At 57.8% G+C, this 49,990-nt stretch carries 49 protein-coding genes and 1 pseudogene (1 of these 50 only partly in view); 16 read left to right on the forward strand and 34 right to left on the reverse strand.

Annotation, left to right across the window (positions count from 1 at the left end):
• The 7 genes from ccoO to ccoS all read left to right on the forward strand — a co-directional run.
• Window positions 1–530 carry the 3' portion of a cytochrome-c oxidase, cbb3-type subunit II gene (gene ccoO / locus H9Q16_RS09430; protein ID WP_191075047.1) on the forward strand. The gene continues 196 nt to the left of window position 1, outside the view, so only the last 530 of its 726 coding nucleotides appear in the window; its start codon lies off the left edge, out of view; its stop codon occupies window positions 528–530.
• Between the two features lie 13 nt (window positions 531–543).
• Entirely contained in the window at window positions 544–780 is a 237-nt protein-coding gene (locus H9Q16_RS09435; RefSeq protein WP_191075048.1) for a cbb3-type cytochrome c oxidase subunit 3, read from the forward strand.
• Window positions 773–1,639 carry a cytochrome-c oxidase, cbb3-type subunit III gene (gene ccoP, locus H9Q16_RS09440; RefSeq protein WP_191075049.1) on the forward strand — a complete coding sequence of 289 codons (867 nt, stop codon included), beginning with the start codon at window positions 773–775 and terminating at the stop codon, window positions 1,637–1,639. The genes H9Q16_RS09435 and ccoP overlap by 8 nt, the downstream gene beginning before the upstream one ends.
• 152 nt (window positions 1,640–1,791) lie before the next feature.
• Entirely contained in the window at window positions 1,792–3,339 is a 1,548-nt protein-coding gene (gene ccoG, locus H9Q16_RS09445) for a cytochrome c oxidase accessory protein CcoG (RefSeq protein ID WP_191075050.1), read from the forward strand.
• Window positions 3,336–3,788, forward strand: a complete 453-nt coding sequence (locus H9Q16_RS09450; RefSeq protein WP_191075051.1) for a FixH family protein — start codon at window positions 3,336–3,338, stop codon at window positions 3,786–3,788. Before ccoG ends, H9Q16_RS09450 begins: the two co-directional genes overlap by 4 nt.
• A complete protein-coding gene (locus H9Q16_RS09455; RefSeq protein ID WP_191075052.1) occupies window positions 3,785–5,902 on the forward strand; it encodes a heavy metal translocating P-type ATPase in 2,118 nt (705 codons plus the stop codon). The genes H9Q16_RS09450 and H9Q16_RS09455 overlap by 4 nt, the downstream gene beginning before the upstream one ends.
• A complete protein-coding gene (gene ccoS / locus H9Q16_RS09460; protein WP_191075053.1) occupies window positions 5,899–6,057 on the forward strand; it encodes a cbb3-type cytochrome oxidase assembly protein CcoS in 159 nt (52 codons plus the stop codon). Before H9Q16_RS09455 ends, ccoS begins: the two co-directional genes overlap by 4 nt.
• Before the next feature lie 329 nt (window positions 6,058–6,386).
• Here ccoS and H9Q16_RS09465 read toward each other — a convergent pair whose 3' ends face one another.
• Window positions 6,387–8,003: an arylsulfatase gene (locus tag H9Q16_RS09465; RefSeq protein ID WP_191075054.1), complete on the reverse strand. Its 1,617-nt coding sequence runs from the start codon at window positions 8,001–8,003 to the stop codon at window positions 6,387–6,389.
• Window positions 8,003–8,992 carry a sterol desaturase family protein gene (locus H9Q16_RS09470; protein WP_191075055.1) on the reverse strand — a complete coding sequence of 330 codons (990 nt, stop codon included), beginning with the start codon at window positions 8,990–8,992 and terminating at the stop codon, window positions 8,003–8,005. The genes H9Q16_RS09465 and H9Q16_RS09470 overlap by 1 nt, the downstream gene beginning before the upstream one ends.
• Before the next feature lie 214 nt (window positions 8,993–9,206).
• Here H9Q16_RS09470 and H9Q16_RS09475 point away from each other — a divergent pair, with 214 nt between their 5' ends.
• Both H9Q16_RS09475 and H9Q16_RS20775 read left to right on the forward strand, forming a co-directional pair.
• On the forward strand, window positions 9,207–10,121 hold the full coding sequence (locus tag H9Q16_RS09475) for a LysR family transcriptional regulator (protein ID WP_246455583.1): 915 nt from the start codon (window positions 9,207–9,209) through the stop codon (window positions 10,119–10,121).
• A 245-nt stretch (window positions 10,122–10,366) separates the two neighbouring features.
• Entirely contained in the window at window positions 10,367–10,498 is a 132-nt protein-coding gene (locus H9Q16_RS20775) for a hypothetical protein (RefSeq protein WP_281403102.1), read from the forward strand.
• A gap of 114 nt (window positions 10,499–10,612) precedes the next feature.
• On the opposite strand, the gene H9Q16_RS09480 is transcribed toward H9Q16_RS20775, so the two are convergent.
• The 4 genes from H9Q16_RS09480 to H9Q16_RS09495 all read right to left on the reverse strand — a co-directional run bounded on the left by H9Q16_RS09480 (window position 10,613) and on the right by H9Q16_RS09495 (window position 13,973).
• Window positions 10,613–11,626, reverse strand: coding sequence for a glutathione S-transferase family protein (locus H9Q16_RS09480; protein ID WP_191075057.1), 1,014 nt, complete (start codon window positions 11,624–11,626; stop codon window positions 10,613–10,615).
• Window positions 11,627–12,526, reverse strand: coding sequence for a haloalkane dehalogenase (locus H9Q16_RS09485; protein WP_191075058.1), 900 nt, complete (start codon window positions 12,524–12,526; stop codon window positions 11,627–11,629).
• Window positions 12,527–12,532: 6 nt separating this feature from the next.
• Window positions 12,533–13,432 (reverse strand): alpha/beta fold hydrolase, encoded by a 900-nt coding sequence (locus H9Q16_RS09490; RefSeq protein WP_191075059.1) that lies wholly within the window; start codon window positions 13,430–13,432, stop codon window positions 12,533–12,535.
• A gap of 100 nt (window positions 13,433–13,532) precedes the next feature.
• On the reverse strand, window positions 13,533–13,973 hold the full coding sequence (locus tag H9Q16_RS09495; RefSeq protein ID WP_246455585.1) for a hypothetical protein: 441 nt from the start codon (window positions 13,971–13,973) through the stop codon (window positions 13,533–13,535).
• A 102-nt stretch (window positions 13,974–14,075) separates the two neighbouring features.
• Here H9Q16_RS09495 and H9Q16_RS09500 point away from each other — a divergent pair, with 102 nt between their 5' ends.
• On the forward strand, window positions 14,076–14,843 hold the full coding sequence (locus H9Q16_RS09500) for a helix-turn-helix domain-containing protein (RefSeq protein ID WP_191075060.1): 768 nt from the start codon (window positions 14,076–14,078) through the stop codon (window positions 14,841–14,843).
• 75 nt (window positions 14,844–14,918) lie between these two features.
• Here the strand turns inward: H9Q16_RS09500 and H9Q16_RS09505 are convergent, their stop codons facing one another.
• Window positions 14,919–15,257 carry a hypothetical protein gene (locus H9Q16_RS09505; protein ID WP_191075061.1) on the reverse strand — a complete coding sequence of 113 codons (339 nt, stop codon included), beginning with the start codon at window positions 15,255–15,257 and terminating at the stop codon, window positions 14,919–14,921.
• Between the two features lie 156 nt (window positions 15,258–15,413).
• Between H9Q16_RS09505 and H9Q16_RS09510 the strand changes: the two genes are divergently transcribed.
• Together H9Q16_RS09510 and H9Q16_RS09515 are read left to right on the forward strand one after the other, a co-directional pair.
• On the forward strand, window positions 15,414–15,785 hold the full coding sequence (locus H9Q16_RS09510) for a hypothetical protein (protein WP_191075062.1): 372 nt from the start codon (window positions 15,414–15,416) through the stop codon (window positions 15,783–15,785).
• Between the two features lie 27 nt (window positions 15,786–15,812).
• Window positions 15,813–16,616 carry a helix-turn-helix domain-containing protein gene (locus H9Q16_RS09515; protein WP_191075063.1) on the forward strand — a complete coding sequence of 268 codons (804 nt, stop codon included), beginning with the start codon at window positions 15,813–15,815 and terminating at the stop codon, window positions 16,614–16,616.
• Between the two features lie 19 nt (window positions 16,617–16,635).
• Here the strand turns inward: H9Q16_RS09515 and H9Q16_RS09520 are convergent, their stop codons facing one another.
• Window positions 16,636–17,529 (reverse strand): LysR family transcriptional regulator, encoded by an 894-nt coding sequence (locus H9Q16_RS09520; RefSeq protein ID WP_343067812.1) that lies wholly within the window; start codon window positions 17,527–17,529, stop codon window positions 16,636–16,638.
• Window positions 17,530–17,853: 324 nt separating this feature from the next.
• On the opposite strand from H9Q16_RS09520, the gene H9Q16_RS09525 reads away from it, so the two are divergent.
• Window positions 17,854–18,459 (forward strand): hemerythrin domain-containing protein, encoded by a 606-nt coding sequence (locus H9Q16_RS09525; RefSeq protein ID WP_246455587.1) that lies wholly within the window; start codon window positions 17,854–17,856, stop codon window positions 18,457–18,459.
• A gap of 322 nt (window positions 18,460–18,781) precedes the next feature.
• Here the strand turns inward: H9Q16_RS09525 and H9Q16_RS09530 are convergent, their stop codons facing one another.
• The 9 genes from H9Q16_RS09530 to H9Q16_RS09570 form a co-directional block, all read right to left on the reverse strand.
• Window positions 18,782–19,222: a DMT family transporter gene (locus H9Q16_RS09530; RefSeq protein ID WP_191075065.1), complete on the reverse strand. Its 441-nt coding sequence runs from the start codon at window positions 19,220–19,222 to the stop codon at window positions 18,782–18,784.
• Window positions 19,223–19,528, reverse strand: a complete 306-nt coding sequence (locus H9Q16_RS09535) for a YciI family protein (protein ID WP_191075066.1) — start codon at window positions 19,526–19,528, stop codon at window positions 19,223–19,225.
• Window positions 19,529–19,537: 9 nt separating this feature from the next.
• Window positions 19,538–21,496: a TRAP transporter large permease subunit gene (locus H9Q16_RS20850; protein ID WP_191075067.1), complete on the reverse strand. Its 1,959-nt coding sequence runs from the start codon at window positions 21,494–21,496 to the stop codon at window positions 19,538–19,540.
• Between the two features lie 20 nt (window positions 21,497–21,516).
• The gene (locus H9Q16_RS09545; protein ID WP_191075068.1) at window positions 21,517–22,563 is read right to left on the reverse strand and encodes a C4-dicarboxylate TRAP transporter substrate-binding protein; all 1,047 of its coding nucleotides are present in this window, start codon (window positions 22,561–22,563) and stop codon (window positions 21,517–21,519) included.
• A gap of 26 nt (window positions 22,564–22,589) precedes the next feature.
• Complete coding sequence (locus tag H9Q16_RS09550) at window positions 22,590–22,982, reverse strand: YciI family protein (RefSeq protein ID WP_191075069.1); 393 nt, start codon at window positions 22,980–22,982, stop codon at window positions 22,590–22,592.
• A gap of 16 nt (window positions 22,983–22,998) precedes the next feature.
• Entirely contained in the window at window positions 22,999–23,652 is a 654-nt protein-coding gene (locus tag H9Q16_RS09555) for a malonic semialdehyde reductase (protein ID WP_191075070.1), read from the reverse strand.
• An 11-nt stretch (window positions 23,653–23,663) separates the two neighbouring features.
• Complete coding sequence (locus H9Q16_RS09560) at window positions 23,664–24,494, reverse strand: 3-oxoadipate:acetyl-CoA acetyltransferase (RefSeq protein ID WP_191075071.1); 831 nt, start codon at window positions 24,492–24,494, stop codon at window positions 23,664–23,666.
• Between the two features lie 4 nt (window positions 24,495–24,498).
• Complete coding sequence (locus tag H9Q16_RS09565; protein ID WP_191075072.1) at window positions 24,499–25,386, reverse strand: intradiol ring-cleavage dioxygenase; 888 nt, start codon at window positions 25,384–25,386, stop codon at window positions 24,499–24,501.
• Between the two features lie 74 nt (window positions 25,387–25,460).
• A complete protein-coding gene (locus H9Q16_RS09570; protein WP_191075073.1) occupies window positions 25,461–26,513 on the reverse strand; it encodes a maleylacetate reductase in 1,053 nt (350 codons plus the stop codon).
• Between the two features lie 96 nt (window positions 26,514–26,609).
• Here H9Q16_RS09570 and H9Q16_RS09575 point away from each other — a divergent pair, with 96 nt between their 5' ends.
• Entirely contained in the window at window positions 26,610–27,545 is a 936-nt protein-coding gene (locus H9Q16_RS09575; protein WP_191075074.1) for a LysR family transcriptional regulator, read from the forward strand.
• Window positions 27,546–27,664: 119 nt separating this feature from the next.
• On the opposite strand, the gene H9Q16_RS09580 is transcribed toward H9Q16_RS09575, so the two are convergent.
• From H9Q16_RS09580 to H9Q16_RS09650, 15 genes are all read right to left on the reverse strand, one after another.
• Window positions 27,665–29,425: an FAD-dependent oxidoreductase gene (locus H9Q16_RS09580; RefSeq protein ID WP_191075075.1), complete on the reverse strand. Its 1,761-nt coding sequence runs from the start codon at window positions 29,423–29,425 to the stop codon at window positions 27,665–27,667.
• A 26-nt stretch (window positions 29,426–29,451) separates the two neighbouring features.
• Window positions 29,452–30,039 carry a VOC family protein gene (locus H9Q16_RS09585; RefSeq protein ID WP_191075076.1) on the reverse strand — a complete coding sequence of 196 codons (588 nt, stop codon included), beginning with the start codon at window positions 30,037–30,039 and terminating at the stop codon, window positions 29,452–29,454.
• A 3-nt stretch (window positions 30,040–30,042) separates the two neighbouring features.
• Complete coding sequence (locus tag H9Q16_RS09590; RefSeq protein WP_191075077.1) at window positions 30,043–31,101, reverse strand: branched-chain amino acid ABC transporter permease; 1,059 nt, start codon at window positions 31,099–31,101, stop codon at window positions 30,043–30,045.
• On the reverse strand, window positions 31,101–31,964 hold the full coding sequence (locus tag H9Q16_RS09595; RefSeq protein ID WP_191075078.1) for a branched-chain amino acid ABC transporter permease: 864 nt from the start codon (window positions 31,962–31,964) through the stop codon (window positions 31,101–31,103). The genes H9Q16_RS09590 and H9Q16_RS09595 overlap by 1 nt, the downstream gene beginning before the upstream one ends.
• On the reverse strand, window positions 31,961–32,755 hold the full coding sequence (locus H9Q16_RS09600) for an ABC transporter ATP-binding protein (protein WP_191075079.1): 795 nt from the start codon (window positions 32,753–32,755) through the stop codon (window positions 31,961–31,963). The genes H9Q16_RS09595 and H9Q16_RS09600 overlap by 4 nt, the downstream gene beginning before the upstream one ends.
• The gene (locus H9Q16_RS09605) at window positions 32,755–33,474 is read right to left on the reverse strand and encodes an ABC transporter ATP-binding protein (protein WP_191075080.1); all 720 of its coding nucleotides are present in this window, start codon (window positions 33,472–33,474) and stop codon (window positions 32,755–32,757) included. Before H9Q16_RS09605 ends, H9Q16_RS09600 begins: the two co-directional genes overlap by 1 nt.
• An 85-nt stretch (window positions 33,475–33,559) precedes the next feature.
• Window positions 33,560–34,834 (reverse strand): ABC transporter substrate-binding protein, encoded by a 1,275-nt coding sequence (locus tag H9Q16_RS09610; RefSeq protein ID WP_191075081.1) that lies wholly within the window; start codon window positions 34,832–34,834, stop codon window positions 33,560–33,562.
• Between the two features lie 697 nt (window positions 34,835–35,531).
• Complete coding sequence (locus tag H9Q16_RS09615; protein WP_191075082.1) at window positions 35,532–37,148, reverse strand: MFS transporter; 1,617 nt, start codon at window positions 37,146–37,148, stop codon at window positions 35,532–35,534.
• A gap of 98 nt (window positions 37,149–37,246) precedes the next feature.
• The gene (locus H9Q16_RS09620; RefSeq protein ID WP_191075083.1) at window positions 37,247–39,442 is read right to left on the reverse strand and encodes a xanthine dehydrogenase family protein molybdopterin-binding subunit; all 2,196 of its coding nucleotides are present in this window, start codon (window positions 39,440–39,442) and stop codon (window positions 37,247–37,249) included.
• 1 nt (window position 39,443) lies between these two features.
• Window positions 39,444–39,896, reverse strand: a complete 453-nt coding sequence (locus H9Q16_RS09625) for a (2Fe-2S)-binding protein (protein ID WP_191075084.1) — start codon at window positions 39,894–39,896, stop codon at window positions 39,444–39,446.
• A 197-nt stretch (window positions 39,897–40,093) separates the two neighbouring features.
• Window positions 40,094–41,953, reverse strand: coding sequence for an amidohydrolase (locus H9Q16_RS09630; RefSeq protein WP_191075085.1), 1,860 nt, complete (start codon window positions 41,951–41,953; stop codon window positions 40,094–40,096).
• 73 nt (window positions 41,954–42,026) lie between these two features.
• On the reverse strand, window positions 42,027–42,719 hold the full coding sequence (locus H9Q16_RS09635; protein WP_216859320.1) for a hydrolase: 693 nt from the start codon (window positions 42,717–42,719) through the stop codon (window positions 42,027–42,029).
• Window positions 42,720–42,735: 16 nt separating this feature from the next.
• Window positions 42,736–42,990 carry a DUF1427 family protein gene (locus H9Q16_RS09640; RefSeq protein ID WP_191075087.1) on the reverse strand — a complete coding sequence of 85 codons (255 nt, stop codon included), beginning with the start codon at window positions 42,988–42,990 and terminating at the stop codon, window positions 42,736–42,738.
• Window positions 42,991–43,125: 135 nt separating this feature from the next.
• On the reverse strand, window positions 43,126–43,731 hold the full coding sequence (locus H9Q16_RS09645; protein WP_191075088.1) for an alpha/beta hydrolase: 606 nt from the start codon (window positions 43,729–43,731) through the stop codon (window positions 43,126–43,128).
• 12 nt (window positions 43,732–43,743) lie between these two features.
• Window positions 43,744–44,679 (reverse strand): ring-cleaving dioxygenase, encoded by a 936-nt coding sequence (locus tag H9Q16_RS09650; RefSeq protein ID WP_191075089.1) that lies wholly within the window; start codon window positions 44,677–44,679, stop codon window positions 43,744–43,746.
• A 115-nt stretch (window positions 44,680–44,794) separates the two neighbouring features.
• Here H9Q16_RS09650 and H9Q16_RS09655 point away from each other — a divergent pair, with 115 nt between their 5' ends.
• Complete coding sequence (locus H9Q16_RS09655; RefSeq protein WP_191075090.1) at window positions 44,795–45,700, forward strand: LysR family transcriptional regulator; 906 nt, start codon at window positions 44,795–44,797, stop codon at window positions 45,698–45,700.
• Window positions 45,701–45,971: 271 nt separating this feature from the next.
• Here H9Q16_RS09655 and H9Q16_RS09660 read toward each other — a convergent pair whose 3' ends face one another.
• Window positions 45,972–46,892, reverse strand: a complete 921-nt coding sequence (locus H9Q16_RS09660; RefSeq protein ID WP_281403103.1) for a LysR family transcriptional regulator — start codon at window positions 46,890–46,892, stop codon at window positions 45,972–45,974.
• 103 nt (window positions 46,893–46,995) lie between these two features.
• Here H9Q16_RS09660 and H9Q16_RS09665 point away from each other — a divergent pair, with 103 nt between their 5' ends.
• Window positions 46,996–48,384, forward strand: coding sequence for an aminotransferase (locus H9Q16_RS09665; protein WP_191075092.1), 1,389 nt, complete (start codon window positions 46,996–46,998; stop codon window positions 48,382–48,384).
• Window positions 48,385–48,743: 359 nt separating this feature from the next.
• Here the strand turns inward: H9Q16_RS09665 and H9Q16_RS09670 are convergent.
• Window positions 48,744–49,766, reverse strand: a pseudogene (locus H9Q16_RS09670) (IS110 family RNA-guided transposase).
• Between the last annotated feature and the right edge of the window lie 224 nt (window positions 49,767–49,990).

The following is a 49,990-nucleotide window of genomic DNA, read 5'->3' on the forward strand; positions in this document are numbered from 1 at the left end:
AAGGATGCTATGTCTGCCACAGCCAGATGATCCGCCCGATGCGCGACGAGGTCGAACGCTACGGGCATTATTCGCTGGCGGCCGAAAGCAAGTATGACCACCCGTTCCAGTGGGGGTCAAAACGCACCGGGCCTGATCTGGCGCGCGTTGGGGGGCGGTATTCGGATGCCTGGCATCTTGATCACCTCATTGATCCGCAATCGGTGGTGCCTGAAAGCGTGATGCCGAAATACAGTTTTCTGCTGAACGCGACACTGGATGGCGATGACATCGGTGATCTGATGAGCGTGCACCGGTTTGTGGGCGTGCCCTACACCGACGCGCAGATCGAAGCGGCCTATGCCGACTTTACTGCGCAAGGGGATCCAGACAGCGACTATGACGGGCTGATCGAACGCTATCCTGGCGCGGTAGTGGCCAACTTTGACGGCCAATCTGCGCTGACGGAGATGGATGCGCTGATTGCCTACCTGCAGATTCTTGGCACGATGGTCGATTTCTCGACCTTCACGCCCGATGCAAGCCGATAGGAGGAAATGGCAGATGGAAACCTATTCAATGCTCCGCGAAATTGCTGATAGCTGGGTGCTGCTGGCGATGTTCATCGCCTTTCTCGGGGTGGCCGTGTGGTCGTTCTGGCCGAGCCAGAGTTCCGCCCGAAAGGACGCCAGCATGATCCCTTTCCGTAATGAAACAGCGCCTGCACGCGCCAAAGACAACAAAACCGGCGGCCTGGGCGATAAGACCAAGGCGTTGAAGGTGGAGACAAAAAATGTCTGACAAGAATATCGACGAAACCACCGGAACCGAGACCACCGGCCATGTCTGGGACGGCATTCGGGAACTGAACTCGCCCCTGCCGCGCTGGTGGCTGTGGACGTTTTATGCCACGATCGTTTGGGGCATCGGGTATGTGATCGCCTATCCTGCCTGGCCGATGATATCTGGCGCGACGGCTGGCGTGCTGGGCTATTCCACCCGGGCCGAGTTGGCCGAGAGTGTCGATGCCCACGAATTGGCCAACGCCAGCCTTGTAGGAGAGTTGGTGAAGGCCGACATCACCGGTCTGGCCCCGTCGGACGATTTGCATCGCTACGCGGTGGCGCGCGGTGGTGCGGTGTTTCGCGCCCACTGCAGCCAGTGTCACGGGTCGGGCGCTGCGGGCGCCAAGGGCTATCCCAACCTGCTGGACGACGACTGGCTTTGGGGTGGCAGTATGGCGGACATCGAATACACCGTGCGCCATGGCATCCGCAATGAGGCCGATCCGGATGCGCGGTATTCGGAGATGCCGCAGTTCGGCGAGATCCTTGAAGAGAACGAACTGATGGCCGTGACTGAATATGTGATCAGCCTGTCCAGTCCAGAGCATGATGCGGCGCTTGCGGCCACGGGTTTAGAACTTTTCGCCGACAATTGTTCCAGCTGTCATGGCGAGGCCGCCCTGGGCGATCCTGAACTTGGCGCCCCCAATCTGGCGGATGCGATCTGGCTTTACGGCAGCGACCGCGACGCCATCGAATACTCCATCCGGAATGCACGGTTCGGTGTGATGCCGCCGTGGCAGCCGCGCCTGACAGAGCCCGACATTCGCGCGGTTTCTGTCTATGTGCACAGCCTGGGTGGCGGCGAAGAGTAGATCAGTTGGTTCGCCTGTCTTTCAATGGGCAGGCGGACCTGCCCCCGGAATGACCCTGTTCGCACGTTGCTCATTTCCGGGGGCACATTGACCCAGATCAAGGCCCAATTCTCCAAGCTCGTCTAACAAGACAGGGCGAACAGGATGACCCAATGACCAACCCGTCCCTTTATGCGGCGCAAGAGCCGATCTTTCCACGCCGCGTCAGCGGCCGTTTCAGGACGCTCAAGTGGTGGATCATGATTGTCACGCTGGGCATCTACTACTTGACGCCGTGGCTGCGGTGGGATCGTGGGCCGAACCTGCCAGATCAGGCGGTGCTGGTGGATATGGCCAACCGTCGGTTTTACTTTTTCTGGATCGAGATCTGGCCGCATGAATTCTATTTCGTGGCCGGGTTGCTGATTATGGCCGGGCTGGGGCTGTTCTTGTTCACCTCGGCGATGGGCCGGGTCTGGTGCGGCTATACCTGCCCCCAGACCGTCTGGACCGACTTGTTTCTGCTTGTGGAACGCTGGATCGAAGGGGATCGCAATGCCCGCCTGCGTCTGCACCGCGCCAAATGGGACGTGCGCAAGGTGCGCCTGCGGATCACCAAGTGGACAACATGGCTGTTGATCGCGATTGCTACCGGCGGGGCCTGGGTTTTCTATTTCACCGACGCGCCGCAGCTTGCTGTCGATCTGGTGCGCTTTGAGGCGCATCCCATCGCCTACGCCACCATCGGCGTTCTGACAGCGACCACCTTTGTCTTTGGCGGGTTCATGCGCGAACAGATTTGCATCTATATGTGTCCCTGGCCGCGCATTCAGGCCGCGATGATGGACAGCGATACGATCACTGTGGCCTACCGAGAGTGGCGCGGAGAGCCGCGCGGCAAGGGCAACGTGCGCAAGCGTGACAAGCTGGCCGCACAAAAGGCCGAAGCCGAAGCGCAGGCAGCGGGGCCCGGTGCCGCGCGCTACGCCCCGACGCCCTACCCCAAGGCCGCGCTTCAGGTGGGGGGCACGCCACGGATCACCGCCGAGGTGCAGGAACATGGCGATTGCATCGATTGCATGGCTTGCGTCAACGTCTGCCCCATGGGCATCGACATCCGCGAAGGCCAGCAGATGGAATGCATCACCTGCGCGCTGTGCATCGATGCCTGTGACGATGTGATGGACAAGATCGGCAAGCCGCGCGGGCTGATTGATTATCTGGCCCTGTCGGATGAACCCAGGGAACGCGAAGGCCAGCCGCCCCGCCCGGTCTGGCAGCACATCTTCCGTTTGCGGACCCTGCTTTACACCATCATGTGGGGCGCGATGGGTCTGGCGCTGATTTATGCGCTGTTCATCCGCACGGATATCGAACTGACCGTCAGCCCGGTGCGCAACCCGACCTATGTGATCCAATCGGATGGCGCGGTGCGCAATATCTATGACGTGCGCCTGCGCAACAAGACCGGCACCGCGCGCCCCTTTGGCCTGAGCCTGACCAGCGAGGACGTTCTGCGGATCGACCTCGAGGGGGCCAACGATTTGCTGCAGGTCACTGTCCCCGCAGACAGCACACTGATGCAGCGCGTCTATATCACGTCGCGCCCCGGCGATCCTGCAGCCACGCGCAACCAGACGGCCCTGCGGCTGTGGGTCGAAGACCTTGAAACAGGCGACCGCGCCAGCCGCGCCACCACCTTCCACGGGAGAGAGCAATGATCCGCGAAATCAAGGGCTGGCATGTCGCCGCCACCTTCGTTCTGGCCTTCGGCACCATCATCGCCGTCAACCTTACCCTTGCGGTGAATGCGGTACGGACCTTCCCGGGGCTTGAGGTCAAGAATTCCTATGTGGCCAGCCAGACCTTCGATGCCGATCGCAAGGCACAACATGCGCTGGAGTGGGTTGTCGCAGCGCGCCTTGAGGGCAACGAGTTGATCCTTGATGTGCGCCGCGACGGCACGCCGGTCAATGCGCAGATCGAGACCGCCATCTTTGGCCGCGCCACTCACCGCGCGCAGGATCAGACGCCGGAATTTGTCTTTGACGGCACGGCGTTTCGCGCGCCCGTTCAGGCGGGTGCCGGCAACTGGAACCTGCGCATCAAGATGCGTGCGCAGGACGGCACGCTGTTTCAACAGCGCATCATCGTGAGGGTTGCCGCATGATGGCCTGTGCCGCCTGTGCGTCGGTATCGCCGGACATGTCGGCGGTCAGCGATGGTGCAGCGGCGCAGTTTTCCCTGCCGACGATTCACTGTGCGGGGTGCATCGGCACCATCGAGCGGGCACTTGCGGGCGTCAACGGCGTGCGCGAGGCACGGGTCAACCTATCGCTCAAACGCTTGAGCGTCACCGGCCCGATCCAGCCTTCGGATGTCCTGCGTACGATCAAGGGACTGGGATACGAGATCTTTCTGCTTGATGCTGCGGTTTTGGACAAGGCGACAGACCGCAAGGGCCGCGATCTGTTGCTGAGGCTTGCTGTAGCAGGCTTTGCCATGATGAATGTGATGCTGCTGTCGGTTGCCGTGTGGTCCGGGGCCAGCGGCGCAACGCGCGACCTCTTTCACCTCATTTCGGCAGGAATCGCGGTTCCGGTCGTGGCCTATTCTGCGCAGCCCTTTTTCCAAAGTGCCTTTGCGGCGCTTAAGGGCAGGCGGCTGAACATGGATGTGCCGATCTCGCTCGCAATCCTGCTGGCAACGGGCATGTCGGTGTTTGAAAGCCTGCAGGGCGGGCGTCACGCCTATTTCGATGCCGCCTTGTCGCTGACATTCTTTCTGCTGATTGGTCGTTATCTGGACCACCGGACCCGCAGTGCCGCGCGGTCTGCCGCCAAAGAGCTGACAGCGCTGGAGGTCCACCAGTGCAAACGCATCAGGGGTGAGCGGGTGGAAACCGTGCCAACTTCTGCAGTTGCGATCGGGGATATTCTGCTGATTGAAAGCGGGATGCGCGTGCCTGTCGATGGCACGCTGATGTCAGAAAACGCCTTGATGGATCGGGCCTTTCTGACAGGCGAAAGCGAAGCTGTGGACGTGGTTCAAGGCGCGGCACTACAAGCGGGTGAAATCAATCTTGGCGCCCCTGTTGAACTGCGCGCCACCGCCGTGGGCGAGGATACAACTCTGCGCCGCGTCGCAGCCTTTGTCGAAACCGCCGAGAACAGCCGCAACAGCTATACCGCACTTGCAGACCGTGCCGCGCAAATCTACGCACCCGCCGTGCACCTTTTGGCGTTCGTGGCCTTTGCGGCGTGGTGGCTGGGCTCGGGGGATGTTCGGCTGGCCCTCAATATCGCCATTGCCGTGCTGATCATCACCTGCCCCTGCGCGCTGGGTCTTGCGGTACCAGCGGTTACGACGGCGGCCATCAGTCGTCTCTTTTCGAAGGGGTTTCTGGTCAAACATGCCACGGCGATAGAACGGCTTGCGGATGTCGACCATATCGTTTTTGACAAGACCGGCACGCTGAGTTCGCCCGCTGTCGACATCCCCGAAACACTGTCGCCGCGCGCGCGGTCAATCTGTCTCAGCCTTGCGCAACACTCTAACCACGCGCTGTCAGCCGCGCTGGCAGAGCGTTTGGCGGGCGTGCCGCCTGTTGCGCTGGACAGCATCGAGGAACATGCCGGTCAGGGCATCAGCGCCCGATTGGACGGTCAGGTTGTCCGGCTGGGTCGCGGCGCCTGGATCGGGGCGGATTTTCGCGGTTTTGGCCTGCGGATCGGCGAGAGCGCACCCATTGAGCTGCCGTTTCATGAGGTTCTGAAGCCGGGAGCACAGGAGGCGCTGAGCGACCTCGATCTGCCGAGCGAGATTGTCACCGGGGATCATGCGGCATCCGCCCGGAGGTTTGCGGATCTGGCGGGCCTGCCTGTTCTCGCTGATGCCCGCCCCGAGGACAAATCTCGACGACTGGATGCACTGGCAAAGGAAGGCCGAAAGGTGCTGATGGTAGGCGACGGTCTGAATGACACGATGGCGCTGGCCCGCGCCCATGCGTCGCTGGCACCAGCCTCTGCGTTGGATGTGTCGCGCAGTGTTTCGGATGTGGTACTGCTCAAGGAAAGCTTACAGGACCTGCCGTTGCTGATCCGCGTCGCGCGCCAGACCCAAAGGTTGTCCAAACAAAACTTCGCCATCGCAGCCCTTTATAACCTGATCGCCATTCCAATTGCGCTGGCAGGGTTTGCGACCCCCCTTGCGGCCGCGCTGGCGATGTCCGCGTCGTCGATCACGGTATTGCTGAACTCTGGCCGCATTGGATACGTAAAATGAACGTTCTGGTTGTGCTGATCCCCGTTTCCCTGATCCTTGGCGGTCTTGGCCTTGCCGCATTTATCTGGTCGGTTAAGTCGGACCAGTATGAGGACCCCGAAGGCAACGCCAGCCGCATCCTGCTGGATAATGACAAGGGACCAGACGCGTCCTGACGAGGCGGATTGGTAGTTGGCATGTGGTTCGGTTGACCCCCTGACCTCTTTGCCAACTGAATTTAGCGATGTGCTGGATGGTTAAGATGTCCTCGCTTCATCATCGCCACCATGACCCGAGAGCTACCCCTGCTCTGATCTCGTTCGACCTTTAGCCCCCCATTTCCAGCCTTGCTGGTATGGCTTTGGTGCAAAACGTTGTCCGGTCAAGATCGGACCAAAACCTGGACAGAGCTAACCTAAATTAGCGGATTCAATGGGGAGCAAGTCACGGGTCACATGCTACCCCAACGACAAGGGGCAGCTGAAATCATAACGATACCAGTTCGCTACCCGTCAACGCTTTCAAGGTTCCAGGCGGCAAGCAACCTTGGCAGCGCCACGTCCCAGGGCAGAACGCCGGTCTTCTGGGCCCAGTCGTCGAATTGGCGGCGCATGTCGCGGGCCCGGGATCTGTCTCCGTGAATGAGGTTTTTTAACTCAGTGCGGTCGGCTTCCATGTCATAGAGCTCCCAGTCCTGACCATGCAGCCGCACCAGTTTGAATTGCCCCAACCGAACAGCGGCATTGCCTTCATGCTCAAAGAAGATGGGGTTTTCGCGGGTCCAATCCTTCCCCTCGAACACCGACATGAGGCTTTCGCCCTGCAGGGATTGCATCTCATGGCCGTCAAGGTCGTGCAGCGGCGTCACCCCGGCCGCGTCCAATATGGTTGGCAGAAGATCGACCACATGACAGGGCGCATGCACAGGTTTTTGCGCCACAATGCCGCGTGGCCAATGCGCAATCAGGGGCGTCGATATCCCGCCCTCGTGGACGTAGTGTTTGAACAGCCGGAACGGCGCGTTGGACACGTTCGCCCAGGGCTTGTCATAGCTTTGAAAGGTGCAGGCGTCGCCGGGTGCCAGATCGGGTACGTTGCCCATGGTGATCTGTCGGCCATCATGGGTCAGATCGGGATAGAACTGGGCCCACCCGTCCTCGGCCATGAACTCCGCACAGCCGCCATTGTCAGACAGAAACAGGATCAGGGTGTCGTCAAACTGATGCAATCGTTTCAACTCGGATACCAGCCGCCCGATGGATTGATCCAGTCTGTCGACCATCGCGGCATAGGTTGCCATCTTGTTGGCTTCCCAATCCTTGTGTTCCACCGTTTCCCACGGTGGCACGTCCGCATCTCGGGCCGAGATATCCCAGTTGGCCTGCAATGCGCCCGATCCGTTCAAGGTCTCATGCCGGGCTGTCCGGATTGCGTCCCATCCGGCGCGATAGACGCCGTCATAGCGGGCAATATCCTCGGGCCAGGCATGTAACGGCCAATGCGGAGCCATATGCGCAAGATAGAGGAAAAACGGGCTGTCTTCGGCCACGGCATCCTCGATCATCGCGACGGCTTTGTCGGTGATCGCATCCGTGATGTAGTAATCCTCCGGCACATCCAGCACCCGGGTGTCATCCTCCATGACATAATGCGGGGAAAAGAAATGGGCTGCGCCATCCAGAAACCCGTAAAATCGGTCAAACCCGCGCTGGCGCGGGGTGGGGTATTCCAGATCACCGGGGCGCCACTGATCGTAATCGCGGGGCTGGAAATCACCCGCGACATGCCACTTGCCGGACATCAGGGTGCGGTATCCCCCGGCTCTCAGATGCTCGGCAATCGTTGCGGAATCGTTGCGCAGGAAACCCTGATAGGCGGGTGTGCCCAGATCAGTGCCCATATGACCCACGCCCGCATTGTGGGGGTAAAGCCCCGTCAGAAGGGACGCGCGGGTGGGACAGCAGCGCGCACAATTGTACATCGCCGACAGCAACACGCCGTCTTGCGCCAATTTGTCGATATTGGGCGTTCGGATCTCGGACCCGGTGCAGCCCAGATCCGCAAACCCCATATCGTCAACCAGCACCAGGATGACATTGGGGCGTCGACCGGCCCCGTCCATCACGAGGCCTTATCGTCTTGCACAGACCTGCTGCGTGTCTTGAGCCGCTCTTTCATCATGGCTTTGCCGTCCTCGGATCCATCATGGAGTGTACCAAAGACTTTGTCCCATGGCACCTCAAGCGTGCCGTAATTCACCTCGAAAAACCGGTGGTGCAGTTGGTGGTGGAACGCGCCCAGTTTTAATCTGCGTCTTCCGGCGATCCAGATGCCATCGAATCCGGTATGTGTCAGAATCGGATAGACCGCGAAGAACAGCAGATGACAGATCAGGTGGACCGGGCTGGACGGCACCACGAAGTGGATCAACGCCGTCCCGAAATAAAGCACATGTTCAATCGGGTGCATCGACAGGCCGGACCATGGCCCGACATCGGTGTTGCGGTGGTGCAGCGCGTGATACCGATAAAGCAGATTTGTGTGCAAAAGACGGTGAATCCAGAAGAAATAGAAGCTTTGCCAACTGGGGATCAGAAAAAATACCGCCAGATACCAGACCCATCCGTCAGACCAGGTCCAGACCGGTGCCCAACCCGTGGCCATGGCCCAGAGGATCAAGATTTCGAACAGACTCCAGATCGGCACGCCCGAGGCCAGCGCCCAAAAGGTATTGTCCAGATACTGGTCCCCAAAGGTAAACACCCGCCCCTTGCGCGGAAACGGGCGTGGATCGTATTTCTTGTCATCTCCTTGCAGCGAAGTTCGATGAAAGAGCGTGTGCAGCGTTTCTGCGATCAGGACCGCGATTACCAAATTCCGCAGAACGATCGCCACCATCCAAAAGCCTGGTGACGCCATTGCGGTCAAGGGTGGCAGCGTCCAGATGACGATGCCGTATGACAAGGCCACTAAAACCAGATTGACCGAAATTGGAAACCAGCTGCCCCAATACCAGGCCAGTATCTTTTGGGGATCAAGTGGCCACGTGAACAGCGGATTGACTGTCAAAGGCAGGCTTTCCGGTTCGTGGTTCCATTCCTTCCGCGCCATTGGCGAAACTCCTCTTCAGCCTGACCGGGCCGTCGCGAGAGGGGAAATACGCTCAGGCAATACCCCCGGATTTTAGCCACGGCCCTTTTCATGTGGCCCAGATGCGCGCGGCTTTGGCGGGCACTGGTCGTCATGAACTTTCAAATAGATCTACGTCATAGCTTGGGGGCCTCTTCAACTTGCTGTTTTTCGATGCATTGCATAGAATTTTCCTATGCCGTCACTAAAACTTGCCAACCGTCACTTGCTTACAGCGCTTTCCGTGTTCGAGGTTGCAGCGCGCCATGCAAGTTTTACCCGCGCGGGCGAAGAATTGGGCCTCAGCCAGCCGACGGTTAGTCAGCACATTGCTACGATTGAAAACCGCCTTGGGGTCAGGCTCTTCGAACGGCACCATAACAAACTGGTACTCACGGTGGCCGGAACGTCACTGTCTCAAGCAGTAAGTTTGGGATTTTCACACGTCGACGAGGCCCTTAGGAAACTGCGGCTGCATGAGCGCCGCTCAGGCCTGAAACTTGTGACCAGCATTAGCTTTGCCTATGGCTGGCTGCTCCCGCGATATGGTGAACTGTGCGAGATCGCAGGTGAGCAGATTGATCTGGTCATCGTGCCATGGATTGATGAACCACCGACCGATACTGCTGATATCGTCCTGAACTGGCGATCAAGAAATCAAACGGGCTGGCCCACGGCAGACCTATTTCGCGAAGTGATCTATCCCGTGGCAAGCCCTGCGCTGGCGACCGAACTAGGATTGGTTTCTGGGGACGACACCATGCCCGATGCCCTGACCGGCGCGAAGCTTCTTTCTTATGACGAACGACCCAATGAATTTCTGTCCTGGGACCAGTGGTTCTTTCAGCTTGGGTCCGAGCGGCAGTCATCCTCGACCGAAATTGGATTTTCAAATTATCAGGCTCTCATCCAATCGGCGCTGCATGGCTTTGGAGTGGCGCTTGGTTGGCACCACCTGGTCGCCGATCTGATCCGGGAGCAAAGGCTTGTCAAATGTGGTCCAGCCATTGCCACGAGCGACTATTTCGTCGCTGCGACCAACCCACAATCAGACCGGTCGCAGACAGCGGCCGCAATTATTGAGGACATGAAAAGGATGTTTGTCGCCTAAATCACGAAATCAGAACTGAGCCCCCTTATCTGGCCTTCGGCAATGCTTAGAATACCCTGCATTTGCGGGCCGCTTGGCCAACAGGCTCTGCAGATGCCAATATTTTTGCGAGCTGAGCTCAGATGTTGCGAAATAATGCTGACATCTACTTTCGGTGTCGAAACGCAATTTTGAAGTTGATTGGGGGCTGTTGACGCCATTGATCAGGCCTTCGTGGGATTGCATCCGCACGTCGTATTGTATCGATGGACAGAAACCGCGGCACCGAGGCCCGGATGATCAGCCGTGTTCAGCATACGCTCGGCATCTTGGACAGCCGCGACCACATACTGGTCTATTTGAGTGCCGTTCCGCATCTTGCGGAGTTGCGTATGTGAGCCAAGATCGGAGCTTGCAAAACCTATGGGTTTGAAACCGATACACCGCCCGGTTGGACGGAAGTTTGTGATACAGGGATTTGGCGCAGCCGGTCCGACACAAGCGCCCAAGGCCTATGCCAATCCCCCGCCGGGCATATAGCCTGCGACTTCAGCGCGTTCACGATCTGTTAGCTTTTCATGGCTTTCCCGCAGATCCTGATCGCATTTCACATGGTATGGGAAGGTCGTCTGTTCACACGAATGCCCCGCGATCTCGACCGTAAACGATGCGCGCTGTTCAAGCGCAGCCGTCCGATTTGCCTGCATCAGTGGCGCATAGGTCACCGCGACTTCGCTCAGGAGCGGGCGCAAAAGGGACACGTCGCCCTTCTCTTCCTGCGCCAGTGGTTCAACGCCTGACATGTCCTCCATCCGGTCCACCCAAGCACGCACCCTTGGGGCCTTGGCCGAGACTAGGGCGGTTGGCGTCGGATCGATCTGGACCAATTGCGTCAATTGCCCGAACAGCGCAAAGTCAGCTGCGTGGGGGATGTTTCCGAAGAGAAAAGGCTGCTGTTCGATCAAGGCGTCAAAGATGTCGATGAACCGCACGAAGCTTTTTTCAATGACACTGCTCGTTTGATCGGTGGAGCCAACCACCGCACGGCGGGATATCTGCCGCGCTCCGATCTGCGCGGCCAGGGTTGCCGCCTGATCGGCACGCGTCGATGGGTTCATATGATGAATAAGCAAAGGGGGCGCTTGTTGGGCATCCTGCGCATAAGCCCAGCGGTAGTGAAACATCGCCTTGGTCAGCCATTCGTCGGCATAATCTTCGATAAGGTCATTCAAGTAGGAACGAACCGGATCTTTCGGAAGGACGGACCGGTCGGGAAAGGCCTTATCTAATCTGCGAATGATCGGGGTGCTGTCGACCAAAACCTCCGGCTCTTCCCTGCCTTCGGTCCACCATGCGAGCATGGGCAACAGTCTGACCTTGGGCTGAGGGTAACCGGCAGGCAGCGGGCCGTAGTGCCAGTGCTGGCGAAACAGGATGCGCTTGTACCGCAAAACGGAAACCAGCTTGCGGGTGTAGGGCGAGCTTGGCAATCCAAATACTTCGAGCAGCGCGGGGCTGTCAGCCATCTAGACCCCTCCGAAGCTGTTTCGCAAAGCGGCCTCGGCAATCTCGGCACCGAACTCCTGAACGAAATGGCCGCCCTGTTCCACGGGCATGAAAGGAGGGCAGCCGCGGATCTGCGCGCGCAGCCGTTCCATATGGTCGCCCCCAAACACCGGGTCCTGCATGCCCACAGCCATAAAGGTTGGGCCATCCCAGTCGTTACGCCAGAACTTTGCCGCGCAGCGCATGATTTCAACGCCGTCCATTTCCGGTTCCGTCATGACAAGTTCGGGGAAGCGACGCACCGCCGCCTTGTATCGGGCATCCGGGTAAGGCGCATTGTAAGCGTCCACTTCCTCCGGGGTCAGATGCGGATTGCCCCGATGGATCAACTTGCCGATATCCATGTCCGGCGTCCGGCGGCTGTAGGCCCGCCAGTCCGCGAAACCCTGCCCCTGCGTTTCGCCCACTGGCATCGCGGTGTTCATCACCAAAAGCCCACTCAGCCGGTTCGGGATCGCTTCGGCAAAGGAGAGCCCCAGAATGCCGCCCCAATCCTGACAGACCAGCACGAAGGACCGCAAATCCAGCCGCTCCACCACGGCAAGCAGTACCTGGCGGTGATAGGTGAACGAGAAGAAGTCCTCGTCCGCCGGTTTGTCGGACTTGCCGAAACCCACCATGTCGGGTGCGACGACCCGGTGCCCGGCTTGGGTGAAAATCGGAATCATCCTGCGGTAAAGATAGCTCCAGGCTGGTTGCCCGTGCAGACAGAGAAATGTCAGCGGCGCATCGCGCGGCCCTTCGTCCACATAGTGCACCCGCGCGCCCATCGCCTCGGGCAAGTCGTCCAGATAGTTTGCGGAAAAATCATAGCCTGGAAGCTTTGCAAACCGCTCATCAGGCGTGCGAAGTATGTCCATTCAAAATCATCCGATCGAGGAAATGAAATCCATCACTGTTTCATTGAAAGTCTCTGGTGTCTCAAAATACGGAGAGTGCCCGGCACCCGCAATAACTTCGAACCGGCTGTTCGGGATTTGCGCAGCGATCAGCTGAATAGAGGCCGGCGGCCAGATCGGATCATTCTCGCCTGCAATCATCAGCGTTGGGCAGGCGACATCGCTCAGACGCTCTGGTGGAAGCAGGCCGGAACCGGTGAACCGTTTGGCGATTTCAGGATCGTTGGGGCGGTTCCCAACGCCCACAGACCGATAGAGATGTGCCATTTCAGGTCGGTTGGCAACGAACTCTGGGGTCAACGCCAGACTGGGAATGTTACCGTTGACCGATGCCGCAGCCTGACCCAACGCCTGAAGGGCAGGCATATGCGCGACGCCCGCCATGGTGTTACACAACACCAGTCCGCGGACACGCTCTGGCGCTTCGACCGCGGTGCGCAAGCCTGCCCATCCGCCCAGCGACTGGCACACCAGAACCGCACGATCCACGCCAGCAGCATCAAGAACCGATACGACGTCAGCCGTCAGATTTGCCGGGCTGAAATCGGGGGCTGGATCTGGCGACGCGCCATATCCGCGCAGATCTAATGCTATGGTCTGAAAAGTCTGGCGAAAACCATCGATTTGTTGAAACCAGATCGACGCATTCCCCCCGGCACCGTGAATAAACACAACAGGATCGCCGGTACCTGTACTGAACCAGGACAACGGCGCGCCCTGCGCCTGAGCTTTGGTCGCAATGCCGGACGCCCCGCCGCCAATCAGCATTGCGCCTGCCGCACCTGCTAACAAGCTACGCCGCCCGATTTTGGCGTCGAAAAGTGTTTGCGGCTCTTCTTCAATCCATGCTTCCGGATCATTTGACATCATTATCTCCCTTTTGCCGACAGCTTTGCGTACCAGCCCACAGCTTTCAATTACGTCTGAGGTAAGTGTGTGGGGCTGAAGTCAGATAAATGGCCGTTGGTCATTGGTCTTTTGCAGGTGTCCACATCGGGCCGACGACCGCGAAAAGAACCAAGATATTCCACAGCGCGTTTGGCCAGTTTCCAGACGTGACAGAACCAAAGCTGTCAACTACGAACCATGCCAACACTCCGTAGAGAACAGACTTTCGGACACCCTCGGGCGCTTGATCATAAACAAAGACGGACAACATCCAGATCATGACTGCCCAACCTACCAAAAAGCCACCTGTCAGTGCGGATAGGAACCAAATCTCTTCAGATTGATAGCTTGGAAAGCCATCAATCGGCCAGCTGAGTATGTCCAGCCCCAAGCGGGCCAATTCATTTGTCGCGGGCATTGTGCCCAGTGTCAGGGCGGGGCCGAAAAACCCGATGACGATTGCCGATACCTTAAGCCAGAACTTGTGCGCTGCATGTGTCCGCATTTCTTTCTCTTCCATTTTCTTCTGCCAATTCGCTCGGCAGCCTAGGTGCGCAATCAGACCGGAACAATTACCAGAGAGGTAATGGACTGACGCTGCGCCAAGATGTAATTTTCGATGATGGAAACCTTCAGTGATACCTTGCGGCATTGGCGCACAGTCCGTCGCTTTTCCCAGCTGGAACTGGCGGTGGAAGCGGGGGTATCGTCCCGCCACGTTTCGTTTCTTGAGACCGGCCGTGCCAGTCCCAGCCGCGAGATGGTGTTGCGGCTGGGCGAAACGCTTCAGGTGCCCTTGGCAGCCCGCAATCAGATGCTCACAAATGCCGGTTTCGCGACGCGCTACCCGTCATTGGTCTGGACCGATGCGGAACTCTCGCCCTTGCGCAACGCGATTGAAACCACACTGGCCAATCACGATCCCTATCCGGGACTTGCTGTTGACCGTCTTTGGAGGATTGTTGCCGCCAACTCCGCCGGGGTGGACCTTTTTGCGGCCTTTGGCGTCGGTGTCGGCGACAGCATATTGGATCTTCTTTTGTCTGATGCGCTTGCACGCGCTGTCGTGAATTGGCCTGAAGTGGCCTACCAGGCGGCGTTGCGGTTGCGCGCGGAAAGCGCTGCCGAAGGGGGCATTCCTGAATTCAAAGCAGCGATCACGCATCTTGAGAAAGTTGCAAAAACAATGCCTGCCACCCGCTCACCGGTCATTCCGACAATCCTTCGGGCAGGCGACAAAGAGCTGTCGCTTTTCGCGACGATTGCTCAGTTCGGAACACCCGAAGAGGTCTTTTGCGGCGATCTCAGGGTCGAACTGTACTTTCCGATGGACGATGTAACGACCAGGCATTTCAGCACGGCAACCGGCGCCGACGGGGTCTGTCTTTAGGCGCGATAGGTTTTTTGGATGAATCCGTCGGGCACGGACCGTCACCGCCATCGGGGTGCCGGTCCGCCCTTAGCGTCACATGCGGTTGGGTCCGATCAACATCAGCTTCACGTCGCCTTCGCATTTATAGCTCAGGTAGATGAGATACGGCAGTAGCACCACAGCCCCCAGCACGCTCGCCACCAGGCCAAACACGATGCCGAAAGCGGAGAATTCATTGCGCCACATGATCCAGAACATTGACAAGTAGAGATAGATCGCGAAGTCGAGCGTGAATTGGCCAGGCCATTTGAATTCGCTCAACATGCCGATGGCCACCTGAAGGAAGATGGGCCCTTCGGTCGCGATCACCCAGACCGTGTAAGCAAGGATCGCTGCGAAAGTTACAAATAGATAGATACGAAAGAGTGCCATTTTCCGGCTCCTTTGATGTTTTGCGCATCATTAAGAGCCTTAGTGAACCCAATCAATTACATCAGAGGTAAGTGACAGCACTTAATTCTCGATCTAAGTCTTCTGGTGCAGGCATGCCAATGTCGGCTCGGTAAATCTTGAAAGAAGGGAACCGCAATGACCTTTTTGAAAACCCTTTCCGCCGTGATGTTCGTCGCACTCCTGTCCTACACGCTTGTGACCGGTGCCACTTACGGCTGGAACCTGTTTGAGATATTCTTCACCGACATGTTGGCAATGACATGGCCCGGCCAGTTCAATTTTGACTTCACCGGCTTTCTCATACTGTCGGGCCTTTGGGTGCTGTGGCGGCACGAATTTTCGGTCGTCGGGTGGGTTCTGGCACCGGTCGCTTTTGTCGGCGGCATTCTGTTTCTTTCCGCCTATCTGTTTTATCTGACCTCCAGGCGGGTCACCACAATGCCCGAGCTGTTACTGGGCGAGGCGCGGACAGCTGCCTTGATGAAAGGTGCCGCAGCTGCACATTGAACGGAACCTCACACATGAGGAATAATCATGATACGAGACGGTATGAACGCCCCCGCAAATACGTTTGCAAGCCACCTGAAGCTGTGGCGCAAACGACGCCGGATGAGCCAGCATGACCTGGCCATGAGCGCCAGCGTCTCGGGCCGGCATGTGTCATTTTTGGAATCCGGCCGGTCCCAGCCCAGCCGGAACATGATACTCCACCTGTCTGAAATTCTTGACGTGCCCAAGCAGGGCCGAAATGCGATGCTGACGGCAGCAGGAATGGCGCAAATCTATGGATCGCGGCCATTGGACGATGCAGAGCTTGCCCCGGTCCGTCGGGCTCTGACGTGGATGCTGAACAGACATATGCCCTACCCCGCGTTTGCCATGGACCGGCATTGGACCATCATCGACTTGAACGATTCAGCGCGGTCGCTCTTTTCAGCGTTTGGCGTTGCCGAGGGTGACAACCTACTTTCCACAATGCTGGAAAACGACGTCGTTCAGAATGCGATTGAAAACTTTTCGGAACTTGCCGAACATCTGAGAGAGCGCGCGGTGCTTGAAAGCGCGTATCAGGGTGGCGATCCTGTACTTGATGCCTTTGCGGGCCGCCTCGACGCGCATATCGACGAGAGCAAGGCGCATGAATTCGGCACGCTTCCCCCCTTCTCGACCACGAAGCTGCGCGTTGGTGATCAGTCTCTTTCGTTCCTGACAACTCTGGCGCAATTCGGTTCTGCCAACGATATCGCACTCGCGGATATCAGAATCGAACTGATGTTCCCTGGCGATGACGAAACCACAAAGTTTTTTGCTGAGCCCCATGAGAAACGCGAGGCGTAAGGCGCCCCCGCTGGTTTTTCTAGATGCTTGGCGAGGCCACCAATTCCTGCATCTCATCAATGAAAGTCCGTGTTCTCTTGTTAAGCCGTCTGTTGCCAGAGCACATTGCCGCAACGCACCAATCGGGCACCTTGTAGCCCTTCAAAATCTCGACCAGATTTGCTTTCGTTTCTGCAGGATCAACTATGAAATCCGGTAGTCTTGCAATTCCGAGACCGGCTTTCGTCGCCTCAAGCAGAAAAACGCCGCTGTTGCTGTTTAGCGCAGGTTGAAATTCAACCGAATCCATTTTTCCGTTCGGCGCTATCATGTCCCACGTTGCGCGGCGACTTCGCCCAAAATTCAAGAGCCTGTGTGCTGCAAGCTCGGCCAGCGAACCGGGCTCTGGATTTTTCCTGAGATAGTCACGGCTTGCATAGAAGCGGTGCTTGATTGTGCCCAGTTCGATCACATTTTCAGAAGGTGCAATATCGGGCGCGATGCGGATAACGAGGTCAAAACTTTCGCGTTCCAAATCAACGCGCCGGTCGTCAAAATCTATGATCAACCGGATCTGTGGATGCCTCTTTTGAAAGGTTATCAGTCCATTTTTCAGAAACTCCAGTCCAAATTCTCTGGGCACCGAAATCGTGAGCGGCCCGGAAAGTAAACCGGAGCGGTCAAGAAAGTCCTCTTCAATTTCGTCAAATTCTCCAACTGCGCGGAGCGCGCGCTGGTATAATTCCATGCCGCTTGGTGAAAGCCTCCACAATCCGGGACCACGCTCGATCAACTTAACTCCAAAACGAGTTTCCAGCAGGGCCAGACGTCTGCTTACGGCTGACTTTGCAACATTGTTTGCTTCACCGGCACGAGAGATACTTCCCTTTTCGACGATGCTGATAAACATGCGGAGGTCTTCAATCTGACCCACTGGACGTTCTCCAAATTAGAACACAACTGGCGATATTATGCATCTATGCTACGATATTAGAATGGATAAAAGAGAACCTATCATGGCGGTGGGCCGGGGATTGCGAGATGCAGGACAACTGCAGGACTGATGCCTCGGTCGCCGAATTCTTAACCTCTCGGCATGAGAAACGGGTCAACCTTGTCCAAACCCGGCATATCACCTTCAAGAGCCGCCAGCATGTGCCCGGGCACATGGCACGGTCATGTTCCGGGCGCACAACGGTCTGGTAGAAACGACCGAAAAATCCTGTGCGCGTCGGCACATGGATGAGACCGGATTGACATGAGCGGCGATGGCAGCGCCAGGCCACCGGGCGACAGGGGCAATGCCGTGTACGAGGTGCGACGGGATCCATTGCCCACAGAAATGCGGATCTTGCTGGAGCAAATTCCCCGCGAAAGCTGGGCGGCGCATCCCGGCTTCAAACAGGCCACAAAGAACTGGCTTGGCGCGCATCAAATGTTCAGGCGACTTGCGGAAACGCTTCGTCTGGATGCAGAACGAGTGCTGGATGGGAACGCCGACAAGCGCAGATATGCCGAACGTCTAAGTTACTACGGCGACGCTCTTGTGAGAAACCTGCATGGTCACCATCACTTTGAAGACACAAGCTATTTCCCAGAGCTCGGCGCCGCCGATCCGCGTTTTGTGGCGGGGCTGGAAATTTTGGAAACAGACCACGAGGTTCTTGATACGATCCTTGATTCATTTGTTAGAAACGCGAACCTGGTACTGACGAGCGATACTGCAGGTGCTGATGACTTCCGCAATAGAGTCGGGGCGGTGCACCGCAGCGCTCTGACCATTGAGCAGCTTTTGGCCAGGCACCTCGCCGATGAGGAAGAACTTGCCGTCCCCATCATCCTGCACCACCGTCTGCGGGGCTAAAACAGCGTCGGAAGAGGCGACTTGCCAACCGATACGTCCAAGGTTGAAGCGGCGCGTTCCCGGCCGAGCCCGGACGTAATCATCTCTTCGTGACGCTGAAGTGTCCCTGGTGCCATTGGATGACCCTGGCCCGCAACGTGCTGGGTTTGGCAGACAGCGGGTGTCGCCGAGAGCAATTCCTTGGTGCACTGTCGGTAAGGCTACTTCGGTCGTGGAATAACGTCATTCCGATAGGGCCGCTGCGTTCCATGCTCGACCCTCGGGCCTATTTGCGCGCAAAACTGGCTAATCGTTGATATACATCCCGGCACAGTCTCGAGGTTTAGCCATAACGCACCAACAGGACGCCCGCAAAAGTCACCAGGATACCGCACAACCGCATCGCCCCAATTTCGCGTACCGCAAGACCGAAGGCGCCGTAGTGGTCAAGCAGAATTGATCCAGCCAGCTGCCCCGCAATCAGGCACACAAAGAAGATTGCGACACCTGTTACAGGCACGATGACGACCCCGCCGCCCACGACCAGCACTCCGATCAGCCCCCCGATGACGACCCACCAAGGCAGGCTGGTCACCGCGGCCATTGAAGGCGTCGTCCGACCCAGCACCATAATGACAATGCTGGCGGCCAAGGTAATGGCCACCGACATTACTGTTGCTGGGATGGGGGACCCCAACACTTTTGCCGCCGCCGCATTGATCGCCGGCTGGGTGGCAAAGGCCGCGCCGATCAGGCAGGCAGCCATCAGATAAAGTATCGGCATTCACGGATGTCCCATGTTGTTGACGCGCAGATTAAGGGCAGTGATGTGGCAGTCGCTCCAGACATCCGCTTGCGCCATAGGATCGCTTTCAAACAACGCCTCTACGCTCGCCCGATCCGGCGCGTCGATAAGAAAGAATGAGCCCTTCATGGGGTCCCCACCATCTTCGATCAAAGGGCCAGACAACAGTATCTTGATTTCCAACCGGTCGTTGACTTCGGCAAGATATCGTCTGTGAGCGTCAAGCACGGCTAGGCGGCGATCGAGCGCGTCTGGCTGGTCGAGTGCATGAACAACAAAGTGCAATTTGTGATCCTATTCAAAGAAGAGACTGAGCGCGGGCACGAAAGTGAGCAGCAGCGTGACCAGCGTCATCATGATGACAAAAGGAAAGGTTCCGGCAAAGATGTCGCCAAGCGTTGTGTTCCGGTCCGCGATGGTGGCCTTCACGACATAGACGGTCAGACCGAAAGGTGGCGTCAGCAAGCCGATTTCGACCGCGATTACGGTGACGATCCCGAACCAAATCAGATCGCCGCCCAGTTCTGTCACAATTGGCAGGCACAGCGGTAACAGGATCAGCATGATCGACGTGCTGTCCAGGATCATGCCCATGACCACGACAAGAAGCAGGTAGATCAGCATGAACCCCATCAGCCCGAGCCCCATTTCAGAGAAAAACTGTGTGGTCTCTTGCGGAATGGTCGAAAGGGTCAGCATGCGCGAGTACATCGAGGCCGCGATAATCAGCATGAGGATCGAAACAGACACGAGGCCCGTATCGACCAGCACGCGCCAGAATTTCGCCCACGTCAGGCTTCGTTTGACAAGCGCCACGAGGATCGCCGCCGCAGCCCCGGCAGCGCCAGCTTCCGTCGGCGTGAAAAATCCGGAATAGATGCCGCCCAAAACGATCACGACAAGCGCGGCGATTGGGGCGAGTTTTTGCGCCGCCGTCCCCCATGTCTCGCCCTCAATGATGACAGGCCGTTCCGACTGCATCACCAGTTTCGGCCGAAAAACCGCCATCAAATAAATGCCCAGTCCAAAGACGAAAGCCAGGATCCCGCCCGGTACGATGGCCGCCAAAAACAAGGCGCCGACGGATTGTTCGGCCAGGACGCCATAAATGATCAACAAAAGGCTGGGGGGGATCAGCATACCCAGCACAGAAGACCCGGCGACCACGCCAAGGGCAAAGCGGTTGTTATACCCGTTTGCGACCATTTGCGGCACAGCAACCCTTGAAAATACCGCTGCCGAGGCGATTGAGATCCCTGTAATGGACGCAAATACTGCGTTGGCGGCGACTGTTGCGATACCAAGTCCGCCCCTCATTTTTTGCAGCATCCAGGCCGCGACACGGTACGCATCGCGACCGATATCGGCGGCATCGACAATCAGACCCATAAGCACAAACAGCGGAACGACACCGAAGAGATAGCGGTTGATCGCACCATCAGCGGCAAGCGCGAGCGAGCGCATCGCAACTTTCGGATTGTCGCGAATGAGCCAAATGCCAAGAAAACTCAAAAGGATCAGCACAACCGCAATATGGGCACCCGAGAAGATGAGAAGCAGCATAAAGGCAATGGCAACCAGACCGATCTCTACCCGACCTAAATCTGCCCAGAATATCGCATAGCCAATCAATAGTGCGACCGCGAAAACAATAACAAACGGCCACCCTTTGGGCTTTGTCGTCACTGAGTGCCTTACTTTGAGTGGCGATACGCGACCGGCGTTTGCCAGCGTCTTGAGGTCAATCAGCACCTGCGATGCGAAGGCAAGGCAGGTCAGAAGCGCCCCACCGAAGAGACACGCTTTGATCGGCCAAACCGGTGCCGTAAACACCCCTTGCGCGCCAAAGAACTCACCTTCGACAAAAGCGCTGACAAGCTTGGGCCAGGTGCCCTGAGCAATCAACGCAAAAACCGCAACCCCGGCCAGATGAAAGGCAATCCGGACGATGCTTGCAGCGAAGGGCCGTTCGGCCTCAAGCCAGCCTACCAGAATGTCGGTCCGGGTCATGCGACCGCTCATCAGCGCATGGGCGGCCTGCAGGAACACGATCGCGACAATCGAATTCGCGACAATTTCAGCCACGCCCTGCACGGGCGCGTTGAAGAACGAGCGCCCGATGATGTCCGAGCAAATCAGGATCATCAGACAGAAGATCCAGATCGAGGCAGCCCCGCTGATAAAACCTGTAAGCGCGGAGACCGCGCTTACAATAGTGTCAACGCCTCGGCGGAAGGAAGGTGAGGTAAGCATGCCGGGGCGGTCCATGGCGGTTACTTCTCAGACCAGTCGACGCGGGCTTCGAGGTTCGCTTCCTTGACCTTTTCCATGTAGGCGTCCAGCACGGCATCGGCGCCCTTGCCGGCATTGGCATCGGCCCATTCGCGCGCAAGGTTCGGCAAGCCGTCTGCCCAAGAGGTGACGTCAGATGCCGGAAGTTCTGTGACAGTTGCACCGACCTCGGGAAGCTGTGCAAGGAACTTCTCGTAGCGGGCCATCACCTCTTTCGCATGGGCGACCGTGTACTCTTCACCAAGCTCAGTCAGAACCTGACGAACTTCATCGGAAAGCCCTTCCCAAACATCTTTGTTGATGCCAAGGCCACCGGTCATTTGTGCACCGATGCCGACAAGCGTCACGTAAGGTGCGACTTCGTAGTGCTTGTTGGGAAACGCGCCGGTGAGGATGATGACCATTCCGTCCGCAACACCGGTCTGCACCTGATTGTAGTAGGTGGGAAGCGCGCCGTTAACGGGAACCGCACCAAGATGTTTGATCCAATTGGCGGAGGGACCGGGGGCCAAGATCTTTCGGCCCTTTAAATCTTCCAGCGAGTTGACAGGGAAGTTTGTCATCAGATGATAGGTCTCGACCCCGCTCGCACCCAGAAAGACAACGTTCTGATCGTCCCAGGCTTTTTGCAGCGCTGGCACCTCGCGGTGGAGTTCGTTCATGATCTGAAGTGTTGCAACCAGATCGTCCGACACGAACGGGGTAAAGTAGGTCACATTCTGCAATGGCATCTTTGAGCCCTCCCAGAGTGTTCCCACCCAGCCTGCATCGGTCAGGCCATCGCCCACAGCCTCAAGCGTGTCCTTGAAGCCATAAAGGGAACCGCCATAAGCCTCGGTCCACTCAATCCGGTCTTCTGACCCCATAGCTTCGAGGCGGGTATTCGATTCAGCCACAACGAGCGTTGAAAGCTGGCCGACCCATGGAAGAACCGTCGGATGGCTGGACGCCATTGTTAGTTCGAATGTCTCTGCCTGACTGACAGATGCCGCGGCGCAAATCGCCAATGCTGTAAGAGTTCTTTTCATAGTTTCCTCCCCGGGGGTTGTTTTGATTATTTTACGTGATGTTGGCCGGTCGAAAAATCGACCGTGACAGTGATGCGGCCTTCGTTCAGCAGCCACGGGCGTACCGAAAAGCTGCGCGCGCCAGAGCTGTGCATCGGGTCGGTCGCCGCGATCTCTTTGGCATGATCAAGGCTGTCCGCCCGGATGATGACCATCCCTTCACCGTTCCATGTGTGTTCATCATCGGCCCAGAAGGGACCCGCACCCAGCATGATGCCTCTCTGCTCCAGACTGACCTGAAACTTCAGATGCTCTTCAATATTCTCCATCACTGGCCCGAGCCCATTGGTGGGATTCGTGAAGACAACGAACAGCTGTTTCTGGAGCATGCCCTTGGACGCTTCGAGGATGTCGTTCTTTGTGACAACTGGTCCCGACATTTTGGTTCCTTTCCGTTTAGATGGTTTCGCAGACGGTCTCGTAATCGAGGCGCGGCAGGCGGCGGAATATCTTCGACGTATCGGCGTATCCCAGGTTCACCAGGAAGTTCGATTTGAGCGAAGTGCCGTGGAAGAATTCCTCATCAAGCTTTGCATTGTCAAAGCCAGACATTGCGCCAACGTCGAGCCCGACGGCACGTGCCGCAAGCATCACATAGGCACCTTGCAGCGTGCCATTTCGAAACGCGTTGACCTGTGCCGCTGTTGCGTTGTTCTTAAAAATCTCCTGCGCGTCGGGATTAGGAGGAAACACATTCGGCAGCTCCTCCCAGAAGTTGAGATCATGCGCGATGATCGCGGTCACCGGGGCGGAACGCATTTTGGGGCGATTTGCCTCAAACAGAGCGGGCTCCAGACGGTCTTTCGCGTTTTCAGAGCGCACGAAGAGAATACGCATTGGCTGCTGGTTCATGGAGGTCGGACCCATTTTGGCGATCTCATAGAGCGCGCGCAGGGTTTCGTCTTTTACGGTGCGATCTTGCCAGCCATAATGCGTGCGTGCCTCAGTGAATAAAAGCTGAAGCGTCGCATCATCAGCGGTCAGTTCTTTCGACTGAAAGTCAGCGGCAGCTTGTCGCGCAATGTTGTCAAGTGTTTCGGTGTCTTGCATTGGTCTGCCCCTTAGGCTTGCATTAGGCCCAGGATACGTCGCGCCTCGGCGGCTGTGGCGACAGGGCGGTTGTGATTGGCACAAATCTCGGCCGTGCGCCGGACAAGTGCTGCATTCGACGGCGCGAGGGTGTCGCGATCAAGGCGAATGTTGTCCTCAAGCCCGGTCCGGGCGTGGCCGCCAGCAGCGATAGCCCATTCATTCATTTTAAGCTGATCGCGGCCGATCCCAGCCGCGCACCAGGCCGCTCCAGGGAAAAGCCGCTCAACGGTCTGCACGTAAAAATCAAATACATGCCGGTCGGCGGGCATGGCATTTTTCACGCCCATGACGAACTGGATGTAGGGGGTGTCGGCGATCGCGCCCTGCTTGTGCATTTCCGCGGCCTTCAGGATGTGGCTTAAATCGAAGGCTTCGATCTCGGGTTTCACCCCGTATTTACTCATTTCCGCGGCAAGCCAATCGACCAGGTCAGGTGCGTTCTCATAGACCCGGGTGGGGAAGTTGTTCGATCCGACACTAAGCGAAGCCATATCGGGCCGCAGCGACAGCATCCCGCCACGCTCGCGTCCCGCGCCAGACCTCCCACCGGTCGAAAACTGCACAATCATGCCGGGGCAGTGTTTCTCCAGCCCTTCTTTCAAGCGCGCGAATTTTTCGGGATCACTTGAGGGGGTTTCGTCTTCATTGCGGACATGCGCATGACAAATCGCCGCCCCGGCCTCGAACGCTTCCTGCGTGCTTTCGACCTGTTCGGACACGCTGATCGGCACCGCGGGGTTCATGCTCTTGCGTGGCAAAGAGCCCGTAATCGCGACACATATGATGCAAGGGGTGCTCATGTCTTCAGACTTTCGGTGCGAGGATGAAGTCAAACTCAACATCCCAGTAGAACAAGCCGTCAAAGCCGACCTCAGCAATCCGATCACTATCCTCCACCCTTACAAAATCGGCGATCAGGCTCTCTTTGACACCGAAGACTGAATCGCTGTCGATATAGATGTCGTCAGGATCGAAGATGTGTGTGGTGACTTCGTCATATCCATCCTTTGAGATGATGTAGTGTAGGTGGGCGGGGCGGAAGGGATGACGGCCCAGTTCCGCCAGGAGCGCACCGACCGGCCCGTCAGCCGGGATAGAATAGTGCTTTGGGCGGACGGCCTTGAACCAGTAGCTCCCGTCGTCGCCGGTGCGAAAGACGCCGCGCAGATTAAAGTCCGGCTGGATGCCCTTTTGCTGAACGTCATAGAAACCTTCGTCATTTGCCTGCCAGACATCGATCTTAACGCCAGAGATCGGGTTCCCGTCGACATCAAGAACGCGACCGCGGACAACCATGTCATCGCCCTTTCCATCGAGGCAGATGTTTGTTCCCATTGGGTATTCCGGTGCATCGCCCACATGGAACGGGCCTAGCACGGTATTTTCGGACGCACCTTTGGGGCGTCTGGAGTTGATGGCGTCGACCAGCATTGACACGCCCAGAACGTCGGACAGAAGAATGAACTCCTGCCGCCAATCGTCCGACATGTGCCCTGTTTTTGTCAGGAACATGATCGCCTGCATCCACTCCTCTTGCGTCGGTTCAATTTCCTTGATCGCGGCATGCAGATGATGCGTGATGCTATGCATGACTTCCTTCAGCCTTGCGTTCTGAGCATTGGCATTTTGCCCGACGACGACATCGGCACTGTTTTCTTCAGTGAAATGTGCTTTTGGTAATTCTTCAGACATTGTTGCCTTCCTTCAGTCGTTCGCCGCACAGACAGCTATGGGGTAAATTAATCGCCGCTTTCCGGGCTGATGTGTCATTTGTCCGGTGCATTCCCATGCCAGGCATCTTCAAGAAGAGATCGAATACCGGCCGGCGTCAGTTCGCGCGGATTCCAATAGGGGTTTTTCGTTGCAAGTTCAGTTGCATGGTCAAGGTCCTCCAGCCGGAGACCCAGATCGCGAAGCGCCAGCGGGGCGCCCAGCTTTTTTGAGAATTTCCACAGTTCAAGACCAGGTGACTTGCCGCCAAGGAGGTCTGCGATGGGCGACAGCAGATCAGCGACAGTCCGGGCGTTGAAATGAATGGCGTGGGGCAGGATAATCGCATGTGTCTCTGCATGCGGCAGGTCGAAAGTGCCGCCCAGCGTATGGCAAAGCTTGTGGTGTAGAGCCATGCCAACCTGGCCCAAAACCGCGCCGCAGGCCCAGGCGCCGCGCAGCGTTTCTTCGCGGGCACTAAGGTCTTCGGGATCCTCAAGGACCCGAGGCAAGGCATGGATAAAGGCCGCCAGCCCCTCTTGGGCAAGTTTTGTGCTGTGCGCGTTCCGGTCTTTTGCATAAAGCGCTTCGGCCGCGTGCGCCATGGCATTGAGTGCGGAGGACACTGTCATGTCTCTGGGAAGACCGGTCACCAGTTCGGGGTCATAAAGGATAACTTCCGGCAAGACCTTCTTATCAGTGAGTGTTTTCTTTACGCCGTCTTGTGTCTGACCCAAGATCGGCGTCGCTTCGCTGCCCGCGTAGGTGGTGGGTATGACAATCTGTGGGAGGTCCGTACGGTAGGCAATTGCTTTGCCCAGACCAGTTGTTGACCCTCCCCCTATAGCAACGACGCAATCGGCGTTGACCTCATTGGCATGTTTTACGGCCTCGTCCGTGACAGACACCGGCGTGTGCATGGTCGCCCGTGAGAACACGCCTGCCGAGGCTCCGTTCAAAAGCGACGCAATATCCAAGGCGGATGAAGACTGATGTGGCGTCGAAAGAATGAGGGCGCGAGAACAGCCGAGGGATTTCACCTCGTTTAGGACCTGTCGCCGGATACCTGCACCGAACAAGACCTTCTGATCATTTGATGACTTCGACATATCGAGTCCGATCGATTTCCCTGCATTCTTCACTACACTAGCAGGCCAGGTCGGGCGACTTGATCGATTGTCTGCGCAGTAATATACCAAATCCTTATGAAGTTAGACCCACGTCACTTGGAAATCCTTGCAGCCATCGTCGAAAAAGGCGGACTGACCGAGGGGGCTGTAGCGCTGGGCAAGTCTCAGCCAAGCATTTCCAGAGCGATTGCTCAGCTTGAGGAAAGACTTGGCGTAAAGCTTTTCGAAAGCAACAAGCGTCCTTTGCAGCCCACAGACTTTTGCGCTCAGCTTGCTCAATACGGCAGAACCATCTCCTCGGCGAACCGAGAGGCGGGAGCCTTTGTCACAAGGTTCAAAAATGGCCAGGCCGGAGCGTTGCGTGTGGCTGGCTCTCCGATTTTTATGGACGGCGTTGTTTCGCCGATACTCGCTGCATTTCAGGCAGAGTATCCTTCGATTGAGATTGTGCAAAGTTATGGGTATGCGACCAATGTCCTTGATCGGCTGGCGAGCGGGTCGCTGGATCTTGGCGTTGTGCCCATCCGAAAATCGACGGCCCCCAAAAGTGTGAACGTCAGTACAGTTTTGCCCGGCAAGAATGTCATTGCCTGCAGAATGGGTCACCCATTGACGAAGGAAAAGGACCTGTCCGCGGAAATGATCTCTAATCAGGCCTGGATTGCGCCACCGCCCGAAAGTCCGTTGTATCAGGACCTTCGGGCCGTTCTGGACGGCATTGGCATCGAAGATATCAAAGTCAGTTTCTCCGGTGGCTCGTTGTCATCCATTCTCAATTTCCTGAACGAATCCGATGCATTGACAATTCTTCCGCTGTCGGTGGTCTATAGACTGAAACGCCAGAATTCCCTGGCAGCTTTGCAAGCGCCCGTCGGTGATCCGGACAGAAGCTTATGCGTCGTGACCGCGCAATCCAATCTGGAGTTTCCGGCCCGCGAGCGCCTGATCAAGTATCTGCGAAACGAGTTATCATCGCTCAATGAATTGATCAGCCTCCATGAAGGGCAGTAGCGCAGGCGCCCTTCCGTTTCCTGTCTGGAACGTGCCTAAATCAAGGACCAGTGCAGAATGTCTAACGGCGGCATCCACCAACGCTATGTACTGGTTCGTTCAAGCACGACTCAACGCAGCTATTGGATAGAGAGAACTTTGCGCATCACTCTGTGTAACTCTGCCTGCGGATTGTCTGGTAAGCCCTTGATCCGCCAGGCGACATGGTGATCCGGCCTGACCAGAATGCATCCACTGTCAGAGATCTCTGAGGCGCGGGCCCAATCGCCCGAGTGATCGGCAATCGGCTGACGGGGTCCGATGATATGAACCTCGATTTCAAGGCCCAGAGCGTCATTGATCTTGGCAGCCGCATCTGCCCACGGCTCACCGCCGATACCGGTCAGAATCGTGAACCGCCCTTGGCCACAGAGGTCCAGTGTTGAGACGCGCTGTCCGGTATCATGATCGTATAACCAAACATGGGGTACCCGGGCGCCCGGCCAGGTTGTCGGCTGGTAGTGAAGTTCTGCATCCTGTGCAAAGGCAGGCTCAGCTTGGCCATCTGTTTCAATCGCGTCGGACCGGTAGCGCTGGTTCATTTCCACGCCATGAGCATCGAACTCATACTTTTTGAATGCAATCGCTTCTCGGATCGCAGTCCGCTGTTTTTCAGCATCAGCAGTTGCGTTGCACCGCGCTTCAAGATTCTGCTGTATTACTTCCGGATCGCCCCCCTCGGCCATGCCAAGGGATTCAAAGATTGGTCCGAATTCCTCTATCGACTGATTGGCGCGCGTTACGATCTGTTTGGCTACAGGCGTGCGTTCGGAGCTGTAGCTGTCAAGCAGCGCCTCACCCGCTTGTCCTTTGATGACCGCGGCCAGCTTCCAGGCGAGGTTGAAGCTGTCCTGAATCGACGTGTTCGACCCCAAGCCGTTCGATGGCGGATGCCGGTGGGCGGCGTCTCCCATGATGAAGACGCGGTCCTTTTGCATATGGGTGGCGTACATGTTGTTGACCGTCCAGGTGTTCGCGCTGAGAAGCTCGATTTCAAGCTCCGGATCGCCGACAAGCTGACGTGCGACCTGCGTCGCCATGGCCTCGTCCACCTCAGGCGCTGGCGCATTAATGTCGTAGCCCCAGACAATCAGCCATTCGTTCCACGGGCGCACCATCCGGACAAGCCCCATACCGATGCCGCCCACGTTTGAACCGGGTTGCATCACCCAATAAAGCACACTCGGACGATGGGCGACGTACTTCGACAGATCGGCGCGGAAGACAATGTTCATCGATCCGCCGACGCCCATCTGACCCTCAAAGGGTGTCTCGATATGTTGAGCAACAAGCGAGTTGCCGCCGTCAGCACCAACCAGGAATTTCGATCTGATCGTCACTTCCTCGCCTGACAGGCGGTCCAGGCAGGTTGTCGTCACACCGTCCGCGTCCTGGACATGGCTGAGGTACTCAGTTGACATCCGCGCTTGCGTGCCACGAGAGCAGGCCGTCTTGAACAGCAGTGGCTCCATGAAGGTCTGTGGCAGGTCATTCATCATTGTCGGACTGGACAGGAGATGCTCTGCTTTTGACAAAGGGTGATTGCCCCAGCTCTTCAGCCTGCCGATTTCCTCTCCCGCGAGGCTTTCGCAGAACACGTTTTCTCCCATTAGCTCCTGATCAGCCGCAAAAAGATAGGCTTCATCTTCGACGCTCTGGCCCAGGTCGCGCAACACCTCCATCGTGCGTTGGTTGGTGATATGCGCGCGGGGTGTATTCGCAAGCCAGCGGTACCGGTTCACGGCCATGTTCTCGATGCCGTAGCTCGACAGCAGCGCCGCTGTTGCAGACCCGGCGGGCCCGGTGCCAATGATAAGTACGTCGGTTTCAATTCGGGCCATGACAGCGCCTTTCTTTCTTGGTTACTTTACGAACGCGGATCCCAGAGGCGGTTGTCGAATTCGGCCTCGTAGGCCTTACCGTCCGGATAGCTCACAAGCTCAAGCTGCATGCCCCACGGCGCCAGAAAATAGACCCAGGTCTCACCGGCGCTTGGTCCCTCGGTCATTGTCGTCGGGGCGCCCAATACTGTGACGCCGTTCTCTTTGAGATACTCAACTGCGGCGGGCATGTCGGTTGTGTAAAATGCAATGTGATGTCCCCCCACGTCTGAGTTGCGGGGCGGTGTCAGCCTTCGCTCGGGCGCGGTGTAGTCAAAGATTTCAAAGTTTGCGCCATTGCCGCAGCGCATCAGTCGCATTGCTGGGATTGTCGCTTTGGCATCGACATTCAGGTGATCGGCCATCCACGTGCTGTCCCCGCCCGAAAAAGGGCCAAGCGGATAAAAGGACGCGCATCCGAGCACGTCACCAAAGAAGGTCACCGCCTGTTCAAGGTCGGGAACGGTAAAGCCGACATGATCAATACCGGTCATCCCCGGCAGACCGCCATGCCCTTCGGCGAAAGCAGATGTGGCAATGGCCGAAAAGGCGGCGGCGGCAAACAGTTTACGCATGGTTCAGGTCTCCTTGTCAGAAAAGCGCCCGCCGGTCAGACGGCGGCGGATGGGAAAAAGGTGCAGGCCGGTGCGTTCGGACAGCAGCCCCCAAAGGCCGCGTGGCGCAAACAGCATAATCGCGATTCCGATCAGTCCGAGGATCATCAGGTACCAGCTGCCGAAATCGGCCAGCAGGCTTTGCAATAGGAAGAAGATGAGAACACCGATGATCGGCCCTTCGATGGTGCCGATCCCGCCGATGACAACGATGAATATCACGTAGGCCGTCCAGTCGGTCACGCTGAACGCAGCATCGGGCGAAATGCGTGCCTTTTGAAGATAGATCAGCCCGCCGGCGAGCCCGGTGCCAAAGGCAGATACCAAAAACACGATCCATTTCATCCGGCTCGCGTCCACGCCGACGGATTTTGCCGCTTCGGCGTTGTCTCGTACAGCCGCAAGTGCCAGGCCGCGCTTTGTTCTCAAAAGCCAGTAAATCCCCGCGATCGTTGCCACTGCGAGCGCCAGTGCTAACCAATAGGCGAGGATATCGCGCGCCGCCGAGGACCGCACGCCCAACAGGGTTTCGATGGCTTCGACACCCCACATCTCGCGCATGGCCGAACGCGGTAGGGATGTGCCTGTCCCGCCACCCACAGCTTTCCATTGCGCAATTGACAGGCGCGTAACTTCGGCGATGACCCAGGTACCGATGGCGAAATACGCACCTTGAAGTCGAAACGCAAAATAGGCCGTGGGCACAGCGAGGATCAGTGCCGCAATGCCCGAGACAAGAATGGCCGCCACCGGATCGAGACCAAGCAGTATGACTGCACCAAAGAGCGCGTAGGCGCCCATGCCTACAAAGGCCTGCTGACCGACCGAGACAAGCCCACCATAGCCCGCCAGCAGGTTCCAGAACTGCGCAAGCGTCAGCATCGTCAGAATGAAGAACAGATCTTGTATCATGCCGCGTCCGACGATCGCGGGTGCGACCACAAGCAGACCAGTCACGATGACCGCGCATAGACCGAAAACCGTCGACGCGGGCGTGCGCGTTGTGACCGTATAAGTGCTCATCAATCGTTCCCCCTGGGAAAGAGACCGCGTGGGCGCACCAAGAGCACGACCAGAAACGCAACATGACCTGCAAGGATCTGCCATTCTGGGTTGATCGCAGCTCCGAGTGTCTGCGCGACACCGATGATCACGCCCCCCGCAAGCGTGCCCCAAAGGCTGCCGAGCCCGCCGATGATGACCGCCTCGAAAGCGTAGATCAGGCGGGCCGGACCGATTGAAGGATCAAAGTTTGCCCGTGTCCCCAGATAAAGCGCGGAGATCGTCACCACGATCATCGCAATGCCGGTGGCGGTGGCAAAGACCCGGTTCGGCCGGATCCCCATAAGACTGGCGGTGGTGGCGTCATCAGACGTCGCGCGGAAGGCCCGCCCGATCCCCGTGCGGTAAAAAAGCTGATTCAGGCCGAGAATGACGCCGATGGCAGACGCGAAGGTCAAAAGCGGTATGACGCCAAAACTCAACGACCCGACGGAGACCGATGCCGTCTCAAGCGCGCCGAGGCTGATCCGCTGACTGTCGGCGCTGAAACCTTCCAGCAGCGCGTTCTGCAGCACGATTGACAGACCGAACGTCACCAGAAGGGGCGGCAGAATGTCGTCGCCCAGCGTTCTGTTCAGAACGAACCGTTGCAGAAGCCATCCAAGGGCAAAAAGCACAGGTGCCGCCACAATAGCAGCGACAAACGGGTTCATTCCTGTCGCCGTAACGAGGATGAGGATCAGATATGACGCGAGGATGATGAGGTCACCGTGGGCGAGGTTCACCAACCGCATAATCCCGAACACAAGGCTGAGCCCGGCGGCAAAGAGGGCATAGAGGCCGCCAAGAAGAATCCCCTGAATAATCGTATCAACCCAGATCATGCTGTGGCCCCGAAATAGGCCTCGTGGATCGCCTCTCGGCTGATCTCCGAGGACCTGCCGGATAGCGTGACCCGACCTTCCATCATGCAATAGACCCGGTCGGCCACCCGCATCGCCTGTCCGATATCCTGTTCAACGACGATCACGCTTGCGCCTGTTTCTTTGATTTTGGGCAGGGCCGCATAGATGTCCTTGATGACGACAGGGGCCAGACCCAGGCTGATCTCATCACACAAGAGCACGTCAGGATTCGACATCAGTGCACGCCCGATGGCGACCATCTGCTGCTGACCACCAGAAAGGGCGGTGCCTGGAGTATGTCGCCGTTCGCGCAGGATCGGAAACAGCTCGTAAATAGTGTCGAGCGTCCAGTAGCCTTGCCCGTCATGGCCACCGGCAAGCAGCGCGGGGTCAGGTGCGCCGGTGATCCGGGCGATCAGACTGTCGAGCCGGTCTCCGAAATCGGCGCCCCCCTTATGCTGGCCACCGATCACGAGGTTCTCCTCGACACTCAGGGACCGGAACAGCCGCCGCCCCTCGGGCACCATGGCGATGCCGCGTTTCATGATCGTGTCAGCGGGCAGGGCACCAACCGGTGTTCCCTTGTGCTGGATCTGCTCCGGCGCGTTCTGCAGGACGCCAGACAGTGACCGCATCAGCGTTGTCTTGCCAGCACCATTGGCACCGATGATGGCCACCGTTTCGCCACGCTCAAGCGTAATATCGACGCCGAAAAGGGCTTGGAAATCGCCGTAATTTGCCGTCAGCGCTTGTGTTTCAAGAAGTGCCATCAGACCTCAATCCCCAGATAAATTTCCCTGACCTCACGGCTCTCCATGATTTCCCCGGGTTCGCCGATGCCGATGACGCGCCCGAAATCAAGCACCAGCAGACGTTCCACCACCGAGGTCAGCGCATGGAGTACATGTTCGATCCAGATGATCGTCACACCGCTTTTGTGAATGTCGCGGATGGTCTGGATAAGCGACTGACACTCCGCATCGGTCAGACCCCCGGCGATCTCGTCAAGCAGCAGAAGCTTGGGGTCGGTTGCCAAAGCGCGTGCAAGCTCCAGTCTCTTGCGCTCAAGAAGGCGCAACTGACCGGCTGGCACATTGGCCCGATCAATCATTTCGGTCCGCTCAAGGATTTCGGCGCAAGCCTGCGTGACCTCGGCCTCAGACGTGTCGCGACCAAAGGCGCCCGCAACGACGAGGTTTTCAAAAACGGTCAATTTCTCAAACGGCTGCGGTATCTGGAAGGATCGCCCAACACCGTTCAGGCACCGGCGCATAGCTGGGACGCGGGTAACATCCCGACCATCGTAGAAAATCTTGCCGTTGTCCGACATCAGATTGCCAGTGATGAGATTGAAAAGTGTCGACTTCCCAGCCCCGTTCGGTCCGATGATGCCAAGAGCCTCGCCCTTTGGAACGTCGAACGAAACGCCGTCGGTGACCTTGAGCGACTCAAAGCTTTTCGACACGTTTTGAAGCGAGAGAATGGACATGAGTATCCTTTGACCGGGGAATCGGAAAATAGGTGTGATTAGGGTGATGAGTGGCCCCCAGCAGGTGCACCGGGGGTTCAAAAGTTTAGGTGATAGCTTCCATGACGCCGCCTGTAGGGACGTCCGGGGCTGTCTTATTGTCGACAATGACGAGTTCGTAGCCGCCGCTGTCCTTCAATCGCCACTGCCCACCAACCAGCGGAGTCTTGGCGACATTTTTCGCAGCAAAGGGCGGCAGCCCCGCACCGTTCCATGCCAGAGGCCCAACGATGGTTTGCATATCCGTCGCACCAATCGCCTCGCTGACCTCATCTGGGTCGGAGGCGTCGCTGACGCGTCCCATCACGTTGGCGGCAACCTCGAACAGCGCATGCGCGAATCCGATGGGCTGGGTCCATTGCCTGCCGGTCGCGGCCTCGAAACCTCGGGCAAGATCGCCCGAACTTTGCCCGGTCAGTGACGAGGCAAACGGGTGCGTCGGAGACCACCAGACTTCCGAAGACAGGTTGTGACCGGCATTGCCAAGCGCCTCGACAGCCTGTGGGAACAAGATCGCCTTGCCGATTGATGCAGCTTTCGGCGTGAAGCCTTGTTGCTTTGCCTGTGTCCAGAAGGTCGTGAAATCGGGCGGGATGACAACGCCTGTCACGATTTCTGCATTCGCCTGTTTGAACGCGTTGATCTGGGCCGAAAAATCGTCCGTCAGGTTCTGGTATCGGCCAGGATCGGTCAATGTGTATCCCTGGTCGCCCAGGACGGGCGGGAAGCCGACATTGGGGTCGCCCCAGGCATTTCCATCCCCGTCATTGGGGAACAGGGCACCAACGGATTTGTTGGTGTCGAGCTGCGCCCACATGTTGGTAAAGACCGCGATCACGTCTTCCAGACCCCAGAAGAAATGATAGGCGTAGTTAAACGGCTCCCAGGAGCCGGGATCGCCGGGATTCCCCTGCTGGCCGATAAACCACGGTTGCCATGGCGCAACGGTAGAAATCACAGGGATTTCCTCGTTTTCGCAAGTTGTTGCGACCGGGTTCGTCGTTTCAGGTGTGGAGGCCACGAGCATCAGGTCGATGCCGTCGTCGATGATAAGCTCCTTGGCGACCTCGGCCGCGCGGTTTGGATTGGACTGACTATCCTTGACGATGACTTCGAAGTTTGCGCCGGCCTCTGAGGCTGCGAAACCGTCAAGTATAAACTGGTCAGCCTCAGCAAAAGCGGCCAGCGGACCTGATTGCGGGCTGACATACCCAAGTCGGATCTTTGCCCCCTGCGCGATGGCTGGTGCGCTCAGACCGCCTGAAGCAAGGGCTAGACCACTTGCGGCTGTCGTTTTCAAAAGCTTGCGTCTTGTAAGCATGGATAAGCCTCCTCCCTAAGGCGTCGATATATTCATTTTTGGTTGATCCGTTTTCCTGTCACCGGATGCAACTTGATGACTTTCGTGGACTGACAGGATCCGGAAACACGCCGGTTCCAAAAAGCAGTCGGCTGTCTTTTTTTTTGAACAACCGCCTGAATGTATCTGCCCTCCAACATGGGCTCTTGAGCTGCATCAACATGATTCCGCTCTCGTATGTTTGTCAGTCCCATCCTCCTTTCTGAAACAGGCTACTGTGATTCATCATGTATTGAATCGAGTCTGCGCTCGTTAATATGCCGGAATGATATATTGTACGCCCCCCTAGAGCTTGCGTTTGACCGGCCTGACAACCGCCGCGTTGGATCCCCCGCATCAAGCGTTTTTCGACCAAGTTTGAATCGCCGGTGCGCATCTCAACCCGACGAAGGCGTGCATAGAGCCAAAACTCTGCACCCCTTGCCCAGCACCAAGCTCCGTTTTGGCGATTAGCGACAGTGTTGCCTGACTACGCCAGCGCAATTCGGATCAGCCGATGCCATCTTGTTGGCAAACGTCCGGATCAAACTGATGTCTACCTGCGCTGTCAAAACACAAGATTTTCTCTGATCCGCAAGACCGTCAGAAGGCACAAGGCACACCCGGACCTTTTTGTCGGTGGCAGTTCAGGCACTGCCGCGTGGGTCCCGGCAATCCGTCACGTTTCACCTATCGGGGACACGAAATGACGGACCACTGGTCCAGACGCCCGTTGGTCGAAAGTGCGCAACACCTTTTGCAGGTCAGCGTCGTCTTTCGTCATTCGCTCGTGCTGCTCCAGATGCTCCGACCAGCTGGGCAGATGAAAGGTTTCGACCCAGGTGCCGGGCTCTTCAACGCTTTCATGGATAAACCACCGGGTTGCGCCATCCCTGAATCGCTCCTTCGCGAACGTATGCAGCGTTGCAAGAAAGGCATCACGGTTGTCATCCTTGATCTTGTACTCGACCGTGACCATCGCTTCGCGATCCGACGCCTGACCTTCGGCCAGATCAGGGGCCTGGGGCCAAGCAGCGGCCGGAGAGAGGTCAGCCTTTTCGCCCTGCCCCACCTTGAACTTGCGGGTTAGAACGATCCCCAACCCCAAGCCAACCGTGGCCGCCAGCAGCGCCGTCTGAACAGAGGTCGCATTGGCCACCTGCCCCCATACGATTGAGCCCAAAGCCATGGAGCCGAAAAACACCATCAGAAAGACGGCCAATCCCCGTGCCCGCACCCAATCGGGCAGAGCCATCTGGGCAGAGACGTTGAACGAGGTCAGCACGGCGATCCATGAAAAGCCGCCGACGAAGGCGGCCAGCATCAGCGCGGGTGGCGTCGCGGACAGGGCCATCGCGCAAAGCGCGACCATCGTGCCGAATGTGCCCAAGCGCACGATCATGTCCGACGACACCTTCCGCGCCAAGCGCGGCAACAGCAGTGCACCGGTTACGGCGCCTGTCCCGATCAGGGCCATCAAGATCCCGTAAAGCTGGGATCCCCCGCCCTCGGCCTGCCGGGCAATCAGGGGCAAGAGAGACCAATAGGCGGAGGCAAACAGGAAAAACGCCATCGAACGATAGGCGGTTTGCTTCAGTGCGTCATTGTATCTGACGTGGCGCAGACCCGTCGCCATGTCGCTCAGAATCGGGCCGTGATAGCTTTTCTTTTTGGCGACCACCGGTTTCCACAAGACCAGCGCAATAATGATGACCACGTGGCTGGCCGCGTTCAGCGCAAAAGGCGCGGCCAAACCGACGCTTGCAATCAGCACCCCGGCCAGGGCAGGACCAATCGCGCGGCTGATGTTGATCCCCATTGAGTTCAACGCGATGGCGGGCTTCAGTTTTTCGCGCGGGACCAGCTGCGGCACGACGGCTTGCCAGGCTGGGGCCATAAACGCAGCCCCGGTCCCCATCGCAAAGGTGAAGAGGATCAACAGGACCGGCGTCATCCATTCCTGCCAGACGGTAATGGCCAATACCGTGGCAACACCTGTCATGAATATATTGATCGTGATCAGCATGCGGCGCTTGTCCAGCCGGTCCGCCAGGGTCCCTGCAAACAGCGCGAACAGAAATACCGGCAGGGTCGTGGCCGCCTGCACCAGAGTAACCACCGCCGGGCTGGAATTCAGCGTGGTCATCAGCCACCCGGCACCCACATCGTGCATCCAGGTCCCGACATTCGAGATCAGTGTGGCGGTCCACAGCAAGGCAAAGGCAATATGGCCAAACGGTGAAAAAGCCCCCGGTGCCGGCTGTCCGGATGTTGCATTTTCAGAAGGTTTGGACATGGTTTGTTGCTTTCATTTTGTAGGGTTCGCCAGACGGGGCATCGCCCTTGTAAAGAGCGTCCCGCAGCAAAGTGCTGTGCGGAACGCCCTGTCGATTCTCAGCCGTTAAGGACATCCAGGACACGGTCCGGTGTGAACGGCATATGCCGCAGACGCCGCCCTGTCGCTGCATAGAACGCATTTGCGATTGCAGGCGGCACAAAGGGCAATCCCAATTCTCCCACGCCAGTCGGATGGGCATCGACCTTTGCCATGTACACTTCGATGGGCGGCACCTGATTGGCGCGCGTCACCTCGTAATCCCAGAAGTTGCTTTGCAAGACCTCACCGGCTTCGATGTCGATCCGTTCGGTCAATGCACACGAGATGCCGAAGACGGCGCCTCCCTCGATCTGGTTATGTGCATTGTCCGGCGATACGATCAGGCCCGCATCCGCCGCGATCCACATATTGGTCAGGCTGATCTCACCACTGTCACGGTCCAGAGCGATCTCGACCACGCCTGCCGCCATCGATGAATGATAGCCCGCAAATGCAAGACCCATGGCACGGTCGCCGCGATTGCGCCAATCCGACATTTCCGCGACCTTCTCCAACAGATGCCGCCCGCGTGGATTGTCCTGGACCAGATCCAGGCGGAAATCGAGCGGGTCGCGCCCGGCCGCATCGGCCAGTTCGTCCATGAACGCCTCTGCCGCAAAGCCCGTATAAGCCGCGCCGATGCCGCGGTAGGGCGACAACCGCGCCTGCCGTTCGGTGATGACGTGATCGGCAAGAAAGTCCGGGATGTCGTAGAACTTGCTTTCGGCACCGCGCATCGAAATCACGTCGTTCGGTCTGACCGTGTTCCAGCGGCTCAGGTTGAAAAACCCGATAACCGTCGGTGTTGCAACTCGGTGATGGAACCCGGTCAACTTCCCGTCCGACGACAGGCCACCTGCCATCCGTTGCACTGCCATCGGGCGGAAGACCCCGTTTTTGACGTCATCCTCACGGGTCCAGATGACCTTGACCGGTCTGCCCACTGCCTTTGAGCACAAAAGCGCATCGCGCACGTAGTCTTGTACAAAGGCAGTGCGGCGTCCAAATCCGCCGCCCATCGTCATCATGTTGAGCCTGACGCGATCCTTGGTCGTTTCCAGAACCTCCATCACGGTCTGTGTAGTCCAGGATTGGGTCTGCGTTCCGGCCCAGACCTGGGCACCTTTTCCGTCCGCATCCACATGCGCCACAGCGGCCATCGGTTCGATCTGGGCATGGTAGGCGTAGTCGGACAGGTAGGATTGACTGACGCTTTGATCCGCGTCGGAAATCGCCCGAGGTGCATCACCCTTTTCCGCCCAGACCGCCGGGGCCTCCGGCGGGGTCTCCGCCTGGCTGGCATAAAGCGCCAGGGTATGCTGGCTGTGGTACGCCCGGTGCGGAGAATTCTGCGACCAGGTGATGTCCAGCGTGCCGCGCGCCATGAGCGCGGTCCAATAGGTTTCGGCAACCACGGCGACCCCGTCGGGCAGGACCACAACGTCCACAACCCCCGGGATGGCGCGCGCGTCCGCATCGTCCACAGCCACCGCGCTTTCACCTTCGACCGGAGCACGCTGCACGCAGGCGAACACCATGTCAGTCAGGGTCACATCGATGGCATAGACCGCCCGGCCGGTGGATTTGTCGAACACGTCGCGACGTGGAATGTCATGTCCGATGATCCGGAAATCCTCGAAGGATTTGAGAGTAAGGGTGTCGGCGTCCGGGATAACGATCCCTTCTGTCCCCATGCGGGCCAATTCGCCATAGCTCAACCGGGTGCCGTCCTGCGCCACGACTGCGCTCGGCTCAGTTACCAGTGTGCCTTTGTCGACGCCCAACTCCCGCGCCGCAATTTGCAGCAAAACATCGCGGGCCTGCGCGCCTGCCTTGCGCATCGGGTCGAAATATCCCTCAACGCCGGTACTGCCCGCCGTATAGAGAATGCCGCCGAACGACGGGTTTCCGAACGTCCGATCATCGGCGTTCAACTGCTCGATCACGACATCATCCCAATCCGCATCCAGCTCCTCGGCCAGGATTTGCGGAAGGGTCGAATAGCTGCTTTGACCCATTTCGGTCGATGGAAAGACGATTGAAATCTGACCGTCGGCCTGGATCTTAAGCCATGGGTTCACGTCCAGTACGGCAGCGGTGTCGGCATCGGCCCGCACCGCAGCCAAACCGCCGGTTCCCAGAAGGAAGGTCAGGCCGGTAGCTCCTTTCAGAAAGCCACGGCGCGACAAGGTTTTCTCTGCTTGACCGGTCATCTCACACCTCCCGCGCGGCGCGTTCGACCGCCTTGAAAATCCGGTTGTAGGTGCCGCACCTGCACAGGTTGGCACTCATATGATCGACGATCTCCTCGCGGCTGGGGGACGGGTTTTCAGATAGAAGCGCAGCCGCGCGCATGATCTGGCCTGACTGGCAGTACCCGCATTGCGGTACCTGTTCGGCCACCCACGCTTTTTGCAGCGGATGGGTGCCGTCGTCTGACAGGCCCTCGATGGTGGTGATCTCGGCCCCTTCGATATCGCCGACGGACAATTGGCAGGAAAACATCGCTTCGCCGTCCACGTGGACCGTGCAGGCGCCGCACATGGCGGCACCGCAACCGTATTTGGTGCCTTTCAATCCGATTTGGTCCCGAATGACGAGCAACAGGAGCTCGTCGGGGGGATTGTCCACGTCTACGGATTTCCCATTCAAAGTGAACTTGGTCATTCTCGGTTCCTCCTGTTCAATTTTGGTTTGTCGATCCTTTTCTGCGCTGGTTCATGTCAGGCCCACGACAGTCAGGTCTTTGGCTGTATGGGCCAGGGACCAAGAGCCCGGTGTGGCCCCAGCGCCTGGCACCCAGACCGTCCGCGCGCAGTTGCGCGCGACACCATCCGCCGCGTTTGCGCATCTCCGGACCTGCCTCATGCCATGAAACATGAACATCCCAGCGCGCCCCAAAAGGCCGTCTTGTCCCGCACCGGAATCGGATTGGCCCAGGCGATCTGATGGTTATGCCCGTGCATGCCACAGCCAGAGGCACAGCCGTCAGCGCAGGCCCGCATTGCCATGGGTGCCGGTGCCTGAGGGACGTCGCGCATGGCGGGCGTGGCAAAGGTCGCCGTGGTGCCCCAGTCCGGGCTGGCCGGGGGCAGCGGGGGTGACATGTCGGCGAAGTCATCAGCGGCATAAACGACCTTGCCGTCCACCATCGTCAGAACGGAAGTGATGCCCCTGATCCTATCCTCGGACACAGTCATCAAATCATCTGACAGGACGGCAAGATCGGCGTACATGCCCGGAGCGAGCGTTCCCTTGACATCCGTTTCGCCCGAGAACCAGGCCGAGCCCGTCGTCCAGATGGATACGGCCTCTTCACGGGTGAGCAGGTTGTCGTCCCCGTAAAGCTGCAGGCCGCCCATCGTTTTGCCTGTAGTCAGCCAGTACATGGCCACCCATGGGTCATAACTGGCCACACGGGTCGCGTCAGTGCCGCCGCCCACAGGCAGTCCCGTTGACAACATGTCCCGTATGGGGGGCGTTGCCTTGGCCGCGTCCGCGCCATAGCGGTCCACGAAATACTCGCCCTGAAATGCCATCCTGTGCTGGGTCGCGATCCCGCCGCCCAGTGCCTTGATGCGGTCGATGTTCTTCTGGCTGATGGTTTCCGCATGGTCGATGATGAAGCGGGTTTTGAACGGCGTGTAGCCGTTCACACGCTCAAAGACATCGAGGAACCGCTCAATCGTTTCATCGTAGGTGGCGTGGATGCGGAATGGCCATTCGCGATCCGCCAGCAGCGCGACGATCTTTTCAAGCTCCTCCTCCATAACCGGTGCCAGATCCGGACGCGGCTCAAGAAAATTCTCGAAGTCAGCCGCCGACCAAGTCAGGTTTTCACCTGCGCCGTTCATCCGCAGCATGGCGTCGCCTGCACCCGGTTCAGTCATTTCGACCCATTTTTCATAATCGCTGAGTTCCGAGCCAGGTTTCTGTGCAAAGAGGTTGTAGGCGATGCGGACGGTCAGTTGCCCGTCCTCGTTGAGCTTGGACACAACATCGTAATCGTCCGGGTAGTTTTGCCCGCCGCCGCCTGCGTCTATCACTGAGGTCACGCCAAGGCGGTTTAGTTCGCGCATGAAGTGGCGGGTTGAATTGATCTGGTCTTCAGGCGGCAGCTTGGGGCCCTGTGAGAGTGTCGAATAAAGGATCAGCGCAGAGGGCTTGGCCACCAGCATGCCCGTCGGATTGCCGTGGGCATCCCGCTCAATCTCTCCACCGGGCGGGTTTGGCGTGTCCTTGGTCATGCCGATGGCTTTGAGGGCGGCCCGGTTCAGCAGTGCCGACCCATAGAGGTGCAGGATGAAAACGGGCGTGTCAGGCGCGGCCTCGTTGATCTCTGCCAGTGTCGGCATGCGGCGTTCTGCAAACTGAAATTCGCTCCACCCGCCGACCACGCGCACCCATTGTGGCGCGGGAGTAATTGCGGCCTGCTTGCGTAGCATCGCCAGGGCGTCCGACACCGAGGGCACGTTTTCCCAGCGCAGTTCCATGTTGAAACTGAGCCCGCCGCGGATGAGGTGGGTGTGGCTGTCGTTCAGTCCCGGAATAACCCGCCGACCGCCAAGGTCGATCACCTGTGTGGCGTTGGTCTTCAGCTCCTGGACCTCGCGGTCGGACCCGGCCTTGATCACCTTGCCATCGGCGATGGCAATGGCGGTGGCGTCTGCTGCCAAGGGGTCCAGCGTGGTTATCTTTCCATTAAAGAGTATCGTGTCTGCCATGCAGGGGCCTCGGATCATATAAGGAGCTTAGGATGGTGCCCCGTCATCAGACGGGGCACCGCGACAGGGGCAATTAGCTGCCTGCAGGGACCGGATCCAGAACCGGTCCGGAATGGTGCGTGCGCACCGGCGCATCGTGCACCATGGTGTAGGCGTAATCGACGCCCATGCCGTAAGCACCGGAGTGTTCCTGCACGAGGCTGATCACCGCGTCGTAGGTTTCCTTGCGGGCCCAGTCACGTTGCCATTCCAAAAGCACCTGCTGCCAGGTCATCGGGATGACGCCTGCCTGCACCATGCGGTCCATGGCGTAGTCATGGGCCTCTTTCGTCGTGCCGCCAGAGGCGTCTGCGACCATGTAAATTTCGTAGTCGGTGTCGTTCAGGCAGGACAGTGCAAAGGTTGTATTGCACACTTCTGTCCAAAGCCCGGCGACCACGACTTTCTTGCGGCCCTCGGCGGCAATCGTGGCCAGCGCATCACGCACCTTCTGGTCATCCCAGGAATTCATCGACGTGCGTTCCAGCAACGGCGCGTCAGGCAAGATATCCAGAATTTCGGGATAGGTGTTGCCGGAGAACGCCTTGGTCTCGACGGTGGTGATCGCTGTGGGCACGTCGAAAATCTTGGCCGCCTTGACCAGCCCAACCACATTGTTTTTCATGGATTGCCGGTCCATCGACTGGACGCCAAAAGCCATCTGAGGCTGATGGTCGATGATGATCAGTTGGCTGTTTTGTGGTGTCAGAACTTCTGTATTAGACATGGTCATGGTCTCCTGATTAGGTCGGTCGGGACGGTGTTTCAGAGGCAGGTTTGTCGGCCTCCGATATCGCAAAGGACTTCTGGTGCAGGCATTTGGCCACGATATCGGGATGCCCGCGCAGCCATTGTACGGCGGCCTCACCGGCCAGCATGCCAAGCAGGCCGATCAAGGCGATGATCGGTGGAGCGGGGGATCGCACTGAGATCAGGCCATAGATCACGCCGACGCCAATGCCTGCGGCAAGTGACAGCAGGTATGGGGTCCAACTCATTTTATGTTCTCCTCATAATCCTCGGCATCCCGACAGGGCCGTGCGGCCTTGTCGTAACAAGGCCATTGGTGCAGGTGCGCAGTTTTGGTCGGACCATTCTTTTCGAAACGGCTTGGAGTGCTTTTCGATAGAGGGTCATTCTGACAGGAAGGCGGCAAGCGCCTCTATCTCTGATTGCCGAAGCTCATGACCGCCCTCATGTGCCTCGACAGTGACCGCCGCGTCCTGCTTTTCGAACCATTCGATGAGCGCTGTGGTCCTGTCCCACAGCGCGATCGGATCGTGCCGGCCGGCTGAGATCAGCACCGGTGTCTTGGCAAGGCCATCGACACGGCCAGGGTCCCAGGTGATCAGCGGGTGCAGCAGCGCGACCCTGTCGAAAAGGTCAGGGCGCGCCATGACAACCGATGCAAGAATGTTCGCGCCGTTTGAATAGCCGAACCCGAAGACCTGCGTGTCAGGTATGTCACGCTTATGCGCCTCGACATACTCGACCATCTTTTGCGTGCGCGCGGCCAGGTCGTCCATATCGTAGACACCCTCGCCCGTTCGCTTGAAGAACCGCGCCGCACCCATTTCCGACACGTCACCGCGGGGTGAGATGACGCCCCCGCCGGGCACCAGTTGCTGGGCAAGGCCGTAGAACTGGTTCTCGTCTCCGCCCGTTCCATGAAAGGCGAAGACAAGTGGCCGACCGGGGTGTGGCTTTTCAGATAGCCCTTGATAATGCGTGATGGCCATGAAGCTGCCTCCTCAGGCCGCGAGAGGGGGCAGCAGTTGTTCAATCTGCTCGCGGTGCGGCTCATAGCGCGAGGGAAGCTTCAGGGCCTCGCCCAGATGTGCGGTGTCTTCATCGCGGTCGAAACCAGGCTCATTGGTGGCAACCTCAAACAGAATGCCGCCCGGCGTCCTGAAATAGATCGCCCAGAAGTAGTCCCTGTCGATCACAGGCGTGACTTGGTAACCGGTGTCCATAAGCGCCTGACGCACCCGCAGCTGTGCGTCCCGGTCATCCACCGCAAACGCGATATGATGCACTGAACCCGCGCCCTGATCCGCAACCGGAGCTGCCGCGGATATCTGCTCGATGTCGATGGTGTCCGCGGCATTACCACCTTCGATGAGGTAGCGGGAAATGGCGCCTTCGGTCTCTGCCTTCTGGTAGCCCATATAGGTCAGCAGCTCACCCGTCGCTGCCGCGTCACGCACCCGGAAACGCGCGCCGCTGAAGCCCAGAATGCCGGTCTCCTGCGGAATGCCGCCGCCCGTCCATGGCGCACGGTCGCGGACTTCGCTTTCGACAAGGGCAAAGCCGTCCCCATCGGGGCCGTCAAAGTTCAACCGATGCTCTCCAAAAACCGTTTCGTCCTTCAACCCGGTGACGCCCTGTGCTGCCAGATGGTCTTTCCAAAAGTCCAGACTGCCGGTCGGGATAGCGAATTCTGTGATACCAACTTCGCCTGCACCGCGACGCCCCTTGGGCATCTGGCCGAAGGGAAAATAGGTCATGACCGACCCCGGGCTTCCAACCTCATCACCATAGTAGAGATGGTAGACTTCGGGTGCATCGAAATTCACGGTCTTCTTCACCCGGCGCAATCCAAGTGTACCGGTAAAAAACGCATTGTTCTGGCTGGCGTCTGTCGCCATCGACGTCACGTGGTGCAAGCCTTTGATGTCCTTGATCATCTTCGGATCCTTATCCAGCGTTTCGATTACTGAAGAAGATAAGGCAGTCCATAATGATACAGAATAGTAATTGTTATGCATTTACTATTGCTATTTATGTAATAAAACTTTGGGCATGACAGACTTAAAGGCCATCCGTGTTTTCCTCGAAGTCGCCGCTCATCTGAGCTTTGCGAAGGCGGCTAGATCGTTGCAAATGACGCCCGCGTCGATCACCCGCATCGTGTCCAAGCTCGAAGAGGATATGGGCCAGCAGCTGTTTGTGCGCACGACGCGCCAGGTGTCACTGACCACCGCGGGCGCGATCGCTGCCACCCGATATCGGCCCCTGGTCGAGGAACTGGACCGCGCAACCGACGATATCACGCGCGCCACAAGTCCGGACAAGGGGCGATTGCGACTGAACGCACCGATGTCTCTAGGCATTCGCGTCATGCCACGTCTGGTCGAAAGTTTCCGCCTAGCTTATCCGCGCATCGACCTTGAGGTCTACCTGACTGACACGCTTGTCGACATTATCGCGGGCGACTGCGACTTGGCCATCCGCGTTTCAGAAGCGCCCAAGGACAAGTCGACAATCTGGCGCAAAATCTGTAAGGTCCCGCGCCATGTCATCGCTGCTCCGTCTCTGTTTCAACGGATCCCGAAGCCGCTGGCGCCGGACGATCTGCGTCCGGAGACGCTATTGGCCTATAGCGACGCAGGCCATGGCGAAACGTGGAAGTTCAGCAAAGGGGCGCAAACCCGCGATATTCGGACGGCCACGACAGTGGTCTCGAATAGCGGCGACTTCCTTTATTCCGTCGCAGCGGCGGGGGGCGGCATCTGTATGCTCCCGGACTTCATCGTGCGCGCTGGCATTGAAAAAGGTGAAGTTGAAAGGCTGATGCCAGATTGGCAAGTATCGCCTTTATGGCTGACACTATTCTACCCTCCCTACGAACAGTTCCCGCCGCTTGTGGCGACATTCACCGACTTCTTTGAGGCATACATGCGCGAACTTGAGGGCATGGAATTCTGACGAGGCTACTCTGCATCGATCGCGGAGGAACCGGTGCATCATAGGAGGCGCCATGCCAGTATTGGATCTTCGAGGGGGAGAACACCGCGCAGCTCCCGAACCGACCCGTCAAACCTGGTCACAGACATCACGAGCTGCCGCGTGCGATGGGTGATCTCTATTTATCCAAATTCTGTTCGAAGTCACCGCAAGACTGTGGGGCGACAAAACCAATTAGCCTTGTATTTTCAGTATAATGCAAAACCCGCAAATCCAATAACTCGCGAGACATTCAGGCGCTGTTTCCTTGCGCCTTCCCAAACCACTTCTGCAACGCTTCAGCGACTTTTATTACAGGGCTGCCATCGGGTTCATCAGAGCGAAATTCGCACTTCCAGTTCACTACAATTGGGTTCGGCGATAAGGGCAAAGCAACAATACGGTTGGATTCGACATGGGGCTCAACAGCCCATCGTGCAAGGATGCTCGTCCCCTGATTTGCAGCGACAAGTTCTATGATTGCTTCAGGGATCTCGACAGAAGCTGTCCAAGTCGGGTAACGGCGTTCGGGCCGGAACAACCGCGCAAACTCCTGATCAGGTTCGGGGATCTTGGTAAAGGTGATAAAGTTCTGACCTTCGATGTCTCGCGCAGAAACAGTTTTAGATTTGGCCAGCGGATGCTCGGGGGCGCAGATACACACCAGCGGATCCTTAAATAGCGGCAGGGTTCGCGTGGCCGGATGACCCTGTTCACCAGAGGTAATCGCAAGATCCACATGCCGATCCAGCAACGAAGGGATCAATCCACGCCGCGTGTCGGACATGATCTGGATGTCAATCCGCTCGGTCTGGGTGCGAAAGCTCTCCAGGAAGCCAGGAAACCAGTGAAAGGCGCTGTAGTTTTCAACGGCAATGCGCACCACATGGTCGATACCGGAATTCATGCGCCGGACTTCGTCTTCGATCAGGAACAACTCTTCGAGGAATTTCTCGCTAAAATTAGCGAGATACTCGGCTGCGGCCGTCATGCGCAGTCGTTTGTGGGTGCGTTCGAACAGAGGCACGCCCAGGCGCCGCTCCGCTTCTTTGATACGGTGCGACAGGGCTGAGGGCGTTAACCCGAGGCTGTCGGCTGCATCCACGACGCGTCCGGTCCGCCCAAGCGAGCGGATCATCTGTAGGTGTCTGATGTCGAGACGGGGTTCTTGCATGAGTCAGCTTGCATGAATGAAATTCACTAAAACCATCAATATACAATATTGAGTCTCAGTAAACAGTGTTGGAAGCTGGTATAGAAAATACTGAGGTCACCCCATGAACAAACATTTGTCTACGAATTCACCCCGCACATTTGATCGGCTGAACCACGTCCACGGGCAGACGAATTTGCGCGGCCATCAAGACAACGGCCCGACTGCGATGGTTATCAACGGTCGTGGGGTGAGGTTCGTAACGGATGAGGGTCAGAGCATCATTGACGGCTTTTCCGGTCTGGGATGCGTTTCGCTTGGCTACCATAATGACCGCCTGGCCGAGGCTGCGATGAGACAAATGCAAGAGCTGCCTTTTGCCCCGACATTTTATGGCCGCTCACACCCCAAAGTCGCCGAACTGGCCCACACGCTGACCTCAAAGGCCGCCGTGCCGTTCGAAAAGGCCATGTTTCAATGCTCGGGCTCTGAAGCAAACGACACGATGATCAAGTTCATCTGGGCGCGCAATATCGCGCGTGGCCAACCCCAGCGCCGTCGCATGATTTCGCGGTGGCGTGGCTACTATGGAAACACGGTCGCCGCCGTGGCGCTTTCAGGCCAGCCACATATGCATGCCAATTTTGGCCTGCCGATGGATGATTTCCTGAAGCTGTCGACCCCGAATTACTATCTCAATGCAGCGGATGGTGAGAGCGAGGAAGAATTTTCTGAACGCATGGCAACTGAGTTTGAAAATGCTGTGCTCGATGCAGGGCCGGACACGATAGCGGCCTTTTTTGCGGAACCCATGCAATCAGGCGGCGGCGCCATTCGCCCGCCGCAGGGGTACTGGGACGCGATGCAGGCTGTCATCCGCAAGTATGACATCCACTTTCACGTGGATGAGACGGTCACCGGATTTGGCCGCACGGGTCACTATTGGGGCGCACAGGCGTTTGATTTGATGCCGGACAGCACGACATGTGCCAAAGCGCTGACGGCTGCGTTTTTTCCAATGTCCGCCGTTATGTTCCGGCAGGATTTGTATGACGATCTGATGAAGAACTCTGACGCAGCCGGTGTCTTGGGCCACGGGTTTACGTATGCAGGCCACCCGGTTGGCGCAGCTGTCGCGCTTGAGGCTTTGTCGATTTATGACGATATCGACCTTGTGGGTCACGTGCAGCGTGTCTCCAAGCCGTTTCTTGCAGGATGTGAAGCGCTGCTGGATCACCCACTGGTTGGAGACGTGCGCGGTATCGGTCTCTTTTGTGGGATCCAGATTGTTCAGGACAAGGCCCGCCGCGCCCTCTGGGACCCCAAGTTGAAGGTCGGCACGATGGTTCAGGATCGCGCCCATGCACGCGGGCTGTACCTAAGATCCATCCCACCGGACCGGATCAGTTTCATGCCGCCGCTGATCATTTCGCAAGACGAAATCAGCGAGGCCACGGCCATTCTGAAGGCTGCCCTTGACGATGTCTGGGAAGAGGTGAAAGGGCGCGCGTAAGGCTTCAAGGTGCAATAACGCTCGGCAATCATGCCTATTATGCAGGTCGATTCCCTGTCAGGCACACCGGCGTCGGCTTAGGAAGAAGTGCTGTTCGTTTCAAGGGCTCGAACGGCTTTTGTGGATGGCTCCTGCATAGCAAGACATTTTTGATCCGATTAGTGCATTTGTCAGAAGCAGTCATGTGTCAGGCCTGTTTGCGCGGTTCTGACCGCTGGCCCTGATGGGTTCCGCCAACCAAGTTCCTATCAGCTTTACGGGCTGTTATGCCCGCGCCATTCGGCGGGTTGTCCTGGTTTTGGCGGCAGACTTATGCACCATCATCTCGCGGGTCTTGCTAGTTCATTGTTCCTTTCGTCTCAGACGGCAGCACGTGGGATGTAGGGTTCGTTGCGGGTGAGCACTGCCCAGACGATCCGGGCGGTCTTGTTGGCCATCGCGACAGTTGCGACGCGGGCGGCTTTGCGTTCCAATAATCCGGTCAACCACTTGCTGGCGCGTTCGGGGTGCGACCGTGTTTGTCTGACCAGTGATGTCATGCCGACGACGAGAAACAATCGTAAATACTGGTCGCCCATCTTGGTGATCCGTCCCAGCTTCTCCTTGCCGCCGCTGGACTTATTCGCCGGCGTCAGGCCCAGTCAGGCAGCGAACTCCCGACCATTGCGGAACTGATGCCCATCACCGATACTTGCGATGATCGCAGAGGCCGTCACCGCGCCAACACCGGGGATCGTGCGAAGAAGACGAACACGCGCATCCTCTCTGGCGACTTGTTTTACACGATCTTCGTACGAGCGGACCCGTTTGTGCAGGGCCATGAGCTGCTCGCACAGATTGTGGATCACTTCATTGGCAATCTCAGGCAGATCGAGAACTTCGCCAACTGTAATGCCTTCGGCAAACCCAATCACGCGGACGAGGCCACGTGGGATAAAGATGCCAAACTCGGCAACCAGACCACGCAGGTTGTTGATGAGTTGCGTTCTCTGGCGCACCAGAAGATCACGCGCCCGATGTAGCGACAGCAGGGATTGCTGCTCGACGGTCTTGATCGCGACAAAGCGCATGGTCGGACGGGTCACGGCTTCGCAGATAGCCTCAGCATCAATTGCGTCTGACTTGCCGCGTTTGACGTATGGCTTCACGTACATCGGGGGGATCAGCCGAACCTCGTGACCTAGAACCGTCAGTTCACGAGCCCAATGATGCGCACTGCTGCAGGATTCCATGCCGATCAAGCAGGGCTCCAACTTCGCAAAAAACGATAGAAATTGCGCGCGTCGCAGCGGGCGATTGAATACTACTTCTTCGGTGGCTGTGATCCCATGAACTTGGAAACCGTTCTTAGCCAGATCAACGCCGATTGTGGTAACTTGCATGGGGTGGCTCCTCTCATAAGCAGACTTTGACACCTGCACTATGGCGCATCGCGACGCCGGTTGGAGCAGGAGCCATCCACCCAATCAATTTCGTCCGGAGTCTGTGTGGAAACTGCCGTTGTTGCCATAGAGATGGTATGATTTCTGGATTCGCTGCGGAGGCGTTCCATGGGGCAGTTTATCGAGGGTGTGGATCGATATCAGGCGATGTTGCTGCGGGAATA

It is taken from the genome of Sulfitobacter aestuariivivens (assembly GCF_014763045.1).
Taxonomy (GTDB): domain Bacteria; phylum Pseudomonadota; class Alphaproteobacteria; order Rhodobacterales; family Rhodobacteraceae; genus Sulfitobacter; species Sulfitobacter aestuariivivens.

What these genes read in the sequence shown, in the direction of transcription:
- H9Q16_RS09610 (WP_191075081.1), bottom strand. Translation starts at nt 34,834, where the DNA reads ATGCTTACAAGACGCAAGCTTTTGAAAACGACAGCCGCAAGTGGTCTA.
- H9Q16_RS09650 (WP_191075089.1), bottom strand. Translation starts at nt 44,679, where the DNA reads ATGATCAAGGACATCAAAGGCTTGCACCACGTGACGTCGATGGCGACA.
- H9Q16_RS09510 (WP_191075062.1), top strand. Translation starts at nt 15,414, where the DNA reads ATGACCTTTTTGAAAACCCTTTCCGCCGTGATGTTCGTCGCACTCCTG.
- H9Q16_RS09525 (WP_246455587.1), top strand. Translation starts at nt 17,854, where the DNA reads ATGAGCGGCGATGGCAGCGCCAGGCCACCGGGCGACAGGGGCAATGCC.
- H9Q16_RS09495 (WP_246455585.1), bottom strand. Translation starts at nt 13,973, where the DNA reads ATGGAAGAGAAAGAAATGCGGACACATGCAGCGCACAAGTTCTGGCTT.
- H9Q16_RS09615 (WP_191075082.1), bottom strand. Translation starts at nt 37,148, where the DNA reads ATGTCCAAACCTTCTGAAAATGCAACATCCGGACAGCCGGCACCGGGG.
- H9Q16_RS09475 (WP_246455583.1), top strand. Translation starts at nt 9,207, where the DNA reads ATGCCGTCACTAAAACTTGCCAACCGTCACTTGCTTACAGCGCTTTCC.
- H9Q16_RS09630 (WP_191075085.1), bottom strand. Translation starts at nt 41,953, where the DNA reads ATGGCAGACACGATACTCTTTAATGGAAAGATAACCACGCTGGACCCC.
- H9Q16_RS09455 (WP_191075052.1), top strand. Translation starts at nt 3,785, where the DNA reads ATGATGGCCTGTGCCGCCTGTGCGTCGGTATCGCCGGACATGTCGGCG.
- H9Q16_RS20775 (WP_281403102.1), top strand. Translation starts at nt 10,367, where the DNA reads ATGGACAGAAACCGCGGCACCGAGGCCCGGATGATCAGCCGTGTTCAG.
- H9Q16_RS09515 (WP_191075063.1), top strand. Translation starts at nt 15,813, where the DNA reads ATGATACGAGACGGTATGAACGCCCCCGCAAATACGTTTGCAAGCCAC.
- H9Q16_RS09435 (WP_191075048.1), top strand. Translation starts at nt 544, where the DNA reads ATGGAAACCTATTCAATGCTCCGCGAAATTGCTGATAGCTGGGTGCTG.
- ccoP (WP_191075049.1), top strand. Translation starts at nt 773, where the DNA reads ATGTCTGACAAGAATATCGACGAAACCACCGGAACCGAGACCACCGGC.
- H9Q16_RS09565 (WP_191075072.1), bottom strand. Translation starts at nt 25,386, where the DNA reads ATGTCTGAAGAATTACCAAAAGCACATTTCACTGAAGAAAACAGTGCC.
- H9Q16_RS09635 (WP_216859320.1), bottom strand. Translation starts at nt 42,719, where the DNA reads ATGTCTAATACAGAAGTTCTGACACCACAAAACAGCCAACTGATCATC.
- H9Q16_RS09595 (WP_191075078.1), bottom strand. Translation starts at nt 31,964, where the DNA reads ATGATCTGGGTTGATACGATTATTCAGGGGATTCTTCTTGGCGGCCTC.
- H9Q16_RS09580 (WP_191075075.1), bottom strand. Translation starts at nt 29,425, where the DNA reads ATGGCCCGAATTGAAACCGACGTACTTATCATTGGCACCGGGCCCGCC.
- H9Q16_RS09620 (WP_191075083.1), bottom strand. Translation starts at nt 39,442, where the DNA reads ATGACCGGTCAAGCAGAGAAAACCTTGTCGCGCCGTGGCTTTCTGAAA.
- H9Q16_RS09575 (WP_191075074.1), top strand. Translation starts at nt 26,610, where the DNA reads ATGAAGTTAGACCCACGTCACTTGGAAATCCTTGCAGCCATCGTCGAA.
- H9Q16_RS20850 (WP_191075067.1), bottom strand. Translation starts at nt 21,496, where the DNA reads ATGCTTACCTCACCTTCCTTCCGCCGAGGCGTTGACACTATTGTAAGC.
- H9Q16_RS09655 (WP_191075090.1), top strand. Translation starts at nt 44,795, where the DNA reads ATGACAGACTTAAAGGCCATCCGTGTTTTCCTCGAAGTCGCCGCTCAT.
- H9Q16_RS09490 (WP_191075059.1), bottom strand. Translation starts at nt 13,432, where the DNA reads ATGTCAAATGATCCGGAAGCATGGATTGAAGAAGAGCCGCAAACACTT.
- H9Q16_RS09570 (WP_191075073.1), bottom strand. Translation starts at nt 26,513, where the DNA reads ATGTCGAAGTCATCAAATGATCAGAAGGTCTTGTTCGGTGCAGGTATC.
- H9Q16_RS09625 (WP_191075084.1), bottom strand. Translation starts at nt 39,896, where the DNA reads ATGACCAAGTTCACTTTGAATGGGAAATCCGTAGACGTGGACAATCCC.
- H9Q16_RS09560 (WP_191075071.1), bottom strand. Translation starts at nt 24,494, where the DNA reads ATGAGCACCCCTTGCATCATATGTGTCGCGATTACGGGCTCTTTGCCA.
- H9Q16_RS09465 (WP_191075054.1), bottom strand. Translation starts at nt 8,003, where the DNA reads ATGGACGGGGCCGGTCGACGCCCCAATGTCATCCTGGTGCTGGTTGAC.
- H9Q16_RS09500 (WP_191075060.1), top strand. Translation starts at nt 14,076, where the DNA reads ATGGAAACCTTCAGTGATACCTTGCGGCATTGGCGCACAGTCCGTCGC.
- H9Q16_RS09590 (WP_191075077.1), bottom strand. Translation starts at nt 31,101, where the DNA reads ATGAGCACTTATACGGTCACAACGCGCACGCCCGCGTCGACGGTTTTC.
- H9Q16_RS09665 (WP_191075092.1), top strand. Translation starts at nt 46,996, where the DNA reads ATGAACAAACATTTGTCTACGAATTCACCCCGCACATTTGATCGGCTG.
- H9Q16_RS09605 (WP_191075080.1), bottom strand. Translation starts at nt 33,474, where the DNA reads ATGTCCATTCTCTCGCTTCAAAACGTGTCGAAAAGCTTTGAGTCGCTC.
- H9Q16_RS09470 (WP_191075055.1), bottom strand. Translation starts at nt 8,992, where the DNA reads ATGGCGCGGAAGGAATGGAACCACGAACCGGAAAGCCTGCCTTTGACA.
- H9Q16_RS09555 (WP_191075070.1), bottom strand. Translation starts at nt 23,652, where the DNA reads ATGCAAGACACCGAAACACTTGACAACATTGCGCGACAAGCTGCCGCT.
- H9Q16_RS09480 (WP_191075057.1), bottom strand. Translation starts at nt 11,626, where the DNA reads ATGGCTGACAGCCCCGCGCTGCTCGAAGTATTTGGATTGCCAAGCTCG.
- ccoG (WP_191075050.1), top strand. Translation starts at nt 1,792, where the DNA reads ATGACCAACCCGTCCCTTTATGCGGCGCAAGAGCCGATCTTTCCACGC.
- ccoS (WP_191075053.1), top strand. Translation starts at nt 5,899, where the DNA reads ATGAACGTTCTGGTTGTGCTGATCCCCGTTTCCCTGATCCTTGGCGGT.
- H9Q16_RS09505 (WP_191075061.1), bottom strand. Translation starts at nt 15,257, where the DNA reads ATGGCACTCTTTCGTATCTATCTATTTGTAACTTTCGCAGCGATCCTT.
- H9Q16_RS09545 (WP_191075068.1), bottom strand. Translation starts at nt 22,563, where the DNA reads ATGAAAAGAACTCTTACAGCATTGGCGATTTGCGCCGCGGCATCTGTC.
- H9Q16_RS09640 (WP_191075087.1), bottom strand. Translation starts at nt 42,990, where the DNA reads ATGAGTTGGACCCCATACCTGCTGTCACTTGCCGCAGGCATTGGCGTC.
- H9Q16_RS09530 (WP_191075065.1), bottom strand. Translation starts at nt 19,222, where the DNA reads ATGCCGATACTTTATCTGATGGCTGCCTGCCTGATCGGCGCGGCCTTT.
- H9Q16_RS09585 (WP_191075076.1), bottom strand. Translation starts at nt 30,039, where the DNA reads ATGCGTAAACTGTTTGCCGCCGCCGCCTTTTCGGCCATTGCCACATCT.
- H9Q16_RS09660 (WP_281403103.1), bottom strand. Translation starts at nt 46,892, where the DNA reads ATGCAAGAACCCCGTCTCGACATCAGACACCTACAGATGATCCGCTCG.
- H9Q16_RS09450 (WP_191075051.1), top strand. Translation starts at nt 3,336, where the DNA reads ATGATCCGCGAAATCAAGGGCTGGCATGTCGCCGCCACCTTCGTTCTG.
- H9Q16_RS09645 (WP_191075088.1), bottom strand. Translation starts at nt 43,731, where the DNA reads ATGGCCATCACGCATTATCAAGGGCTATCTGAAAAGCCACACCCCGGT.
- H9Q16_RS09485 (WP_191075058.1), bottom strand. Translation starts at nt 12,526, where the DNA reads ATGGACATACTTCGCACGCCTGATGAGCGGTTTGCAAAGCTTCCAGGC.
- H9Q16_RS09550 (WP_191075069.1), bottom strand. Translation starts at nt 22,982, where the DNA reads ATGTCGGGACCAGTTGTCACAAAGAACGACATCCTCGAAGCGTCCAAG.
- H9Q16_RS09600 (WP_191075079.1), bottom strand. Translation starts at nt 32,755, where the DNA reads ATGGCACTTCTTGAAACACAAGCGCTGACGGCAAATTACGGCGATTTC.